Here is a 57,547-nt window from a genome sequence, read left to right as displayed (position 1 = left end):
AGAAGGCCCAGACGGTATCGGGGTCGACATCGTTCTGGTGACGTCCCAGCAGCTCGTTCAGGCGCTTTTTTGCCTGCTCATGCAGAAAGTCGGGGAAGCTGGGGAAGTGCGCTTCGGACAGCGCAAAGACGTTGTAGGCATGCAGTGCACCCTCGGCGTCGTCAGCCAGTTTCAAAAGCTTCTGGCGGTTGGCGTTACTGGTGGAGCGGTACCAGTGCGGTGTGCTGAAGGCATAGTCGTCCACCCGTGTCGCCAGCACATGGGCCGACATGGCCTTGAGGCAATGAGCATGGTTGCCGATGTTGCCAAAGCGGACCTCTTTGTATTCCTCGGCATGAGGCTTGAAACTCAGGCCAGTCAAGACCTGCTTCATCGCTGCACGAAAGCGCAAGGCGACCCGTGTGATCAGGTAATCGGTGAGGGTGCCGGGCGGTTGTTTCGAACCGTTGTCCAGGCTCCAGCCAAGGATGTGCTGCTGGCAGGCAACCTCATCGTCGAATGCCTGGAATTGCTGCCGCCCAGGTGCCTCGGGGGTACACAGCAGCAGGCGTATGACCTTGCCGTTGCCGTCGCTCTGGCGCAGCACCCACATATCCTGCAATTGGGCCTCATGCAGAGACAGGGTTGCGGCGCTCAGGCGGGCGTCGGTGCCTTGGCGCAGGGTCTGCACCAATTGGAAGTCGTCTTCACTGAGATGGCCCTCGAGCACGGCGGTATAGGCCAGCGCGTTGATCCTTTGGTCGAGCATCTGTTCGATCGCGAGGCTGGTTTCGGGTTTTGCATGCATCTGTTGTTGCGCAGCGGCGAAGTCGAGGCGCGGTTGCAGGGTGCTAAGCGTCTGTACCAGCCAGGTCACGGTGAGGTCCTTGTATGCCTCTGGCAGTGGCGCCTCTTGATAGGTGAGCGTGGTTTTTTTCAGGAAGTCCGAGCCCGTCTGTTCGTCACCTTCGTGCAGCCCGCGCAGGGTCAGGTCGATCAGGTTGCGGTCGTGTTCGTACTCGCCGATGGGGGAGACGTAGCGACGGGTATTGATCACCAGGCGTTCTGGTTCCAGGTCGTGGATATCCAGGTCTTCGCTCAGCCGCTCCAGCAGTTGATAGCGAGCCAGTGTTGCAGGCGTGGTGACCGGGCCCAGCAGTTCAAGCAGGTGTTGGCGGGCGGTGTTGTAGTCTGCCAGGTGCCCGGCCAATTCGGCCCGGCGGGTTTCGCTGGCGCTGCGGTACCAGTCCGGGGCGCTCTGGCGCAGGTAGCGCTCCAGCACGCTCTGGGCACGCCACGCCAGGCGTGCGGCCAGGTCGGGCAGGGACGCGACGATGGCGTGGTCCAGTGCGCTGATCAGCGTGTCCACGGCCTGCTCGGGGTTGTTCACCAGGCTCAGGGCATGGTCAATGTCTGCGTTGCGCTTATCGATCAGGGCGTTGTAGGTATGTTCGAACAGCGGCCGGTCATTGATGGGCGTCAGTGCCAGCGGCCAGATCGCGCCGGGGCTGATGTGGTGGTAGCGCACCGGAAGCAGGTGCATGAAGTCGCGGCGTTGCGCGGCGTCGTCCATGCCGCGCAGCAAATGCGCGTTCAGTTGAGGCAGGGAGCCAAAGGTTTCAATCCCGCGCGTGGGGGTGAACAGCATCACTTCGCCCACGGCCGGCATGGAGGAAAGGTCGGTGACGACCGGGCTGGTGCGTTCGGTCAGGACAAAGGCCCCGGCCAGTTCGATGGTTTGTGCTTGATAGTCCAGGGTCAACGCATAGAAACCAGGCCGCAGTGTGCTGCCCAGCGGCACACGTTCCAGCATGGCCTGTTGTTGCGGGTGCAGCAGACGGTCCTGGGCGCTCAGGGCGGTTTCGTTGGCAAGGGCAGTGAAACCGGCTTCAAAGGTCATGAAGGATTTACGCGGTTTTCCGTCGATCTGCTCGTAACGGTCGAGGTGTTCCAGATGGGTGTTGAGTGTGGCCTTGAGCGTGACCAGTTGTTGAGGCAGGTCAGCCTGTTTCAGCGATTGGTAAAGCGTTCGGCTCTTGTGCAGGAACTGCTGCCGGTAGCTCGCCAGGATTGCGTTGGTTTTTTCCAGATAGGCCTGTTCGGCTGAGGGTTTGTGTTCTGGCAATAGCGGTGCTTCGACATTGAGCAGGTGATGACCGATCTGATTGAGGTTGCTTTCGATGCCTTCAAAGACCTGGGATGGTGTGTTCACAGGCGCGCTCTCCATGCTGATGATAGGAACCTCAGCATGGAGCGCTGCACCGTTGGCAAGGCGGTAGATAAGTAGCGATGTCAGGCGCTGGTGTGCACCGGATCACGGTTGGCCAGGGCCTTGAGCGCGCTGCTCAAGCCCTGGGCCGATTCACCCACCAGCAAGTGCCAGATGCCGTCGTCGAGCTGGCGGATTCCCTGGCAACCCAGGGCTGTGAGCTGCTGCTCGGACAGCGCTTGGTCATCAGCCAGCTTCAAGCGAATGCGGCTCATGGCCACGCACTCCAACTGCAACACATTACGCGCACCGCCCAGTGCATTCAGCCATTGTTCGGCGTGTGGCGGGGTGACAGCGCGGGCCTCGGGTTGAGCGGGGGCCGAGGGCGACGATGGCTGGCCGGACGTGGGCATGGCCAAGCGAATCTCGTCGGCAATGCTGTCCGCCAGCGGGCCCACCACCACCTGCAAGCTGCCGCCGTTACCGGGGCGCACCACGGCCATCGCGCCCAGGGCTTTGAGCTCTGCATCCACGGCCTTGTTGCGATCGACCATGTCCAGGCGCAGGCGTGTGGTGCACGCGCCGACACTCAGCAGGTTGTCAGCGCCGCCCAGCGCACGGATGTAGGCGGTGGCCCGTTGATGGTCGGTCATGACTTCGGTCGGGGCGGCCTGGATATCTTCCCGGCCCGGTGTCTTGAGGTTGAAGCGACGGATGCAGTAGCTGAACACGCTGTAGTAGATCACGGCATAGGCCAGGCCCACCGGCACCATCAGCCAGCCATTGGTGGACTTGCCCCAGCCCAGCACCATGTCGATAAACCCACCGGAGAAGGTAAAGCCCAGGTGGATGTTCAGCAAATTGGTGACGGCCATCGACAGGCCTGTGAGCAGCGCGTGCAGCAGGTAAAGGAACGGCGCGAGGAACATGAACGCGAATTCGATGGGTTCGGTCACGCCGGTCAGGAAGGAGGTCAGCGCCATCGACAGGAAGATCCCGCCCATGACTTTGCGCCGCTCCGGCAGGGCGTTGCGGTACATCGCCAGGCAGGCAGCGGGCAGGCCGAACAGCATCACCGGGAACATCCCCGTCATGAACTGGCCGCCCTTGGGGTCGCCGGCGAAGTAGCGGGTCAGGTCGCCAGTGACCACCGCACCGGTCAGCGGGTCGGTGAAACTGCCGAACACAAACCATGCCATGTTGTTGAGGATATGGTGCAGGCCGGTGACGATCAGCAGGCGGTTGAACACGCCAAACACGAACGCGCCGAGGCTGCCGCTTTCCATCAGCAATACGCCGAAGCTGTTGATCCCGTGCTGGATCGGCGGCCAGATCAAGCCAAAGATCACCCCCAGCGCCACCGCTGAAAACCCGGTGACAATCGGCACAAACCGCCGCCCGCCGAAAAACGCCAGGTACTCCGGCAGCTTGATGTCCTTGAAGCGGTTATACAGCGCACCGGCCATCAAGCCGCTGGCGATACCGGCGAGCATGCCCATGTTGATGGTAGTGTCCATCACCTTGAGCGTGGAGATCATCACCAGGTAACCAATTGCCCCGGCCAAGCCTGCGGTGCCGTTATTGTCACGGGCAAAACCCACGGCGATACCGATGGCGAAGATCAGCGCCAGGTTGGCGAAGATCGCCTGCCCGGCATCGTGCATCACCGCGATGTTGAGCAAGTCGGTGTCGCCCAGGCGCAGCAAGAGACCGGCGATCGGCAAGATCGCGATCGGCAGCATCAGCGCACGGCCCAGGCGTTGCAGGCCTTCAATAAAGTGTTGGTACATGGCGTGTCTCCTTTTTTCTTGTTGTTGTCAGCTCAGCGGCCAGTGGTGTTGACAGGCTTGGCGAACCGCCCTGGCGCTGCTCAGGTCGAGCAGGCCGAGGCTCAGTTGCCGACATTGCGCCGCGTCCAGGTGGCGGACGCGGTCCTTGATTTCGCCGATCTGCGGCGGGCTGACCGACAGCTCGCTGACCCCCAGGCCGACCAGTACCGGCGTGGCCAGCGGGTCGCTGGCCAAGGCCCCGCAGACACCGACCCAGCGGCCATGCCTGGCCGCGCCGGCGCAGGTCTGGGCGATCAGCCGCAGCAATGCCGGATGCAGCGCATCGACCCGCGCAGCCAGGCCGGCGTGGTCGCGGTCCATCGCCAGGGTGTACTGGGACAGGTCATTGGTGCCGATGGATAAGAAGTCCGCGTGCTCGGCCAACTGCTCGGCCATCAGCGCGGCGGCGGGCACTTCGATCATCACCCCCAGCTCCGGGCGCTGGGTCAGTTCCAGCTCGGCGCACAATTGATCCAGGCGTTGGCGAATGTGCAGCAGTTCGTCGACTTCGCTGACCATCGGCAGCAGGATGCGGCAGCGCTCCAAGGGGCACACTTGCAGCAGCGCACGCAGTTGCTGATCCAGCAGATGCGGGCGTACCTGCGCCAGGCGAATACCGCGCAGGCCCAAGACCGGGTTGGCCTCGACGGGCAGCGGCAGGTAGTCGAGTTGTTTGTCGCCGCCCACATCGATGGTGCGGATGATCACCGACTTGTCGCCCATAGCATCCATCACAGCTTGATAGGCTTGGCGCTGCTCCTGTTCATCCGGCGCCGTGCGGCGGTCGACGAAGAGGAATTCGGTGCGCAGCAGGCCGACACCATCGGCGCCGTTTTCAAAGGCTGCTTGCGCCTCGCGGCTGGAGGCGACATTGGCGGCCACTTCAATGCTCACGCCGTCAGTGGTGCGCGCCGGCAATTGGGCCTGGGCCTGTTGCTGCTGGCGCCGCAATGTTTGTGCGTCGCGGATCTGGTGCACTTCGGCGTGACGGGCATCGCTGGGCGCCAGCTCCAGGCGGCCGTTGGCGGCGTCCAATACCACCCGTTGCCCCTGCGGCACATTGAGCACTTGTGCACCCAACGCCACGACACACGGCAGCCCCTTGCCCCGGGCGAGAATCGCCACATGGGACGTGGCGCCGCCTTCGGCCATGCAAATGCCCGCGACCTGTTGCGCGCTCAGTTGCAGCAAATCCGAAGGCGTCAGCTCGTGGGCGCTGACAATCGCTCCCGCCGGTAATTCGACGTGCCAGGCCTCGCCCAGCAAGGCGCGCAATACCCTTTGTTGCAGGTCACGCAGGTCGTTGGCGCGCTCGGCGAACAACGGTTTGCCCAGCGCCAGCAGCACCGCGCACTGGGCCTGGATCGCATCACGCCAGGCGTGGGCGGCGGCGCTGCCCTGCTTGATGGTGCTGGCGGCGGCGTCGAGCAGCGCCGGGTCTTCCAGCAGGGCGAGGTGGGCGGCGAAGATGTCTTCTTCCTCGACGTTCTTGCGCTGGCGGGCATGGTCCAGGGTGTTGCGGATGTCGCTGCGCACCTGCTCCAGGGCAGCGTCCAGGCGTTGCAGTTGCTCGTCGACGCGGTGGTTGCCGGTGTCTGCCGGCAGCTCGATGCCGGCCATGCGCAACAGCGGGCCGCACACCAGGCCGGGCGCTGCGCACACGCCTTGCAGCACGTTGGCTTCGGCACTTGCCCGGCGCGGTGCCACGGTGACAGGTGCGTGATGCTCCTCTTCAACTGGCGCTGACAGCGCGGCAAGCAACGCTTGCAACGCGGCTTCGCCATCTTTGCCACGGCAAGTCACGCGCACCTCGTCGCCTTCGCCGATCCCCAGCCCCATCAAGCCCATCAGGCTGTCGCACGGCGCTGATTTATCACCATAGTGCACGCGTGCCTGGCTACTGAAACCCAGCGCCGTCTTGCGAATCAACGCCGCAGGGCGAGCGTGCACACCGCCGCGATGGGTGATGCGTACGCTGGCGCTGACTTCGGCGGCGCCGTTATCCACAGCGGTTTGAGCGGTGGCGGTTGCCTGCGCGATGACCCGCATCAGCGGCTCGCCGACCTTGACCGTGTTCAGCGCCAGGGGCTGCAGCTCGAAATGCTCGCCATTGGTCAGGATGATCAGGCTGACCAGGCTCTTGCACTGGCGCGCAATGCGGTCCAGGTCAAAGCGCACCAGCGCCTGGCCCTGGCTCACCCGTGCGCCTTGCTTGACCAGCGGCGCAAAGCCTTCGCCGTTCAGCTCGACGGTGTCGATGCCCACGTGCATCAACAGTTCGGCGCCGTTGTCGGCGCGGATCGTCAGGGCATGCCCGGTGCGTGCGACGTGGATGATCTCGCCGTCACACGGTGCATGCAGGCAGTCGTTCAGCGGGTCGATGGCAATACCGTCGCCCATGGCGTGGCTGGCGAATACTTCGTCGGGGACGTTGCCCAGGGTCAGCACGGGGCCGCTCAAGGGCGCGCTGAGGGTCACTGCTTTATTGTTGTTGGACATGGGCACGGTACTCATCAGGAAAACGCGGCAATCGACTCAGTGAGTGCGGGTGACTTTGCTCAGGTGGCGCGGCTGGTCCGGGTCCATGCCGCGGGCAACCGCCAGGCCGGCGGCCATTACGTAGAAACTCATGATCGCCAGGATCGGGTCCAGGCTCGGGTGGTCGGCGCGGCTGAGGGTCAGGTCGCGTTCGGCGATATCGTCCGGCGCGGCCAGCAAGACACGGGCGCCGCGTTGGCGCATATCGGCGGCCAGGCTCAACAACCCGGCTTGCTCGGCGCCACGTGGCGCGAATACCAGCAGCGGGTAGTTCTCGTTGATCAAGGCCATCGGCCCGTGGCGCACCTCAGCGCTGCTGAAGGCTTCGGCCTGGATCGCCGAGGTTTCCTTGAGCTTGAGCGCGGCTTCCTGGGCGATGGCAAACCCGGCGCCACGGCCGATCACCATCAGCCGCTGGCTGTCGCGCAGGGCGTCGATGGCGCTGCGCCAATCCTGTTTGGCCGCTTCACGCAGGCCGTCCGGCAAAGCCTGGCAGGCATGCAACAGCTCGGCTTCCTGGTTCCAGTGGCCGACCAGCAATGCGCTGGCGCTGAGGGTAGCGATAAAGCTTTTGGTCGCGGCCACGCTGAGCTCCGGCCCGGCGCACAGCGGCACGTGGAATTCACACGCGGCTTCCAGGGGCGAGTCTTCGGCATTGACCAGCGAGATGCTCAAGGCCCCGCGCTTGCGCAGCAGGCGCAGGCTGTTGACCAGGTCCGGGCTTTGCCCCGACTGCGAGAAACCAAACGCCACCTGGCCGCTGACCTTCAACGGCGCTTGCAGCAAGGTCACCACCGACATCGGCAAGGACGCCACCGGGATGCCCACATGTTGCATCGCCAGGTAAGCGAAATAACTGGCGGCGTGGTCCGAGCTGCCACGGGCGATGGTCATCGCCACTTGCGGCGGCTGGCGGCGTAGGCGGCCGGCGATTTCTTCCAGTGCCGGGTTCAGGCGCTGCAATTGGGCGGCGACGGCGTCAGCGGAGGCCAAGGCCTCTTCAAGCATTTTTGAAGACAATGGTTTCTCCTTCGACCATGACGTCGGTGAGGTGCAGGGAGCGGTCCAGGCGTACGCAGTCGGCGAAGCTGCCCGGTTGCAGGCGGCCGCGTTCTTCCAGGCCCAGGTAATCCGCAGGAAATTGCGACAGGCGTTGTGAGGCTTCGCTGATCGGCAGGCCGATCTTCACCAGGTTGCGCAGCGCCTGGTCCATGGTCAGCGTACTGCCGGCCAGGGTGCCGTCGGCCAGGCGTACACCGCCCAGGCATTTGGTCACGGTGTGGCTGCCCAGCTTGTATTCGCCATCGGGCATGCCGGCGGCGGCGGTGGAATCGGTGACGCAATACAGGCACGGGATCGCCCGCAGGGCTACGCGCATGGCACCGGGGTGCACATGCAGCAGGTCCGGAATCAATTCTGCGTACTTGGCGTGGGCCAGCGCGGCGCCGACGATGCCCGGCTCACGGTGATGCAACGGGCTCATGGCGTTGTACAAATGGGTAAAGCTGGTGGCGCCGGCGGCGAGGGCGGCGACGCCTTCTTCATAGCTGCCCAGGGTGTGGCCGATCTGCATGCGCACGCCGCGTTCGCTGAGGGCGCGGATCAACGTATCGTGGCCGGCGATTTCCGGCGCGATGGTGATCACGCGGATCGGCGCCAGGCGCAGGTAGGTTTCCACTTCCGCCATCAACGCGGTGTGGGCGAAGTTGGGTTGGGCGCCGAGTTTGCCTGGGTTGATGTAAGGGCCTTCCAAGTGCACGCCGAGTACGCGGGCGCTGCCGCTAGGACGTTGCTCGCAAAAGCCGCCGAGTTGGCCGAGCACGCTGGAGATTTCCTCCACCGGTGCAGTCATGGTGGTGGCCAGCAGCGAGGTGGTGCCAAAGCGCACGTGGGTGCGGGTGATGGTCTCGAACGCCTCGATGCCTTCCATGATGTCCTTGCCGCCGCCGCCGTGCACATGCAGGTCGATAAAGCCTGGCAGCAGGTAGGGCAAATCGTTGTCGGCCGGGTCGCAAGGTGTGCCTTCAATGGCGCTCACCTTGCCGTGTGCGTGCACCAGACGGCCGCGAATCCAGCCGTGGGGCGTGAGGATGTTGTCTTCGGACATGGCAGTTCTCTAAGGCCGCAACTCGGCGGCAAAGTCGTAGCGGCGCAGTTCTGCGACGAAGTCGTAGTAGTCGTTGCGGCAGTAGGTGTCGGTGATTTCGATCGGCGTGTTGTCGGCGGTGTAGCCCACGCGAGTCATCAACAGCATGGCGGTGCCGGGGGCGATGCCCACCAGTCTGGCGAACTCGTCCGAGGCATTGATCGCCTGGATGTGTTGCAGGGCGCGCACGATGGGCTTGCCGATGCTTTCGAGGTATTCGTACAACGAATTGCCGATGGCTTGCGGCTGCGGCAGCACCGAGGCGGGCATGGCGGTCATCTCGATGGCCATCACCGTGTCATCGGCCTTGCGCAGGCGTTTGAGGCGCGCCACTTTGTCGGTGGGCGACAGGCACAGGCGGATCAGCTCTTCGTGGGTCGGCGGCGTGATGTCGCGCTCCAGCCATTGGGAGCTGGGCACGAAGCCTTTGAGGCGCAACATTTCGCTGAAGCCCGACAGGCGTGACAGCGGCTGCTCCAGGCGTGGGGTGATAAAGGTGCCGGAGCCCTGGCTGCGGCGGATCAGGCCTTGGGCAAACAACACTTCCAGCGCCTTGCGGGCAGTAACCCGCGAGATGCTCAGTTGCTCGCTGAGGACGCGTTCCGATGGCAATGCCTGCTCGGATTTCCACTCGCCGGCATGGATGGCCGCTTCCAGCTTGCGGGCCAATTGCAGGTACAGCGGCGTGGATTGTTTGTCGTCGGGGCGCAGGGCCAGGATGGGGTTCATCTGTCAGGTTTCCGATGCGTTATTGGAGTGTTGTCGCCCGGTATTGGCCGGAAATTAATACCACTTAAATACCATGTCAATGCCGCCAAAACGGTGCAGCTAGCGGTTTATGGGCCCTATAACGGGGCCTGGTCTTAAGTGGTATTAGAGAGGTCTTTAGGGCGCACAGAACGGCGCAGCCCGCGCGGTGAACTGGTATTCATCGGCGGGCGTGGTGGGAGGCGGGAAATATTTTTGGATTATTTTACGAACGGTCGACGATTACGGCCGAATCTCGATCAGCGTGCCGTCTTTGACCAGGGCCCAGACTTCACGCATATCGACGTTGCGCATGCCGATACAGCCGTCGGTCCAGTCCAGGGTGTGGAACCACTGCTCCGGGTAGTCTTCGGTGTCGGGGGTGCCGTGGATCATGATCATGCTGCCGGGCTTCACCCCTTCGCGGCGTGCGCGGGCGGCGTCGCTGATATTGGGGTAGGAGATATGCATGGCGAGGTTGAAGCGTTCGCTGGTCTTGCGCCAGTCGATCCAATACAAGCCTTCCGGGGTGCGGCGGTCGCCCTCGATCAGCTTGTGGCCCTTGGGGTTTTTACCCAGGGAAATGCGGTAGGTCTTGAAGGGTTTGCCGTCGTTGATCAGTTGCAACTGATGGGCGGACTTGAGCACCAGGACTTTTTCGACGGTTTTGCCGCCCAGGGTCTGCACGGTAGAAGCCGGCGACACTGTAGCGAACGACAGGCAGAGCAGAGCAAGCAACCAACGCATTAACACGATTTCCCTTGGTACCGGATTATTATTGGGCGGGCTTGCCCATCGGCGGCACAGCCTCGCTGCGCACCGGGAACGACTCGAGCCTGCGGTCAGCGAAAAAGCATTCTAAGGTACGCCCCACCGTGCGGAAAGCCAGCTCGGACCAAGGGATGTCGGCTTCGTCGAACAGCTGTACCTCCAGGCTTTCGGGGCCGGCGGCGAAGTCCAGGTCGACCAGTTCGGCGCGGTAGAAGATATGCACCTGGCTGATATGCGGCACGTCGATCAGCGTGTAGATCGCCAGGTTGCGCACGCGGGCGCAGGCTTCCTCCAGGGTTTCGCGGGTGGCGGCCTGTTCGACGGTCTCGCCGTTTTCCATAAAACCGGCGGGCAGGGTCCAGTAACCCAGGCGCGGCTCGATGGCACGACGGCACAGCAGCACTTTATCGCCCCACACCGGCACGGTACCGGCGACGATATTGGGGTTCTGATAGTGGATGGTGGAGCAGTGATCACACACAAAACGCAGGCGCCCGTCGCCTTCGGGAATGCGTTGGGTCACCGGTTTACCGCACTGGCTGCAGAAATTCATGCTGGGGTTCCTGGAAAGTGCGCCTATCTTGGCGTGGCGGGCGGGGGCCTGCAAGTTGTCGTTTAGCGACACCTGCCGGGTTTTGGGGTTGGGCACCCGCACGCTTTGGTGCATGATGCAAGGTAGCCAACAGACCGAGATGACTCATGCTGGACGAGCTACTTCGCCGGGTAAGCAATCACACGCCGCATACGCTGGAAACCGACGGGCGTTTCCCCGAGGCCGCCGTGCTGGTACCGATTACCCGCAGTGACGAACCTGAGCTGATCCTGACCCTGCGCGCCAGTGGCCTGTCGACCCACGGTGGCGAAGTGGCGTTTCCCGGCGGTCGTCGTGACCCCGAAGACCCGGACCTGATCTTCACTGCCCTGCGTGAAGCCGAAGAAGAAATCGGCCTGCCGCCTGGGTTGGTCGAGGTGATCGGCCCGTTGAGTCCGCTGATTTCCCTGCATGGCATTCGGGTCACGCCCTATGTCGGGGTCATCCCCGATTACGTCGAGTACCTGGCCAACGATGCCGAAATCGCTGCCGTCTTCAGCGTTCCCCTGGACTTTTTCCGACAGGATCCACGTGAACATACCCACCGAATCGATTACCAGGGTCGCAGTTGGTACGTGCCCAGTTATCGCTTTGGCGAATACAAGATCTGGGGGCTGACGGCGATCATGATCGTCGAGTTGATCAACTTGCTTTATGACGACGCCAACATCAGCCTGCACCAGCCGCCCAAGAGCTTCATCAATACCTAAGCCATCGTTTGAATGGCGAGCCGTGAGGACACACCATGAAATACCGCCTGGGCGACGCCCGCGTCGAGACGCATCCCAACAGCTGGGTGGCACCCAATGCCACGCTGGTGGGCAAGGTCAAGCTGGAGGAGGGCGCCAACGTCTGGTTCAACGCGGTATTGCGTGGCGACAACGAACTGATCCTGATCGGCAAGAACAGCAATGTGCAGGACGGCAGCGTGATGCACACCGACATGGGCTACCCGCTGACCCTGGGCACTGGCGTGACCATTGGTCATAACGCCATGCTGCATGGCTGCACCGTCGACGATTACAGCCTGATCGGCATCAACGCGGTGATCCTCAATGGCGCGAAAATCGGCAAGCACTGCATCATCGGCGCCAATTCGCTGATCGGCGAAGGCAAGGAAATTCCTGATGGTTCGCTGGTGATGGGCTCGCCGGGCAAGGTGGTGCGTGAGCTCACCGAGGCGCAAAAACGCATGCTCGAAGCCAGCGCTGCGCACTATGTGCATAACGCGCAGCGCTATGCACGCGACCTGCTTGAGCAGCCAGAATGAACCCGATTGAACGCCCCGTCGCCTCGCCTTGCGTGAGCATTTGTGCGCTGGACGATGACGATATCTGCACCGGCTGCCAGCGCACCGTGGATGAGATTACGCGTTGGAGCCGCATGGACAACACCGAGCGCAGGGTGGTGTTGGGGTTGTGCCATGAGCGGGCGGTGGCGAGTGGGTTGGTGTTTATGGTTTCTGGGAAAACCGGTGCCTGATAGACCGCCATCGGGGGAAAGTCCCCGATGAGGCCCTCCCAGACGACATATTTCAAAATGTGAAGTACCCTGTGCCCCTTGTTCACAGGTCCCTCGCCCCATGCTCTTCCTGATCGCCTACATCAGCAGCGTCGTGCTGATCAACTTCGCCTTCTCCACCGCGCCGCACCTGGACGTGATCTGGTCCGCCTGGGGCGGCCTGGTCTTCATCCTGCGCGACATGGTGCAAACCCGCTTCGGCCACGGTGCGATCGTTGCCATGCTGGCGGCGCTGGTGCTGTCCTATGTCACCTCCGACCCGGCCATTGCCCTGGCCAGCGCCACGGCATTCGCGGTGTCCGAGTGCATCGACTGGCTGGTGTTCAGCATCACCAAGCGCCCGCTCCACGATCGCCTGTGGATAAGTTCGGCGCTGAGCATCCCCCTCGACACGTTTATCTTTTTCGGCCTGATCGGCGCGCTGACGCCCGTGGTCGTAGGCACTGCCCTGGCCTCGAAGTTCGCCGGTGTGACCGCGGTGTGGCTGATCATGGCCTGGCGCATTCGCAAGCGTGCCGTCGCCAACTGAGGCCAATTTTTACAGTTCATGTAAAATGCCGGCCTTTCTCCCCATGATCCGCTCCCCTGAGGACCTGAGATGACCCGAATCGGAACTCCATTGTCGCCAACCGCGACCCGCGTTTTGCTGTGTGGCTGCGGCGAGCTCGGCAAGGAAGTGGTAATCGAACTGCAACGCCTGGGCGTTGAAGTGATTGCCGTGGATCGCTACGCCAATGCGCCGGCCATGCAGGTTGCGCACCGTAGCCACGTGATCAACATGCTCGACGGCGCCGCCCTGCGAGCCGTCATCGAAGCCGAAAAGCCGCACTTCATCGTGCCGGAAATCGAAGCCATCGCCACCGCGACGCTGGTTGAGCTGGAAGCCGAAGGCTTCACCGTGATCCCGACTGCGCGCGCCACGTCGCTGACCATGAACCGTGAAGGCATCCGTCGCCTGGCCGCCGAAGAACTGGACCTGCCGACCTCGCCGTACCATTTCGCCGACACCTTCGAGGACTACAGCAAGGCCGTCCAGGACCTGGGTTTCCCCTGCGTGGTCAAGCCGGTGATGAGTTCGTCGGGCAAGGGCCAGAGCCTGCTGCGCAGCGCTGACGACGTGCGCAAAGCCTGGGATTACGCCCAGGAAGGCGGACGTGCAGGCAAGGGCCGAGTGATCATCGAAGGTTTTATCGACTTCGACTACGAAATCACCCTGCTGACCGTGCGCCACATCGGCGGCACCACCTTCTGCGCGCCGGTCGGCCACCGTCAGGAGAAAGGCGACTATCAGGAATCCTGGCAGCCACAGGCCATGAGCCCGGTTGCGTTGGCAGAGTCCGAGCGCGTCGCCAAAGCCGTGACCGAAGCCTTGGGTGGCCGTGGCCTGTTTGGCGTGGAACTGTTCATCAAGGGTGATCAGGTGTGGTTCAGCGAAGTGTCGCCGCGCCCGCACGACACGGGTTTGGTGACGTTGATTTCCCAGGACCTGTCGCAGTTTGCCCTGCATGCGCGTGCCATCCTGGGTTTGCCAATCCCGTTGATCCGTCAGTTCGGGCCTTCGGCGTCGGCGGTGATTCTGGTGGAAGGGCAGTCGACCCAGACCGCGTTTGCCAACCTCGGCGCTGCACTGAGCGAGCCGGACACGGCGTTGCGTCTGTTTGGTAAGCCAGAAGTGAATGGCCAGCGCCGCATGGGCGTGGCGTTGGCGCGGGATGAATCGATTGAAGCGGCTCGGGCCAAGGCGACCCGTGCTTCCCAGGCGGTTGTGGTAGAGCTTTAAAGCATCGGGAGCAAGCCCCCTCCCACATTTTGATCGCATTGTTCCAGTAGAAATGCGGTCAAAATGGGGGAGGGGGCTTGCTCCCCATAGCTGTTTATCAGACGACCTTGTTCAAGTCGTTATCCCGCGTCTCTTTCAGGCACAGCACAGCAATCAAGCTGAGCAACGCTGCCGCCGACACATACCCACCGACATAACTCAGCCCACCCATCGCCACCAGCTTGGTCGCGAAGAACGGTGCAGCCGAAGCGCCCACAATCCCACCCAGGTTATACGCTGCCGAAGCACCGGTATAACGCACGCGGGTCGGGAACAGTTCCGGCAGCATGGCGCCCATCGGCGCGAAGGTTACGCCCATCAGGAACAGCTCCAGCGCCAGGAACAATGCCACGGCCCAGGTCGAACCGTGGGTCAGCAGGGGCTCCATGGTGAAGCCGGACAGGATCGCCAGGATTGCGCCGACGATCAGCACCGGCCTGCGTCCGTAGCGATCACTGGCCAAGGCGGCCAAAGGCGTGGCAAGGCCCATGAACAATACGGCAAAGCACAGCAGCCCAAGGAATGTCTCGCGGCTGTAGCCCAAGGTCGACACGCCGTAGCTCAGGGAAAACGCAGTGGTGATGTAAAACAGCGCGTAGCACACCACCATCGACGCGGCGCCCAGCAGCACCGGCAGCCAATGCTGGCTGAATAACTCCACCAGCGGCACTTTCACCGGCTTTTCCTTGGCCACGGCGTTGGCGAACACCGGAGTTTCGTGCAGTTTCAAGCGTGCATACAGGCCGACCATCACCAGCGCCGCGCTGAGGATGAACGGAATACGCCAGCCCCAACTGCGGAACTGCTCGTCGTTGAGGCTCATGGCCAGGATCAGGAACAGGCCGTTGGCGGCCAGGAACCCGATGGAGGGGCCCAGTTGCGGAAACATGCCGAACCAGGCGCGTTTGCCTTTGGGCGCGTTCTCGGTGGCCAGCAAGGCGGCGCCCCCCCATTCCCCGCCCAACCCAAGGCCCTGGCCGAAACGCAGCACGCACAACAGGATCGGCGCCCAGGCCCCGATGCTGTCATAGCCGGGCAGCAAACCGATCAGCGTGGTGCACACGCCCATCAGCAGCAACGAGGCCACCAGCGTGGATTTTCGGCCGATACGGTCGCCAAAGTGGCCAAACAATGCCGAGCCCAGCGGACGCGCGATAAAGGCGATGCCAAAGGTCAGGAATGACGCCAGCATCTGCGCAGTGCCGGAGGTCTGCGGGAAGAACACCGGGCCGATCACCAGGGCTGCGGCGGTGGCGTAGATATAGAAGTCGTAGAACTCGATGGCGGTGCCGACGATGCTCGCGGTGGCGACTCGTGCAGTCGAGTTGGTCGGGGCGGCGGTCGCAGCCTCGTTATAGGTGGTGCTCATTGAGTTATCCCTGACAGTCGTTGCGCGTTTGGACGCGGATTATTATTGGGTCGAACCCCCTTGGATCAGGGTAGTGCGCGGGGCGGCTCGGGATGGGAGCGAACACCGGTCAGACACGATGCAGCGGAGCCTGGACGCGCGGAGTGCGGGTAGCACGCGGTCGGGCGGGGCTTGGGTAAGCCGCAGGGATTATAGGAAGGGGTGTGTGGATCCAACAAGGGGGCTGACACGCTGTAAATCCAAATGTGGGAGGGGGCTTGCTCCCGATGGCAGTGGGTCAGTCCCCGAATGCAGTGAATGGCACACCGCTATCGGGAGCAAGCCCCCTCCCACATTGGATTTTGGTTTGTCAGGAGAGCTATGCGGCGACAGGCACTCGGCTGGTGTGCCAGATCAGCACTTTCGCTACGCGGTTGTCTTCGGTCTCGAGGATTTCCAGGCGATAGCGCCCGATTTTCAGGCACACCGCGCAATCCGGAATGGTTTCCAGCGCTTCGGTCACCAGGCCGTTGAGGGTCTTTGGGCCGTCGCTGGGCAGGTGCCAGCCCAGGCTCTTGTTCAGTTCGCGGATCGAGGCGGCGCCATCAATGATGTAGCGGCCGTCGGTCTGGGCTTCGATGTGCGGGTTGTCGGTGCTTTGCTCACTTTCGAATTCACCGACGATTTCTTCGAGGATGTCTTCCAGGGTGACGATGCCCAGCACTTCGCCGTATTCATCCACGACCATGCCCAGGCGCCGCTGCTGTTTGTGGAAGTTCAGCAGTTGCAGTTGCAGTGGGGTGCTTTCCGGGACGAAGTAGGGTTCGTGGCAGGCGGCGAGCAATGCGTCCTTGGTCAGGCTGGCATCGGGCAGCAGGTGCTGGACCTGGCGGGTATTGAGCACGGCCTGGACCTGGTTGATATCACTGTGGAACACCGGCAGGCGGGTGCGCGGGGACGTGCGCAGTTGTTCGATAATGTCTTCAATCGAGTCGTCGAGGTTGATGCCGTCCACTTCACTGCGTGGCACCAGGATGTCATTGACCGTGATGTTGTCCAGCGCGTGGATGCCAGGCATGCCGGGGGTGCGGTCGGCGTCGGCATCAGGCTCGGGTTCGTCATCGTGGTCGGGTAGCGGTTCATCGCTCTTTTTAACCACCCCGGATTTGCGCGCAAACGGGCGCAATAACAGCAGGCTGATGCCGTTGAGCAGCCAGGCCAGGGGATAGAGGATTTTCAGCGGTACGCCCAGCAGCGTATTGCCAAAGCCCAGGATCGCTTGCGGATAACGGGTGGCCAGGGCGCGCGGCAGGTAGTCGGCCAGCACCAGCAGGAGTGCACAGGACATCAGCCAGCCGAGCCAAGGGCCGTTCTGTGCCCAAGCATAGATCGCCAGCAGGGTGCAGAGAATCACCACGGCGGCGCGACACAGGCTGTTGCACAGGATCAGGCTGTGACGCGGGAAATTCAGGCGGGCGGCCGCTTTGTCTCCCTGGCGAGTGCCGGGGCGCAGGGCCAGCAGGTGCTGTTGTGCGGCTTCGATGGCGGTAAACAGCCCGGCCCATAACACCAGCAAGGCGATTACCGCGAGCATCGGTCCCAGGGGCAAGTTGTCCATGATTGCTGCCCGTCAGATATGCAGGATGTATTCGCGAACCAGCTTGCTGCCGAAATAGGCCAGCATCAGCAGGCAGAAACCGGCCAGGGTCCAGCGGATCGCTTTATGCCCACGCCAGCCGAGGCGGTTGCGGCCCCACAGCAGCACGCTGAACACGATCCAGGCCAGGCAGGCCAGCAGGGTCTTGTGCACCAGGTGCTGGGCAAACAGGTTTTCGACGAACAGCCAGCCGGAGATCAGCGACAGCGAAAGCAGGGTCCAGCCGGCCCACAGGAAACCGAACAGCAGGCTCTCCATGGTTTGCAGCGGTGGGAAGTTCTTGATCAGGCCGGAAGGGTGCTTGTGCTTGAGTTGGTGGTCCTGCAAGAGCAGGAGCAGGGCCTGGAACACCGCGATGGTGAACATGCCATAGGCCAGGATCGACAACAGGATATGCGCGAGGATGCCGGGCTCTTCGTCAATCACCTGTACGGTGCCGGTGGGGGCAAACTGCGCCAGCAGCACCGTCAGCACGCCCAGGGGAAAGAGCAGGACCAGCAGGTTCTCGACGGGGATCCGGTAGCAGGCCAGCAATGTCAGCGCGATGACTGCTGCAGCGATCAGGCTGGCGGCGCTGAAAAAGTCCAGGCCCAGGCCAACCGGGGTCATCAGGTGGGTGAACAGGCTCGCGGCGTGGGCCAGCAGGGCGAGGACGCCCAGGCCGACCAGCAGGCGTTTGTCCGCCTTGGTGCCTTGGGCAAGACGAGTGCCCTGATAGAGGGTCGCAGCGGCATAAAGGAGTGCGGCGGCGAGGCTGGGTAGCAAACTGGGTGACAAGGGGACCATAAATCCTGATAGACAAGCCCGAAAGGCGCTGAGTTTGGCATACACCTGCGTTCCACGAAAGACTCCCGGACCAGACAGCGGGTGTGCATGGACGCAGTCTTCGCTATAATCCGCGACCTGCCCACGCCGCAGGCTCGCCGAGCGCTGTTTTTAATAGCGATTTACCACAGCCTGGGCTGCCATTACCTCGGTCTACCAATGCATTTCGATGATTAGGGCCTGAAAGGATCGCGCATGTTTGAAAACTTGACTGACCGTCTCTCGCAGACGCTGCGCCATGTAACCGGCAAGGCCAAGCTGACCGAGGACAATATTAAAGACACCCTGCGCGAAGTGCGCATGGCGTTGCTGGAAGCCGACGTGGCCTTGCCAGTGGTGAAGGACTTCGTCAACTCGGTCAAAGAGCGCGCAGTGGGCACTGAAGTGTCCCGCAGCCTGACGCCGGGCCAGGCCTTTGTGAAGATCGTCCAGGCCGAACTCGAAAGCCTGATGGGCGCCGCCAACGAAGACCTGAACCTCAGCGCCGTGCCGCCGGCCGTCGTGCTGATGGCGGGTCTGCAAGGTGCGGGTAAAACCACCACCGCCGGCAAGCTGGCGCGCTTCCTTAAAGAGCGCAAGAAAAAATCCGTGATGGTGGTCTCGGCGGACGTCTACCGTCCGGCCGCTATCAAGCAGTTGGAAATGCTCGCGGGCGAAGTGGGCGTGACCTTCTTCCCGTCCGACCTGAGCCAGAAGCCGGTCGACATCGCCAACGCGGCGATTAAAGAGGCAAAACTCAAGTTCATCGACGTGGTCATCGTCGATACCGCCGGTCGCCTGCACATCGACGAAGAGATGATGGGCGAGATCAAGGCGCTGCATGCCGCGATCAACCCGGTCGAGACGCTGTTCGTGGTCGACGCCATGACCGGCCAGGATGCGGCCAACACCGCCAAGGCCTTCGGCGATGCGTTGCCGCTGACCGGCGTTATTCTCACCAAGGTCGACGGCGATGCCCGTGGCGGTGCCGCGCTGTCGGTACGTGCCATCACTGGCAAGCCGATCAAGTTCATCGGTATGGGCGAGAAGAGCGAAGCGCTCGAACCGTTCCACCCTGAGCGTATCGCCTCGCGCATTCTCGGCATGGGCGACGTGCTCAGCCTGATCGAACAGGCTGAAGCCACCCTCGACAAGGACAAGGCCGATAAACTGGCCAAGAAGCTGAAGAAGGGCAAGGGCTTCGACCTCGAAGACTTCCGCGACCAACTGCAACAAATGAAGAACATGGGCGGCCTTGGCGGCCTGATGGACAAGCTGCCGAACATCGGCGGTGTGAACCTGGCGCAAATGGGCAATGCCCAGGGCGCGGCAGAGAAGCAGTTCAAGCAGATGGAAGCCATCATCAACTCCATGACCCCGGCCGAGCGCCGCGACCCTGAGCTGATCAGCGGTTCGCGCAAACGTCGGATCGCCATGGGTTCCGGCACCCAGGTGCAGGACATCGGTCGCTTGATCAAGCAGCACAAGCAGATGCAGAAGATGATGAAGAAATTCTCCGCCAAAGGCGGAATGGCCAAGATGATGCGCGGCATGGGCGGTATGTTGCCAGGCGGCGGCATGCCGAAAATGTAAAGAATTCGAGCGCAAGTACGCTTGCGCTCCGACCCACAGGGACGTGGGATCTCCAGCAAACCCGCCGTTGGCGGGGGCTGACTCGCCGTTTTAACCGACGGCTCTCTAGCAGATCTGAATGGCACGCGTATAGGCGCCAGAAAAAGACATTTGCAAAAGTCCGGATATTCCTTAGAATATGCGGCCTTTCGGGCACCTATGCCCGCTGTGCATTTAGATTTGCAGCACCGACTACAGGAACGATGTTCACATGCTAACAATCCGTCTTGCCCTTGGCGGCTCCAAAAAGCGCCCGTTTTACCACTTGACCGTAACTGACAGCCGTAACCCACGTGACGGCTCTCACAAGGAACAAGTTGGCTTCTTCAACCCGATCGCTCGTGGTCAAGAAGTCCGCCTGTCCGTGAACCAAGAGCGCGTAGCCTACTGGCTGAGCGTTGGTGCACAGCCTTCTGAGCGTGTTGCCAAGTTGTTGAAGGACTCGGCTAAGGCCGCAGCCTGAGCAATATGAACGCGACGCCAGCTGTTGCTGATGATTTGATCGTTATCGGCAAGATTTATTCTGTTCATGGCGTTCGCGGCGAAGTGAAGGTGTATTCCTTTACTGATCCGACAGAAAACCTGTTGCAGTACAAAACCTGGACGCTCAAGCGCGAAGGTAGTGTGAAACAGGTCGAGCTGGTCAGTGGACGCGGGAGCGATAAGTTCCTGGTCGCAAAGCTCAAGGGTCTTGATGATCGTGAAGAAGCTCGTCTTCTGGCCGGTTATGAGATCTGCGTGCCGCGCAACCTGTTCCCTGAATTGACCGACGGCGAGTACTACTGGTACCAGCTGGAAGGTCTGAAGGTCATCGATCAACTCGGGCAATTGTTCGGGAAAATCGATCATCTTCTGGAAACCGGCGCCAATGATGTAATGGTGGTCAAGCCTTGCGCTGGCAGCCTGGATGATCGCGAACGCCTGTTGCCCTATACGGAGCAATGCGTGTTGGCCGTCGACCTGGCCGCAGGCGAGATGAAGGTGGAATGGGACGCGGACTTCTAAGCGTGGCTAATTTGCGCATTGAAGTGATCAGTTTGTTTCCCGAGATGTTCTCCGCCATCAGCGAGTACGGCATCACCAGTCGGGCGGTGAAACAGGGGCTGTTGCAGCTCACCTGTTGGAACCCGCGAGACTACACGACGGATCGACATCACACTGTGGACGATCGCCCATTTGGCGGTGGCCCGGGCATGGTGATGAAGATCAAGCCCCTGGAAGACGCGTTGGCTCAGGCCAAGGCTGCTGCCGGGGAGAAGGCGAAGGTGATTTACCTGTCCCCTCAAGGCCGTCAGCTGAAACAGGCTGCGGTACGCGACATGGCGAATGAGGAAGCATTAATCCTGATTGCCGGTCGCTATGAAGGCATTGACGAGCGCTTTATTGAGGCTCATGTCGATGAAGAGTGGTCGATTGGGGACTATGTCCTGTCTGGCGGTGAGCTGCCGGCGATGGTCCTGATAGATGCGGTTACACGACTGCTGCCTGGAGCTTTAGGGCATGCGGACTCCGCGGAGGAAGATTCCTTCACGGATGGTTTGCTGGATTGCCCGCACTACACCCGACCGGAGGTGTATGCGGATCAGCGTGTTCCCGACGTATTGCTAAGTGGCAATCACGCACACATCCGGCGTTGGCGTTTACAGCAGTCCCTTGGTCGGACCTATGAACGACGCGCCGATCTTCTGGAAAGCCGCTCGCTTTCTGGAGAAGAGAAGAAGCTGCTCGAGGAATACATCCTCGCGCGGGACGATAGTTAACAACGTATCGATGGTAGGTCCATTGACTTACCTTAGGAGCACAGCATGACTAACAAAATCATCCTTGCACTCGAAGCAGAGCAGATGACCAAAGAGATCCCTACCTTTGCCCCGGGCGACACTATTGTCGTTCAGGTGAAAGTGAAGGAAGGCGACCGTTCGCGTCTGCAAGCGTTCGAAGGCGTGGTAATCGCCAAGCGTAACCGTGGTGTGAACAGTGCTTTCACTGTTCGTAAAATCTCCAACGGTGTTGGCGTAGAGCGTACTTTCCAGACCTACAGCCCGCAAATCGACAGCATGGCCGTCAAGCGTCGCGGTGACGTACGTAAAGCCAAGCTGTACTACCTGCGTGACCTGTCCGGTAAAGCAGCTCGCATCAAGGAAAAACTGGCTTAAGTCCAGCTTCCCGATGCAGAAAAAAGCAGCCTACGGGCTGCTTTTTTGTGCCTGGAATTTGTCTATTTCCCGGTATTTGTCCATGTTCAGCTTTGTCGCGATTGATGCCGATAAGCGTCCGGTGCCAGTGTTGCCTGGGTTTTCGGACTGATCCTGAACCGAGTCGCGGCCATTGCAGGCAAGCCAGTTGCCTCATTGGAATGCATTCCCCTGTAGGAGTGGGCTTGCCCGCGATAGGATGTCAGTGACAACACCTCTGCCAAGCCTTGAGTGACCATGCCCGCCATTGACCATCCTTTGATCGACCGCTTCCTCGACGCCCTCTGGCTGGAAAAAGGCCTGTCAGACAACACCCGCCAGGCGTACCGCAGTGACCTGGCGTTGTTTAACGGCTGGTTGCAGGAAAAGAACCTTGAGCTGCTCAACGCTGGCCGCGAGTTGATCCTCGATCACCTGGCCTGGCGCCTGGAGCAGAGCTACAAACCCCGTTCCACTGCACGATTTCTCTCCGGGGTGCGTGGCTTTTATCGCTATCTGCTGCGGGAAAAACTAATCGCCCTCGACCCGACCCTACAGATCGATATGCCGCAACTGGGTAGGCCCTTGCCCAAATCCCTGTCAGAAGCCGATGTCGATGCCTTGCTCGCCGCGCCTGACCTGAGTGAGGCCATCGGCCAGCGTGACCGCGCCATGCTGGAAGTGTTGTACGCCTGCGGCCTGCGGGTGACCGAGCTGATCAGCCTGACCTTGGAGCAGGTCAACCTGCGTCAGGGCGTGCTGCGGGTGATGGGCAAGGGCAGTAAGGAACGGTTGGTGCCGATGGGGGAGGAGGCGATTGTGTGGGTTGAGCGCTATATGCGCGATGCTCGCGGTGAATTGCTCGGTGGGCGCCCCAGCGATGTGTTGTTTCCCAGCCAGCGCGGTGAGCAAATGACCCGCCAGACGTTCTGGCATCGCATCAAGCACCAGGCCAAGGTCGCGGGGATTGGCAAGAGCCTGTCGCCCCATACGTTACGCCATGCATTTGCCACCCATTTGCTCAACCACGGTGCAGATTTGCGCGTTGTGCAAATGCTGCTCGGGCACAGCGACTTGTCCACCACCCAGATCTACACCCACGTGGCGCGCGCGCGATTGCAGGATATGCACGCCAAGCACCATCCGCGAGGTTGAAAACCGCCAATTTATCCCGCCACGGGCTGCCCTGCGGCCCAACTGTGGTAGGCTTTGCCGGTTAGCAAAGGTGACGGTCCCGACCCGTGTCTATCGAGATAGCGGTGTTCCTTCCCGTCCCTGCATCTGCCTTCAGGAGTTCCCATGCGCTTGACCCAGATTATTGCCGCCGCAGCCATTGCGTTGGTTTCCACCTTTGCCGTCGCCGATGACGCTGCCGAGCAGACCATCCGCAAGAGCCTGGCCAACCTGCAGCTCGATACCCCGATCGAAAGCATCAGCGCCAGCCCGATGGCCGGCCTGTATGAAGTCAAGCTCAAGGGCAGCCGCGTGCTGTACGCCAGTGCCGATGGCCAGTACATCGTCCAGGGGTACTTGTTCCAGCTCAAGGACGGCAAGCCGGTCAACCTGACCGAGAAAGCCGAGCGCCTGGGCGTGTCCAAGCTGATCAACGGCATCCCGGTGGCTGAAACCGTGGTGTACCCGGCCATCGGCGAAACCAAGACCCACATCACCGTCTTCACCGACACTACCTGCCCGTACTGCCACAAGCTGCACGCCGAAGTGCCTGCGCTGAACAAGCTCGGTGTGGAAGTGCGCTATGTTGCGTTCCCGCGCCAGGGCCTGGGTTCGCCGGGCGATGAGCAATTGCAGGCGGTCTGGTGCTCGGCCGACAAGAAAGCAGCCATGGACAAGATGGTCGACGGCAAGGAAATCAAGGCCGCCAAGTGCGCCAACCCGGTGTCCAAGCAATTCGCCCTGGGCCAGTCCATCGGCGTGAACGGTACGCCGGCCATCGTTTTGGCTGACGGCCAGGTGATTCCGGGCTACCAGCCGGCACCACAAGTTGCCAAACTGGCGCTGGGTGCGAAATAAATCTGCATCGTCGACACGTCGACGATCAAGGCCCTTGGTCAAATCCAAGGGTCGTTAATTACAAGCCGCAGTCGTGCGGCTGTTTTCCACGGCCGACCTAGCGTCGGCCGTTTCATGGGGAGTTCTTCAGTGAAACCGGTCAAAGTAGGCATCTGTGGGTTAGGGACCGTCGGTGGCGGCACCTTCAACGTACTTCAGCGTAATGCTGAAGAAATTTCCCGCCGCGCAGGCCGTGGGATTGAAGTGGCGCAAATTGCCACGCGTTCGCCAAAGCCTCAGTTCGAAACGACCGGTATTGCGATTACCAACGATGTCTTCGCCGTGGCCACCAACCCTGAAATCGATATCGTCATCGAATTGGTCGGCGGCTACACCGTGGCCCGTGAGCTGGTGCTCAAGGCCATCGAGAATGGCAAGCACGTGGTCACGGCCAACAAGGCGCTGATCGCCGTGCACGGTAACGAGATCTTCGCCAAGGCCCGCGAAAAGGGCGTGATCGTGGCGTTCGAAGCCGCCGTGGCCGGTGGTATCCCGGTGATCAAGGCGATCCGCGAAGGCCTGTCCGCCAACCGTATCAACTGGGTGGCCGGCATCATCAACGGCACCGGTAACTTCATCCTCACCGAAATGCGCGAGAAGGGCCGTACCTTCGAAGACGTGCTCGCCGAAGCCCAGGCCCTGGGTTACGCCGAAGCCGACCCGACCTTCGACGTAGAAGGCATCGACGCGGCGCACAAGCTGACCATCCTGGCGTCCATCGCCTTTGGTATCCCGCTGCAGTTCGACAAGGCCTACACCGAAGGCATCACCAAGTTGACCACTGCCGACGTGAACTACGCCGAAGCCTTGGGCTACCGCATCAAGCACCTCGGTGTGGCGCGCAGCACCCCGGCCGGTATCGAGTTGCGTGTGCACCCGACGCTGATCCCGGCCGATCGCCTGATCGCCAACGTCAATGGCGTGATGAATGCCGTGATGGTCAATGGCGACGCTGCCGGTTCGACCCTGTTCTACGGCGCCGGCGCCGGCATGGAGCCGACCGCTTCCTCGGTGATCGCCGACCTGGTGGACGTGGTTCGCGCCATGACCAGCGACCCGGAAAACCGCGTGCCGCACCTGGCCTTCCAGCCGGATTCGCTGTCGGCCCACCCGATCCTGCCGATCGAAGCGTGCGAAAGCGCCTACTACCTGCGCATCCAGGCCAAGGATCATCCGGGCGTATTGGCCCAGGTTGCCAGCATCTTGTCCGAGCGCGGCATCAACATCGAGTCGATCATGCAGAAGGAAGTCGAGGAGCAAAACGGCCAGGTGCCGATGATCCTGTTGACCCACCGCGTGCTCGAGCAGCACATCAACGATGCCATCACCGCGCTGGAAGCCTTGCAAGGCGTCGTCGGCCCGGTCGTGCGTATTCGTGTCGAACACCTGAACTAACCGATTGTTCCAGGGGGCCCCGCGCGTTCGGCGGCCTCTGTTCGAGAATGTTTTAGAGGAGCCAGTCATGCGTTACATCAGCACCCGCGGCCAGGCACCGGCCCTGAATTTCGAAGACGTCCTGCTGGCGGGCCTCGCCACTGACGGCGGCCTGTACGTGCCGGAAAACCTGCCACGCTTCACCCAGGAAGAAATCGCCTCCTGGGCCGGCCTGCCGTATCACGAGCTGGCGTTCCGGGTAATGCGCCCATTCGTCACCGGCAGCATTCCGGATGCGGATTTCAAGAAGATCCTGGAAGAAACCTACGGCGTGTTTTCCCACAACGCCATCGCACCGTTGCGCCAACTGAACGGCAATGAGTGGGTGCTGGAGCTGTTCCACGGCCCGACCCTGGCGTTCAAGGACTTCGCCCTGCAACTGCTCGGTCGTCTGTTGGATTACGTGCTGGAAAAGCGTGGCGAGCGCGTGGTGATCATCGGTGCCACCTCCGGCGATACCGGCTCGGCGGCGATCGAAGGCTGCAAGCACTGCGAAAACGTCGATATCTTCATCCTGCACCCGCACAAGCGTGTGTCGGAAGTTCAGCGTCGCCAGATGACCACCATCTTCGGTGAGAACATCCACAACATCGCCATCGAAGGCAACTTCGACGACTGCCAGGAAATGGTCAAGAACAGCTTCGCTGACCAGAGCTTCCTGAAAGGCACACGCTTGGTGGCAGTGAACTCGATCAACTGGGCGCGGATCATGGCCCAGATCGTCTACTACTTCCACGCCTCCCTGCAGTTGGGCGGCCCGGCGCGTTCGGTGTCGTTCTCGGTGCCGACCGGCAACTTCGGCGATATCTTCGCCGGTTACCTGGCGCGCAACATGGGCCTGCCGATCAACCAGTTGATCGTCGCCACCAACCGCAACGACATCCTGCACCGCTTCATGAGCGGCAACCAGTACGTCAAGGAAACCCTGCACGCCACCCTGTCGCCGTCGATGGACATCATGGTCTCGTCGAACTTCGAACGCCTGTTGTTCGACATGCACGGTCGCAACGGTGCGGCAATTGCCGGCTTGATGGACACCTTCAAGAGCGGTGGCGGTTTCAGCGTGGATGAAGAGCGCTGGACCGAAACCCGCAAGCTGTTCGACTCCCTGGCCGTGGACGATGCGCAGACCTGCGAAACCATCGCCGAAGTCTATGCCCAGACCGGTGAGTTGCTCGACCCGCACACCGCTATCGGTGTGAAGGCCGCCCGCGAGTGCCGTCGCAGCCTGGACATCCCGATGGTGATCCTTGGCACTGCGCACCCGGTCAAATTCCCCGAAGCGGTGGAGAAGGCCGGTGTTGGAAAGGCCCTGGAACTGCCGGCGCACCTGACCGACCTGTTCGAGCGTGAAGAGCGTTGCACGGTATTGGCCAATGACTTGAAAGCAGTACAGGCGTTTGTCAGCCAGCACGGCAACCGGGGTAAGCCGTTGTAAGGCACACCGCGTACACAAAAACGCCGCTGTCCCTTCCTTGGGGCAGCGGCGTTTTTGTGTTTCTGGCAGGCCCGCCGAGTGTTACGAGAATAGCTTCTGCGCGACCACTATCACGGTGCCGACGGCGGCATAGAAGCCTGTCGCGATACCTACCGGATACCAGAACGTCTCACAGGTGATCTTCAGGGATTCGGCTTGGCGTTTGAATTGCTCGGCATTCGTCCGTGATATTTCGGCATTCATGCGCGACACCTCGGCAAAAATACGTGACACCTCAGCGTGCATTCTGTCTGTCGAGGTCTGCTGTTTATCTTGTCCCACCATCTTCTTTATCCTTCGCAATAAGGGCCTTGTGACATGCGCTTTTGCCCGCATAGCAGCGTGATCAGCGCTCACCGAGTATAGGATTCAGCCTTAGCCTCAGCGCCCGGCAAACCCCAAAATAGCGGCCCACTACGTAAGCATTTATGTGCCGCCGTTTTTTGCTTGTCATGTTGCAAGCGCATGCTGGATACGTCATCCCCGGCAACGTCACAAGTACGAAAAAGCGAACTTTCCTACGTGACAACCAGTCACTTAGGATAGACGCAGCTCCCGTTGAAACGATTGTTCCCGAACTATTGAGTGGTGATCGAGATGGAAAGTATCAGCCTATTGCTCGAAGAAGCACTGAGCCCTTATCAGGTCACGCTGACCACTGCGGGTGTGCAGGACGAGTGCCTGGTAACCGTGAAGAACCCTACTGGCGCGATTGTGGTCGAGCGTGAAGTGGACCGGGCGCAATTGCTGGATAAACGCGTGCTGGTGGACGTCGTGGACTGCTTGCTGCGCGACATCAAAATTGCCGAAGGGCGCCTGGAGCCCTCGGTCATCGCGGCCTTGCGCAACGCTGCCCAGACTCGCGGCGCTGCCCGCGCATGAAGAATTGTTTATCGATGGAAACTTCCGACGGCATGGCCGGTCAGATTTTGTAACAGCAAGAGCAAACATTGTGCTCCGGTGTTTGTGGCTTGCTGTACTGGTCTTTGTTGGCCACGTTTAACCCCGAAGTGTCTCCCCACGCTTCGGGGTTTCTTTTTGCCCGCGATTTGTCAGGGTGTGGGTACGTCCTGGTAGAACCGGGGGTGGTCGATCAGGTATTGCGCACGCAGCGTCGGGTCGAGCCAGGCGGCGTAGGAGTGCAGGAGTCGAGCCTGGGGCAGCTCGCTCAACACCTGATTGATGTGTTCAATCGCTTGGTGGCCCTGGGGCGTATTGGAGCAACCGACATGAACGCGCTGGTAGGGCAGGGAGCCGGCAATCGGATAGAACGCCAACGTCAGCGGATCAATACCCTGGCGCAGGGCGTGATAGCGAATTTCAGTCCAGTAGCCCAGCACGGCTTCCAGGCGCCCCAATCGCTGCATTTGCAGCAGGCTGCCCAGGGCGTCGTTGCCGTAGTGCAGCACGCGATTATGTGCGTCTGTGTGCTCCAGCGCTTCATCGATGAACGTCCCATAGCTGCGCTCGGCCACCACGCCCAGGCGTGCGCGGTTATCCAGCAGGAGCGCCGTGAGGTCGACCCGCTGCTGTGCGACAAGCGGCGCGAGCACGTCACGGCGGTCCTGGCGTACCACCACGCCGTTGCTGACGATGGAAAACGCCGGGCGTGAATACACCACCCACTTGGCCCGCTCCGGCGTCCACAGCATGGTGGGGTCGCAGGTCAGGGCGGTTGTCTGCAGCATTTGCAGGCCCCGCGCACGGTTGACGTGCAGAATCTTGTGCTGGTACTCGGGCAGGCGCTCCATCAGCATCGGCAGCAATTCGTCGATCGCGCCCTGGCCCTTCTGCGGGCCGTCGAAAATGGTCAGCGGCGGCAGGTCGCGGATCAGCCAGGTCAGGATGTCCGCCGCCTGGGCAGGCAGCGGTAGAAGTCCGAGCAACGGTGCACAGAGGCCCAGCAGCCAGCGACGCGCCATTATCTTGAGTTAGCCATCAGATCGCCCCTTGTTCACGTAAACGGGTAATGGCTGCGGCGTCGTAGCCCAGCTCGTTGAGCAACACACTGTTGTGTTCGCCCAACTGCGGCCCGACCCACTCGCAACTGCCGGGTGTATCTGACAGCTTGGGCACGATACCCGGCATCTTGAAGTCCTTGCCGTCGGGTAACTGAGCCTTGAGGAACATCTCCCGTGCCAGGAATTGCGGGTCACCGAGCATGTCTTCGGCACTGTAGATCCGACTGGCGGGCACCTCGGCCTTGTTCAGTTGTTCCACCACCTGCTCCAGTGACAGCGAGTTGACCCAGCGATCAATCACGCCATACAGCTCATCACGACGGCCATCGCGCCCGTCATTGCTGGCCAGTTGTGGGTCGTTCGCCAGGTCTTCACGGCCGATGGCACTCATGAAGCGCTTGAAGATGGCATCGCCGTTGGCGCCGATCTGCACGTGCTTGCCGTCCGCGCTGGTGTGGATCGAGGACGGTGTAATGCCGGGCATGATGTTGCCGGTGCGCTCGCGAATGAACCCGAACACGTCGAACTCGGGGATCATGCTTTCCATCATCGCGAAGATGGCTTCATACAGCGCCACATCCACCACCTGGCCGACGCCGCCGTTCACTTCACGATGACGCAGCGCCATCAACGCCCCGATCACCGCCCACAAGGCGGCGATGGAGTCGCCAATGGAGATCCCGGTGCGCACCGGCGGGCGGTCCTCGAAACCGGTGATGTAACGCAGCCCGCCCATGGATTCACCGACGGCACCAAACCCCGGCTGGTCTTTCATCGGCCCGGTCTGGCCGAAGCCCGAGAGCCGCACCATCACCAGTTTCGGGTTCAGCGCGTGCAGGGTTTCCCAGCTCAGGCCAAGCTTTTCCAGCACACCGGGGCGAAAGTTCTCGATGAGGATGTCGGCGTCGGCCAGCAGTTGCTTGAGAATTGCCAGGCCGTCCGGGTGCTTGAGGTTCAGCGTCAGCGACTTTTTGTTGCGCGCCTGCACGAACCACCACAGCGAGGTGCCTTCATACAATTTGCGCCATTTGCGCAACGGGTCACCGCCGTCCGGGGATTCGACCTTGATGACTTCGGCGCCGAATTCAGCGCAAATACGCGAAGCGAACGGGCCGGCGATCAGGGTGCCGAGTTCGATGACTTTCAGGCCGGCAAGCGGTTTGGCATTAAACGACATGAGGATCCTTGGCTACGCAGAGCGGGTGTGTGAAGCCTTTTAACATAGGCGAGCGGCCAGGGATAAGGATGATGCAGCGCAGGATTCGGTGAATGGCCCCGCCATCGGTTAGACTGGCCGCCTTTCCCTGTCTCTAGAAGCCCGTTCATGGCCCAGCCGTCCACGACCTACAAATTCGAACTCAACCTCACCGACCTTGATCGTTCGGTGTACGAGAGCGTCAAACAGACCATCGCCCGTCACCCTTCGGAAACCGAAGAGCGCATGACCGTGCGCTTGCTGGCCTATGCCCTGTTTTACAACGAGCAATTGGCGTTTGGTCGTGGCTTGTCAGATGTAGACGAACCAGCCCTGTGGGAAAAAAGCCTGGATGATCGGGTTCTGCACTGGATCGAAGTCGGCCAGCCCGATGCCGACCGCCTGACCTGGTGCTCACGTCGCACCGAGCGCACCAGTCTGCTGGCATACGGCAGCTTGCGCGTATGGGAAGGCAAAGTGGTGCCGGTGGCCAACAACCTGAAGAACGTGCACATCGCCGCGGTGCCCCAGGAAATCCTGGAGGTGCTGGCCAAGGACATGCCCCGTGTCATCAAGTGGGATGTGATGATCAGCGAAGGCACGATCTTCGTCACCGATGACCGTGGCCAGCATGAAGTGCAACTGCAATGGCTGGTCGGCGAACGCGGTTGAACAATGTGGGGAGGGCCTGCCCCTCCCATATTTGATCTGTGTTGCCTTCAGGATTGTCGTTTAACCGTTTTATTGAAGAGAAGCTCCCGTCACCCCATGCGTATCGATCCCCGCCCGTTGCCTGCCGTCCTGCCATTTCTCGGCGACCTGCCGCCGCTGTTGACCCGTCTCTACGCCGCACGGGGGGTGCAGTCCGAGGCCGAGCTGGATAAAAGCCTGGCGCGGTTGATTCCCTATCAGCAGCTCAAGGGTATCGACGCGGCGGTTGATCTGCTGGTGACGGCCCTGGAGCAGCGCCAGCGCATCCTGATCGTTGGCGACTTCGACGCCGATGGCGCCACCGCCAGTACCGTGGGCACCTTGGGCCTGCGTTTGCTTGGCGCGGCCCATGTCGATTACCTGGTGCCCAACCGTTTCGAATACGGCTACGGCCTGACCCCGGAAATCGTCGCAGTGGCCTTGCAGCGCGAGCCCCAGTTGCTGATTACCGTGGACAACGGCATCTCCAGCGTCGAAGGCGTGGCCGCGGCGAAAGCGGCGGGGTTGCAGGTGTTGGTCACCGACCACCACTTGCCAGGTGACGAGTTGCCGGCGGCGGATGCCATCGTCAACCCGAACCAGCCAGGTTGTGAATTTCCCAGCAAGGCCTTGGCTGGCGTGGGTGTGATTTTTTATGTGCTGATGGCTTTGCGCGCACGCCTGCGCGATATGGGCTGGTATGCAAATAAACCGCAACCGAACATCGGCGATCTTCTTGATCTGGTCGCCCTGGGCAGTGTTGCCGACGTGGTACCGCTGGACGCCAACAACCGCATCCTGGTGCATCAGGGCCTGGAGCGCATTCGTGCCGGTCGCGCCCGGCCGGGGATCAAGGCCATCCTTGAAGTGGCCAAGCGTGACGCCGCGCGCATCACCTCTACCGACCTGGGCTTTATCGTTGGGCCACGGCTCAACGCCGCCGGGCGCCTGGACGACATGAGCCTGGGCATCGAATGCCTGCTCACCACGGACTTCGCGGCGGCGCGGGAAATGGCTGCGCAGTTGGATGGCATGAACCAGGACCGTAAATCCATCGAGCAAGGCATGCAGCGCGAAGCCCTGGCCCAGCTCAAGGACCTGCCGGTGGAATCGATGCCTTACGGTCTGTGCCTGTTCGACCCGGAATGGCATCAGGGCGTGATCGGTATCCTGGCGTCGCGTATGAAAGAGCGTTATTTTCGCCCGACCATTGCCTTCGCCGACGCCGGTGATGGCCTGCTCAAGGGCTCAGGGCGCTCCGTGCCGGGTTTTCACATCCGTGATGCCCTGGCGGTGGTCGCCAGCCAGCATCCCTCTCTGATCGCCAAGTACGGCGGCCACGCGATGGCGGCGGGTCTGACGTTGCCCGAGGCGAATTTCCCACTGTTTGCCGAAGCCTTTGATGCCGAAGTGCGTCGGCAACTGCGTGAAGAAGACCTCACCGGTCGCTTGCTCTCTGACGGCACCCTGGCGGTGGAAGAATTTCACCTGGAACTGGCCCGCGCCTTGCGGCATGCCGGGCCGTGGGGGCAGCACTTTCCCGAGCCGTTGTTCCACGGCGTGTTTCAGTTGGTGGAGCAGCGTGTGGTGGGGGAGCGGCACTTGAAGGTGGTGCTCAAAAGTGAATGCGGGTCGGTCAAGCTTGATGGTATTGCGTTTGGCGTGGATCGTGAGGTCTGGCCGAACCCGACCGTGCGCTGGGTGGAGCTCGCTTACAAGCTGGACGTGAACGAGTTTCGTGGCAATGAAACCGTGCAACTGATGATTGCCCACATCGAACCGCGTTAAACCTCACTGACACCACAAAACAACTGTGGGAGGGGGCAAGCCCCCTCCCACAGTTTGTTTGGCGTACAGCCCGGAATTACTCGGCCTTGGCCTGGTGCTTGACGATGATATCCACCAACCGCTGGGCCAGCGCCGGGTAGTTCTCATCGAAGTGATGCCCACCGGGCAGCTTCAGCGCTTCACCCACGGCCGTCTTGTCGGTGCAGCCACTCTCGTCGACTTCTTCGGCGCCATAGATGCACACCACTTTCTCAGGCGGCAGCTTGGCCATTTCCGGACCGGTCGCGGCTTCTTTGCCGGCGTTGCCCAGCCAGCCTTCCACTTCGATTTCAAAGCTGCCCGTGCGGGCGAACGCCAGCAGGATGATCGCGTCGACACGCTGTTGCTCGTTCTCCGGCATGCGGTTGTAGATCGCCGGCAACACGTCGGCGCCGAAGGAGTAACCGGTCAGCACGAAGCGCTTGGTGCCCCATTTCTGCCGGTAATGCTGCATCAGCTCAGTCAGGTCTTTGGCGCTTTGTTCGGGCGTCTTGTGCTGCCAGTAGTAGCGCAGGGTATCGATGCCGACCACCGGGTAGCCGATCTTGGCCATTTCGCCAGCGACATCGCGGTCCAGGTCACGCCAGCCGCCGTCACCGGAGAGGAACAGGGTCACGGTGTCCTTGGCCTGGCCCGCCGGCACTTCAACCACGGGAATCGCCAGGCCGCCATTGTCCGAGCCTACCAGTTGCTTGCGCAGCTCGTTGTTCAGCACTTGCGGGTAGTGAATGTCGTAGTCGCTGATGCTGGTGGTGGCGCGCGGTGTATCGCGTACGAAACTGGCGCTTTCGTCGTCAGGGTTGTCATTCCAGGCCACCAGCCAGTTGCCGTGGGCGGCGGTCTTCGGCAGCGGGTCCTTGCAGCCTTCCTGCACCAGGGCGAAGCCGACGGAGATGGCGTTGGCTTTGTCGTCGTTCTGTGCGGCCAACCAGCGCCAGGCGAGAGCGGCGCCAGGGCCGATGCCGCTGACCAGCGTCGCCGGGCCCTTGAGTTGGCCCAGGGCGCTTTGCAGCGCTTGTTCCTGCAGCTTGCAGTCATCTTTTGGCAGGATCACCTGGACGATCTGCGCCTTGCCACCCTGGCTCAGGGTCAGCAGTTGGCTGTCGGTCAGGGTTTCTTCGGCCATCACCGCCACGGCGACGCGGGCTTTGGGCGTGCCGGCTGGGGTGACGCGGGTCATCACTGAGCCATCGGCCTGGGGCAGTTGCTCCAGGGTCGGCTGCGGGGCAGGGCGGTTCCAAAACCAGAAGCCGCCGCCCAGGACCAGGGCGAGCAGCACTACAAAGGCCAATACATACCGCCAGGAGCGTCGAATCATCAGCGTTTCACCAATCCAGTCAAGCCGCCCGCGATCAGGGCGGCGGTATCGGCCAGTGCCACCAGCGGATCAAGTCCTGCGGGCACGGCCATGTAACGGGGTTCCCAGTCGGGCTGGAACTTGTCTTTGAAGCGGCGCAAACCTTGGAAGTTATACAACTGCTCGCCACGACGGAACACCATTGAACCCAGGCGTTGGGTCAGCGGCGCACCACGTCGCGGTTGCAGGCCCGACAGCGGCACCATGCCAAGGCTGAAACGGGCGTAGCCGTGACTCTTATAGTGTTGAATCAGGCCGACCATCATGAACTCCATGGTCAACTTGGGCGCATCCGGGTGGGCGCGCATCAGGTCGAGGCTGGCCAGGTCGTGATTGTAGGTCTCAAGCAGGTTGGCGAAGGCCACCGGGCGTCCTTCGAAGCGAATGATCGCGATACGAAAGTGCTTGAGGTAGTCGTCGCTGAACCGGCCCAGGGAAAAGCCTTTTTCGCGCACATTCTTACCGGTAAGCCAGGCGTCCGAGATGACTTTTAATTCATCCATCGGCGCCGTGCCCGGGTCACAGATCTCCAGGGACAGGCCGTCCCGGGTGCCACGGTTCCAGGTGTAGCGCAAGTCCTTCATCTCTTTGCCCTTGGCTTCCAGGTCAAAGCGTTTCAGGTCGACGCGGGCTTCTTCGCCCAGCTTGATCGCGGTGAGGCCGATGTCCATGTAGTACGGCAGGTTTTCGGCCCGCACTTGGTAGAACACCGGGCGTGCGTGGTGGATGTCGCACAGGTCGCGGAACTGCCAGATCATCTCGGCCCGTGGCTGGGTCGGGCCGATCGGGTCGTACAAGGCCACCAAGCTGCGCCCGCGACGGGCATACATCAGGAACGCCTCGTCGTTGGGGTGAAACAGCAGCGCCTTGTCGCCGGTCAGCGCCAGGCCGCCGTCGGGCTGGGACGAGGCCATCAGGATCTTGCTGGCGCGCTCCAGTTCGTCCGGGGTCGGCAGGTGAATCACCGGGCGGGCAGTGCGCAGCAGCCAGGTCAGCGAGACGATCACCAGCAATACCGCAGCGCCCAGCAACGAGCGCAGGCCACGTGGGGCGTTGGCGTCGAGGGTGAACTGCCACCACAGTTGATGGCTGTAGGGCACATCTTGATAGGCAAACAGCAGCAACCAGATCGAGGCGCCCAATACGCACACGCTGGCCACCAGGTACAGCGGCGAAAACGGCAGCTCGGTCAGGCGGCTGGCACGGTAGAACGAGCGGCGGAAGATCGCCAGTAGCACCGCCGTCATGGTCATCAGGCTGGCTTCTTCCCAGTCGAAACCTTTGAGCAGTGAGAGCAGGGCGCCCACCAACAGCAGCACCATGGTCAGCATCCAGGCCGCCGACAACCGTCGACGCAGGCCCTGGGCCAGCAACAGGCACAACACACCGATCAGGCTGGCCCCAAAGTGCGAGGCATCAATCAGGCGGTGTGGAATCAGGAAGCCGATGTTTTCCAGGCGTGAGTCGATCTCCGGCGTGGCGCCGGAAAACAGCAGGACCACGCCGGACAAAAAAACCAATACGGCCAACACCGGCGCCGCCAGGCCCGAGGCGACGCGCAGGCTTTGCTGGGTCTGGAACAGCCGTTGCGCCTCGTTGATCAGCAGGAACACACACGCGATCAGCAGCGGCAACACCACATAAATCATGCGATACAGCAGCAGGGCCGCGGCCAATGGCGCGGCGCCGAGCTTGTCTGCAAATGCGGCGAGCAAGATCGCTTCGAACACCCCGACACCGCCCGGAACATGGCTGAGCACGCCAGCGGCGAGAGCCAGCAGGTATACCAGCAGGAACGGGCCGAAGGGGGGCGCTTCCGGCAGCAATAGATAGAGGACGGTGGCGGCAGCGGCGACATCCAGGGCGGTGATGACCAGTTGCAGGAAGGTCAGGCGTCGGCCGGGCAGGCGCAGGGTGCGACGGCCGACTTTGACCAGCAGGTTGTCCGGGAGTGGCTGCTCCGGCAAGCGGCGGCGATAGATGCCGATGCACAGTGCAGCCGACAGCAGTAGCACCGCGCCGGCGATGCCGCCGAGCAAACCTTGGGGCAAGTGCAGGTAAGTCGAAGCCGCCGGCAGGTTGCTCAGCGTCGCCAATGCCGCCAGCGGCGGTAGTGCACAGCCCAAGGCCAGGCTGGCGAACACGGTCATGTGCGCGACTTCCGAAGCCCCGATGCCGTGGCGTGCATATAGACGGTAACGCACGGAACCGCCCGAGAGCATCGACAGGCCAATGGCGTTGCCAATGGCAAAGGCGGTGAAACCACCATGAGCCAGGGTCTTGGCCGGCAACTTCACCCCGGCGTAACGCGCGCCGGAAAACTCATAGCCCAGCAGAATGATGAATCCCGCGACTGCGGCGGCAAAGGCCCCCAGCAGGGCAGGCTTGGGCACTTCCAGGATCGAGTCGTGGAGCGCGTAGAGGTCCAGCTCCAGCAGCAAGTGGCGGCAGGCGATCAAGGCGATGGCGAACAGCAACAGCGTGACCGCCAGCCCGATGGGTTGCCGGTACTTGCTCAACAGATCCAGCCAACGCAAACGCTTGGGGTTGATCGGTTGTTCTGCTGTGACGGTTTCTTGTGGTTCAGACGAGTTGGCGCGCATCAATCACCTCGTGGATTGTGCGCGACAGGATGGGGGTATCCAGCCAAGTTACCAATCCCTATGGACAAAATAATTACAAATATTAACGCGGATCACCGGGGGCGGCGACAGCGGCCATTGGTCGTAGAGGAGTAAGCATAGCGTGCGATGAGATGGACTCCATAAACCGTGTACGGTTTCATGAAAGATGCCATGCCATTGTTTCAGAAGAACTTTTTCTGCAGATACAAAAAAGGCCACTCTTTCGAGTAGCCTTTTTTGATGTTTGGTTGCGGGAGCCGGATTTGAACCGACGACCTTCGGGTTATGAGCCCGACGAGCTACCAGACTGCTCCATCCCGCGTCTGTGGGCGGCATTCTACAGCCAAGCGGCGAGGTGTCAACCGTTAATCAACCGATGGGTCAAAAAAGTGTGAATTAACGGCCCAGGCGACCTAAGTTCTCGATTGAGAACACTTTTTGTGGCTGGCGGACTCGTTGTGGCGAGTGGGGTTGTTGTGGTGAGCGGGCTTGCCCCGCGCCGGTCTGCGAAGCAGGCCGCAGCTAAGTTCACGCGATCTCAGTTTGAAAAACAGACACGCACAAAAAAGGCCACTCTTTCGAGTAGCCTTTTTTGATGTTTGGTTGCGGGAGCCGGATTTGAACCGACGACCTTCGGGTTATGAGCCCGACGAGCTACCAGACTGCTCCATCCCGCGTCTGTGTGTCGGCATTCTACAGAGGATCGCGAGTGTGTCAACCTGTGAATCAAAGAAAAGCGCTTGTGGTTCAATCGGTTAGCTCTCGGCATAGGCTTGTATGAGCAGCGCGGGCCAGTCTGGCCAGGGGTTTCGGCTCTATTGGGAGGCTGGTTTCGATTGAAAAAATAAATTCATCTGGGAAATTTCCTACCGCTCAGACGGAAGATTCAAACTACTGGTGCTATATACAGGGGTGAGTGCGATACTGCCCACCCGTAGGATTTCACCCCTCTATATATGACGCAGCGCAAAATTATTCACGTCGACTGTGATTGCTTCTACGCCGCTATCGAGATGCGCGATAACCCGAGCCTGGCGCAAAAACCGCTGGCCGTGGGCGGCTCGGCAGATCGAAGAGGCGTGATCGCGACGTGCAACTACGAAGCGCGGGCGTACGGCGTGCGTTCGGCGATGTCGTCACGCCATGCCTTGAAGCTGTGTCCGGACCTGACCATCGTCAAGCCGCGCATGGATGCTTATAAGGACGCGTCGAAGGAAATCCAGACGATCTTTCGCGACTACACCGACCTCATCGAGCCGCTGTCCTTGGACGAAGCCTACCTGGACGTCTCCGACAGCCCGCACTTTGGCGGCAGTGCAACGCGCATTGCCCAGGACATTCGCAGGCGGGTCTCCAACCAGTTACACATCACCGTCTCTGCCGGCGTGGCCCCGAATAAATTCCTGGCCAAGATCGCCAGCGACTGGAAAAAGCCCAACGGCCTGTTTGTGATCACCCCGGACCAGGTCGAAGACTTCGTCTCGCAGTTGCGTGTGAGCAAGTTGCACGGCGTGGGCAAGGTCACTGCCGATAAACTGGCGCGCCTGGGCATTGAAGACTGCCTGCAACTGCGCGAGTGGAACAAGCTGGCGCTGGTGCGCGACTTCGGCAGTTTTGGCGAACGACTCTGGAGTCTGGCGCGTGGGATCGACGACCGTTTGGTGCAAAACGACAACCGTCGGCAATCGATCAGCGTGGAAAATACCTACGACGCGGATCTGCCTGATCTCTCAAGCTGCCTGGCAAAGCTCCCTGAGCTGATGGAAACCCTGGCGGGGCGCATGGCGCGCATCGACAGCAGTTACCGTGCAGGCAAGCCGTTCGTTAAGGTGAAGTTTCATGACTTTACCCAGACGACCTTGGAGCAGGCTGGGGCGGGGCGGGATCTGGAGAGTTATCAACAACTGATGACCCAGGCGTTTAATCGCGGTGGGAAACCGGTGCGGTTGCTGGGGATTGGGGTGCGATTGCTGGATTTGAGCAATGGCAACGAACAACTGGAGTTCTCCTGGTAGAAACCGGGAGCAAAATGTAGGAGGGGACAAGCCCCTCCCACATTTGGATCTTCACATGGCCTGAGGCTCAGCGTGCTCCAGGGTCTGCCACCAGCCGCCCTGCATCCTTGGTCAGCGCTTGCAGGAACTCCTGCTGCAATTCCGGATCATTGCGGGTCAGTTCGATGAGGCTCTGTTCCAGTTCGCTGGCTTCTTCCTCCAGGCCCAGCTCCGACAGACGCTTGACCCGGTGCACCCACTGGCTCACTTCGTCGTCTTCCAGGTCGTCGTAGATCAGCCCGTGGGCTTCCAGCAGCTTGCCGCGCAAGGTGCTGCTGATTGCCAGGGTCGAGTCCGAATGCACGTCGTCCTGGCCATCTTCCACGCTGATCTTCAAGGTTGTGACGCGGTTCAGGTCCTGTTCGGCGAACGGGCTATCCAACAGGTTCAGGCGCAGGACGCCGTTACGGTCGGTGGTCAGCTCGTGGGTCTTTCTGCCGGCAGTCACCTGCACCGGGCGTTCGCTCCACGGCAGGCTTGAATACTCCACGCGCTTGTCACGCTGGACTTCATCGATGCCCGCGAGGTTCTGTTGCGCACGGCCATGGGATTGCACGTTCATGAACGGGTTGAGGCCGTCCACGCCGTAGCTCAGCCAGTCGTGGGTCATGCTGGTAGGCAGGTTGCCGAGGGCGAAGATATTCGCCACGTTGGCGCCTGCGCCGGCCACCAACGCCACCGCACCCAGCGGCAGCTCATAGAGTTTGCGCCAGGGTTGATAGGGCGTGTAGCGGTCGTAACGACGGGTGACTTCGAATTCGGTGACCTCGAAGGTCTTCTGCTCGTGAATGCGAACCCGGCGTTGCGGCAGTTCCAGCACTTTGGGGTCGCCTACATCGATCTGCAGGCTGTGGTCGAGCAACTTACGCTCGACCCGCTCCTCGTGCTCACTGCGTTGCGACATTTGGTTGGCGCAGCCGCTGACCAGCAGGGCGCCGCACAAGGCGGCGCCCCCCAGGGCTCTGGTGTTTCGCTTGAACATGACTTCTCTTGATCTGGTTTTCAGCGACGAATACGCGCCTGAAGGAAAGACAGCACGTCGGCCACCGGCAACGGTTGGGCTTCGGCTTCGGTCCGGCTCTTGTATTCCAGATTGCCATCGGCCAGGCCGCGGTCACTGACCACGATCCGGTGCGGGATGCCAATCAGTTCCATGTCGGCGAACTTGATGCCCGGGCTGGTTTTCTTGTCCCGGTCATCGAGCAGCACTTCAAAACCAGCAGCCGTCAGTTCGGCATACAGTTTGTCGGTGGCTTCGCGTACTTGCTCGGTTTCGTAGCGCAGTGGGACCAGGGCGATCTGGAACGGCGCCAGGGTGTCGCTCCAGATGATGCCTTTCTCGTCGTTGTTCTGCTCGATGGCAGCCGCGACGACGCGGGAAACGCCAATGCCGTAGCAACCCATTTCCAGGGTGATCGGCTTGCCGTTCTCGCCCAGCACTTCGCACTTCATCGCCTTGCTGTACTTGTTACCCAGCTGGAAGATGTGCCCAACTTCAATGCCGCGCTTGATTTCCAGGGTGCCCTTGCCATCCGGGCTTGGGTCGCCGGCGACGACGTTGCGCAGGTCGGCCACGGTCGGAACCGGCAGGTCGCGTTCCCAGTTCACGCCGAAGTAGTGCTTGTCGTCGATGTTCGCGCCAATACCGAAGTCGCTCATCAGTTCGACCGAGCGGTCGATGATGATCGGCAGCGGCAGGTTCAGCGGGCCGAGGGAACCGGCACCGGCGCCAATGGCGTTGCGCAGTTCATCGTCGGTGGCCATGACCAGCGGGCTGGCCACGCCAGGTTGCTGGGCCGCCTTGATTTCGTTGAGTTCGTGGTCGCCACGGATCACCAGGGCGATCAGCTTGCCTTCTTCCTCGGCGCGCACGATCAGGGTCTTGATGGTCTTTTCAATCGGCAGATTGAATTTTTCCACCAGGGCCGCGATGGTCTTGGTCTCTGGCGTATCCACCAGGCGCAGCTCTTCAGCTGGCGCTGGGCGCGAGGTTTCACGCGGCACGGCTTCGGCTTTCTCGATGTTCGCGGCGTAATCGGAAACGTTGCTGAACACGATATCGTCTTCGCCGGATTCGGCCAGTACGTGGAACTCGTGGGAGCCGGCGCCACCGATGGAGCCGTTGTCCGCTTCAACCGGGCGAAACTTCAGGCCCAGGCGCGTGAACACGTTGCAGTAGGCCTGGTGCATGCGGTCGTAGGTGACCTGCAGCGATGCCTGGTCAGCGTGGAACGAATAGGAGTCCTTCATGATGAACTCGCGGCCGCGCATCAAACCGAAGCGTGGGCGGATTTCATCACGGAATTTGGTCTGGATCTGATACAGGTTCAGCGGCAGCTGCTTGTAGCTGCTCAGCTCGTTGCGCATCAGGTCGGTGATGACTTCTTCGTGGGTCGGGCCGGCGCAGAAATCGCGGCCATGACGGTCCTTGAAGCGCAGCAACTCAGGGCCGTACTCTTCCCAGCGCCCGGATTCCTGCCACAGTTCAGCCGGTTGGGTGCTCGGCATCAACACTTCGAGAGAGCCGGCGGCGTTCATTTCTTCACGAACGATGGCTTCGACCTTGCGCATCACCTTCAAGCCCATGGGCAGCCAGGTGTACAGGCCGGAGGCCAGTTTGCGGATCATGCCGGCGCGCAGCATCAGCTGATGGCTGATCACGACCGCGTCGGAAGGCGTTTCTTTCTGTGTGGCGAGCAAATATTGACTGGTACGCATGGTAGGCCGTTGTCGGTTGCTTGGACTTGAAATGACTTGGGATTGTACGGGCGCAAACTGCTGGAGTACAGGCATCAGAATGCAGAGGGACATGTGGGCTAATGTGGGAGGAGCTTGCCCCGATAGCTGTGTGTCAGCCATAGATAAGTTGACTGACACTCTGCAATCGGGGGCAAGCTCCTCCCAGATTGACCTGGTGGTGTCAGTCCTCTGCCGGTGGATTCAACCGAATCCGCCGATTCTCCTGATACCAATGCAGCGCAATCAACACCAGCGTCGGCACCCCCAGCATGCAGGTGATCAGGAAGAAGTTGTGGTAGCCGAACTTCTCCACCATCACCCCCGAATACCCGCCGATCAAGCGTGGCAGCAACAGCATGATCGAGCTGAGCAGCGCATATTGGGTGGCGGAGAACTTGAGGTTGGTGAGACTCGACAGGTAGGCTACAAATGCTGAGGTGGCCAGGCCGGAGCTGAAGTTGTCCAGGGAGATGGTGAAGATCAGCATCTGCAGGTCCGGGCCCTTGTCGGCGAGCATCACGAACAGCAGGTTGGTGCCAGCCGACATCACGCCGCCGATGAACAGGATCGGCAGAATGCCGAAGCGCACGATCAGCAGGCCGCCCATGCCGGCGCCGAGCAGGGTCATGATCAGGCCGAAGATCTTGCTGACCCCGGCAATCTGGTCCTTGGTAAAGCCCTGGTCGATGTAGAACACGTTGGCCATCACGCCCATCACCGTGTCGGACATGCGATAGGTGGCGATCAGCCCCAGCAGCAGCAGGGCCTGCCAGCGGTAGCGCAGGATAAAGTCGTTGACCGGTGTCAGCACCGGCGCCAGGCCGCGACGGCCCATGGTCGAGAGGCACAGCGCGGTGAGGGTGATATAGAGGATGGCGCGCAGGAACGCGCGGTCTTCCATCAGCAGGTCCCACACGCTGGTGTCGTGGAACACCACGCTGCCGAAGTCGGTGTTGTACAGCTGAGTGAACATGGCGGGCACGGACACCAGCAGCACGATCAGCACAAACACCGACATCAGTTGATGCATGAAGCTGTAGCGTCCGGCCTGCAACTGGGTGCGCAATGGCACATTCGGTTCGCGCATGAACAGGGTGGTCAGCAGCGCCGGGACCATCAGCACGCCGAACAGCACATAGGTGCCGGTCCAGGCCGAGTGCTTATAGTTGAAACCGGTGGAGCCGAAGCCTTCGGCAAAGAACAGGGCACCCGCCGTGGCCAGCAGCGCGGCGATGCGGTAGCCGGACATATAGCTGGCGGCGAGTGCGGCCTGGCGGCTGTCGTCGGCGATTTCCAGGCGATAGGCGTCGACCGCGATGTCCTGTGTGGCGGAAGCGAAGGCCACGACGACGGCAATGGCTATCAGCCAGGACAGATGTTTCTGCGGGTCGCAAAAGCCCATGCCGATCAATCCAAGGATCACCAGCGACTGAGCCAGTACCAGCCAGGAACGACGCCGCCCGAGTTTGCCGAGCAGCGGCAGGCGCCATTGGTCGAGCAGCGGCGACCAGACCCATTTGAAGGCGTACGCCAGGCCGATCAGGCTCGCATAGCCGATGGTCTCGCGGGCCACACCGGCCTCGCGCAGCCACACCGAAAGCGTCGAGAACACCAACATGTAAGGCAGGCCGGCGGCAAAGCCAAGCAACAACAGTACTAACGTCGAGGGGCTGGCATAGGCAGCGAGCGCGGCGCGCCAGGTTTTACGGGGCATGGGCTGGAGTCTGCCTCAGGTTTGCGGAAACAAAGCGCGCACTCTAACCGCTGTGCTCTACCGGGCGCCAGCCATGGCGCTGAATATCCACGCGATTGTTGCGCACACTAACGCCCTCTTCGCGCAACCGCGCGCGCTGCTCGTCCCCCGAAGCGCTGCCCTCCGGCAGACTTATCCGACCGCCGGCGCCCAACACGCGGTGCCAGGGCAACGTGGTGCCCTCGGGCAGTTGGCTCAGGGTGCGTCCCACCCAGCGGGCGGCGCGTCCCAGCCCGGCCAGTTGCGCCAGTTCGCCGTAGCTCACCACGCAGCCGGCGGGGACTTGTGCCAATGTCAGGTACAACGCGGTACGGCGCATCTGGGCAGGGCTTTGCGGGGAGTCGGCAGATGGGGTCACTGGAGGGCTATCCGTTGAAATCGTCGGCATATCTGTAAGAAACATCTGTAAACATGGCGATGAGAATTGAACTCAACATAAATCCTTGAGTCAGTCCTAGCTATCTAACACGATAATCGCCCCTTTTCGCCAACCTTGAGCTCCCTATCCGCTTATGTTGTCCAGAACCCTGCTGTGCCTCGCTGTCCTCAGTGCCTCCACGCCCTTGCTCGCCGACACAGTCTGGTTGAAAAACGGTGACCGCCTGACCGGCAAGATCAAGGTCTTCGACGGGGGCAAATTGCTGATCCAGACGGACTATGCAGGCGCCATCCCGGTGGACTGGAAACAGGTCAAGACCTTGGAAAGTGACCAGGAGCTGCTGGTCAAGCAGGACGCCTACACCGGCGAGAAGGCCAAGTCCCTGCAGGCCGCGGACGATGGCAAGGTGGTGTTGGCCAATGGCGAGGCGCCCAAGACGGTCGAGCTGGCCAGCATCCAGCAGATCATCAAGCCCAAGCCTGTGATCGAAGACCTGGTGTGGAAGGGCAACGTCGACCTGGCGCTGGACTACAAGCGTGCCGAGAACGATACCAACGACTACGACATCGACTTCAAGACCACCGCGCGCCATGGCCAGTGGCGCCATACCGGCCAAGGCGAGTACAACCGCGAGTTCCAGGACGACGTGACCACCACCGACAACTGGGCCTTGGAGTACGACCTGGACCGTTTCCTCACCGAACACTGGTTCTGGCAGGGCCGTTTAACCTACAAGCGCGACAAGGTTGAAGACCTGGCCCGACAACGCACGGTCGGTACTGGCCCGGGCTATCAGTTCTGGGACGACGAACTGGGGGCATTCTCCCTCGGCTCGCTGGTCAATCGCACCGACTATGAATATGCCGAGGGCGGCAAAGACAACTTCTACTCGGTGGCCATGAAGTGGAATTACAACCGCTACCTAGTCGGTAAGACGGTCGAGTTCTTCACCAATGGCGAACTGGGCCGGCCCATCGACGGGCCAGTCGATTACTCCCTCGATGCAGAAATGGGCCTGCGTTACAAAGTCACCGAGTGGGCGTCCCTCAACCTCAAGGCCGAGCGCGACATTATCAGCGGCGACTCCGAGAGCAGTTTGAGCAAGACCCGCTACACCGCCGGGTTCGGCGTGGCCTGGTAACACAGAGCCCCTGGCAACCAGCGCGTATATTGATTACCTTGTGTTGAGATCCATTCCCATATGCTATGGGCAGTCGAACACCCGAGGAGTCATACGTTGAGCACACAGGTTGCCAAGAACGCCAGAGCGCTGCTGCTCAAGGAATACCGTGGGGCGCTCTCCACATTGTCCAAGGCCATGCCTGGCTTTCCGTTCGGCTCGGTCGTGCCGTACTGCCTGGACGAGCAGGGTCGCCCACTGATCCTGATCAGCCGCATTGCCCAGCACACCCACAACCTGCAAAAAGACCCCAAATGCTCGCTGCTGGTCGGCGAGCGTGAGGCAGACGATGTGCAAGCCGTGGGCCGCCTGACCTATCTGGCCGAAGCCGAGAAGCTGGAGGAGGGCGCTGCCATTGAAGCGGCGGCCGAGCGCTATTACCGCTACTTCCCGGATTCGGCCAACTACCACAAGGCCCACGATTTCGACTTCTGGGTGCTCAAGCCAGTCCGCCACCGCTATATCGGCGGCTTTGGCGCGATTCATTGGGTCGACCAACTGACGCTGGCCAACCCGTTCGCGGGCAAGGCCGAGCGCAGCATGATCGAACACATGAACAGCGATCACACCAAGGCCATCGCCCATTACGTCGACCTGGCCGGCTTGCCGACCTTTGAACCGGCGCAACTGGCCGGCATCGACAGTGAAGGCATGCACCTGCGTATCGGCCAATCCCTGTATTGGTTGCCGTTTGCCGATTCTTGCAACACGCCGACACAAGTGCGCGAGGCCCTGGTTTCATTGGCCCACGCCGAGGCCTGGCCGAAAAAAGCCGTGGCTGACGCTTGAATTCACGAAACGGCGACGTCATCTAAGGTGGACTGGCAAGGCATTCTTGCGTTGAGGAACCATTTGATGCGCCCTTTTTTATTGCTCTTTCTGCTGTTCCCGGTGTTGGAGCTGTTCGTATTCGTTCAAGTCAGCAGTGCGATCGGGTTTTTCCCGGCCCTGTTGCTGATTATTCTCGGCTCGATGCTCGGCGTCCTGGTGCTGCGTGTCGCCGGCCTGGCCACGGCGCTGCGTGCCCGTGAAAGCCTGAATCGCGGCGAATTGCCGGCCCAGACCATGCTTGAAGGGCTGATGATGGCCCTGGCGGGTGGCTTGTTGATCCTGCCGGGTTTCGTCAGCGATGTGATCGGGCTGTTCCTGCTGCTGCCGTTCACCCGCAAGCTGTTGGCGGGCAAGATGCGCCAGCGCGCCGAAGAGGCGGCGGTTCGCCAGCGAGCGTTCGCCGACGACCTGCAACCCCGTGGTGGGCCGGCTCCGCGCCAGCCGTTGGGGCGTGAAGGTGACGTGATCGAAGGTGAATTCGAGCACCGCGACAGCAAATAATCGCTTTATTGGCACGGCACCTTCGGGCGCCGTGTTGCTTTTACCGCTTGGCAACTGCAAAAAAATTCCGCCAAGCGCCCTTGTAATAAGCTTATGCGCCCTTATGTAACGGTCACCGCAAGGTTTCTGGTGGCGACACCAGACAGACTTCCGCGTCTTGCTTGGCGAGGCGCGACCGGCACCGCCGGATAACAACCTGCCGGTACTGACACCGGCCGATGAAAAACACAATTAGGAGAGATCGACAATGAGCAAGCTTCGTCCTCTGCACGACCGCGTCGTAATCCGTCGCAGCGAAGAAGAAAAGAAAACCGCTGGCGGTATCGTTCTGCCAGGTTCGGCTGCTGAAAAAGCCAACCATGGTGTGATCGTCGCTGCAGGCCCAGGCAAGACTCTGGAAAACGGTGATGTACGTGCGCTGGCCGTTAAAGTCGGTGACAAGGTTGTATTCGGCCCTTACTCCGGCAGCAACACTGTGAAAGTCGACGGCGAAGACCTGCTGGTTATGGCTGAGAACGAGATTCTCGCCGTACTGGAAGACTGATTTCCCCGCTCATTTTCCCGTTACTACAAAGTATTTAAGGAATATCGATCATGGCTGCTAAAGAAGTTAAATTCGGCGATTCCGCCCGTAAAAAAATGCTCACCGGTGTCAACATCCTGGCTGACGCAGTAAAAGCGACCCTGGGCCCAAAAGGCCGTAACGTGATCATCGAGAAGAGCTTCGGCGCTCCGACCATCACCAAGGACGGCGTTTCCGTAGCAAAAGAAATCGAACTGGAAGACCGTTTCGAAAACATGGGCGCGCAGCTGGTCAAAGACGTTGCCTCCCGTGCCAACGATGACGCAGGCGACGGCACCACCACCGCTACCGTTCTGGCTCAGTCGATCGTCAACGAAGGCCTGAAAGCCGTCGCTGCCGGCATGAACCCGATGGACCTCAAGCGCGGCATCGACAAGGCGACCATCGCCGTTGTTGCCGAGCTGAAAAACCTGTCCAAGCCATGCGCTGACACCAAGGCTATCGCTCAGGTAGGCACCATCTCCGCCAACTCCGACAGCTCCATCGGCGACATCATTGCCGAAGCCATGGAAAAAGTCGGTAAAGAAGGCGTGATCACCGTTGAAGAAGGCACTGGCCTGGAAAACGAACTGTCGGTTGTAGAAGGCATGCAGTTCGACCGTGGCTACCTGTCCCCGTACTTCGTCAACAAACCAGAAACCATGGTTGCCGAGCTGGAAAGCCCGCTGATCCTGCTGGTCGACAAAAAAATCTCGAACATCCGCGAAATGCTGCCAGTGCTGGAAGCCGTTGCCAAAGCCGGCCGCCCACTGCTGATCGTTTCCGAAGACGTTGAAGGCGAAGCCCTGGCGACGCTGGTTGTGAACAACATGCGTGGCATCGTCAAGGTTGCAGCCGTCAAGGCTCCAGGCTTTGGCGATCGTCGCAAGGCCATGCTGCAGGACATCGCAGTCCTGACCGGCGGTACCGTTATCTCCGAAGAGATCGGCCTGAGCCTGGAAAGCGCCACCCTGGAAAACCTGGGTAGCGCCAAGCGCGTGACCATCTCCAAGGAAAACACCATCATCGTTGACGGTGCTGGCGTTGACGGCGACATCCAGTCCCGCATCACTCAGATCCGCGCCCAGGTTGCCGAGACTTCCTCGGACTACGACCGTGAAAAACTGCAAGAGCGTCTGGCCAAGCTGTCCGGCGGCGTAGCAGTGATCAAGGTTGGCGCTGGTTCCGAAGTTGAAATGAAAGAGAAAAAGGCCCGCGTTGAAGACGCCCTGCACGCAACCCGTGCAGCCGTTGAAGAAGGCGTGGTACCTGGCGGTGGCGTTGCACTGATCCGTGCTCTGGAAGCCCTGGTCGACCTCAAAGGCGACAACGCTGACCAGAACGTCGGTATCGCTGTTCTGCGTCGCGCCGTTGAATCCCCACTGCGCCAGATCGCTTCCAACAGCGGCGACGAGCCAAGTGTTGTGGTCAACGAAGTGAAGAACGGCAAAGGTAACTACGGTTACAACGCTGCAACCAGCGAATACGGCGACATGGTCGAAATGGGCATCCTGGATCCAACCAAGGTGACTCGTTCGGCCCTGCAGGCAGCCGCTTCGATTGCTGGTCTGTTGCTGACCACCGAAGTTGCGATTGCTGACAAGCCGAAGGCTGAAGGCGCTGGCGGCGGTATGCCAGACATGGGCGGCATGGGTGGCATGGGCGGCATGATGTAAGCCAGCCTTACCCGGCTAACCAAAAAGCCCCGCCTGCAGTGATGCAGGCGGGGCTTTTTAATGCACGGTTTTTGAGGCGTGACGATGCATCAGCCTGACAGGCTTTGTGTGGGCGGCGGGTGAAGTGATAGTGAAAAACGTGTGAAGCCCATCAATCGGTTGAAAATACTTATAGAGTCGTTCTCGCGCCCTAGTCGTGAGCCACACTTGGCCTTAAGCTGCGCGAGCCAACACGGCCGTTACCGCGTACGGAGACACTGCCCATGCGAATTTTATTGGTTGAAGACAACCGCGATATTCTGGCCAACCTGGCGGATTACCTGGGGCTCAAGGGCTACACCGTGGATTGTGCGCAGGACGGTCTGTCGGGCCTGCACCTGGCGGCCACCGAGCACTACGACTTGATCGTGCTCGACATCATGCTGCCCGGGATCGACGGTTACACCCTGTGCAAGCGCCTGCGCGAAGACGCACGCCGCGACACGCCGGTGATCATGCTCACCGCTCGTGACCAATTGGATGACCGGCTGCAGGGTTTCAAGTCCGGCGCGGATGATTACCTGCTCAAGCCGTTTGCCCTGTCGGAACTGGCCGCACGCATCGAAGCGGTGCTGCGCCGTGCCCAAGGCGGCGGACGCCGTGCCCTGCAAGTGGCCGACCTGAACTACGACCTCGATACCCTGGAAGTCACCCGCGAAGGGCGTCTGCTCAAGCTCAACCCGGTCGGTCTCAAACTGCTGGCGGTGCTGATGCAGAAGAGCCCTCACGTGCTGCGCCGCGAAGTGCTTGAAGAAGCGCTGTGGGGCGACGACTGCCCGGACAGCGACAGCTTGCGCAGCCACGTCCACCAATTGCGCCAAGTGATCGATAAACCTTTCGCCAAGCCGTTGCTGCAAACGGTGCACGGCGTCGGTTATCGCCTGGCCGAGGGTCGTGATGGAGTTTAAGCAAAGCCTTGCCCAACGGATCATCATCGCCTTTGCCCTGATGAGCGCGTTGGTGGCGGGGGCCTTCGCCATGGGCATTGTCGCCACTGTGCACCTGGTGGAAGAAAAGCTGATCTCGGCAGGCCTGGGCGGCGATTTACAGCGCCTGCTGCTGATGGACAGCGTCGAGGACTGGAACCACCGGCCCGAACCGGACCAACTGTTCTATTTCAGCGGCGGTCCCGGCGATTTCGAGTTGCCCAAGGACCTGCGACATTTGGAACCGGGCTTTCACGAAGTATTTCGTGAGTCGCTGTCCTACCACGCGATGGTCGAAGTGATCGACGGTCGGCGTTATGTACTGTTGCAAGACCAAAGTGATTTCGAAGAACGTGAGCGCGTGCTGTTTGCCGTGGTGTTGGTGGGCTTCGTGCTCAGCCTCGCGCTGGCAGTGTTCCTCGGTTGGGTACTGGCGCGCAAAGTGATGGCGCCGGTGGTACGCCTGGCGCGCCAAGTGCGACATCGCGACCAGCTGCTGGGCCTGGCACCGCCCCTGGCGCCGGACTACGCGGCCGATGAAGTGGGTGAGTTGGCCGTGGCCTTCGACGCCACCTTGGGGCGGCTGCGGCAGGCGCTGTCCCGTGAGCAAATGTTCACCAGCGACGTGAGTCACGAATTGCGCACGCCCTTGATGGTCTTGGCCAGCTCCTGCGAGCTGCTGCTGGAAAACCCGGCCATCGACCAGCGCGGGCGTAATCAGGTGCTGCGTATTGCTCGGGCCTGTGAAGAGATGCGTGAGCTGGTGCAGACCTTCCTGATGCTGGCCCGCGCCCAGCATAACGATGCGGCCGTGTCGCCTCAGGTCACCCTGGCGCAAGTGGCGGACGACCTGCTCGGCATCTGGCGTGAGCAAATCGAGCGCAAGGGCCTGGAACTGATCTATCAGCCGGGCAACCCGCTGGACACGCACTACAACACTACCTTCCTGCATGCGGTAATGGGCAACCTGTTGCGCAATGCCTTGCACTACACCGAGCACGGCTTTATCCGGCTCACGCTCGAACCCAGTGGTTTTGTGGTGGAGGACTCGGGGGTCGGCATTCCCGAAGACAAGCGCGAAGCGATGTTCGAGCCGTTTGTACGCGGCAGCGAAAAGCGCGGTGAAGGTCTTGGGCTGGGTTTGTCACTGGTCCAGCGCATCTGCGAGAACCAGGGCTGGACCGTCAGCCTCAGCACGATGGAGCCTAATGGCTGTCGCTTTCATGTCGAGTTGAGTCAGGTCAAGGCCTGACCGCTCACCCTGCCGCTATCCTGCCAGACATCCCCGTCATTCGGCGAAGATGGCCCCATGCGACTGAATGTGTCTGTAAAGTCTTGAAATGTATGCTATTGGACAGGACAAGTTTTTCACACACGGTTGACCTGTTGATCACAGTTCGATGCTTAAGGTTGTAGGCATCAGTAACTGGAGATCAGTGATGTCTAACCCCATCAAGCTCGAATTTTCCGAAAAGTACGACGACGAACACGCTCACGAATATTTGCTCAAGCACCAGGACAGCCTGGCGCGCCGCTTGTCCCACAAACGCGACGAGCAATTGGCCCGTGGTGCCCTGGCAATGGCCGGCGAGCCTGGCCTAGTGCTGGACCTGCCGTGCGGTGCCGGGCGTTTCTGGCCGCTGCTGGCGGAGAAACCCAACCGCGTGATCATCGGCGCCGACAATTCGGCGTCGATGTTGAAAGTTGCCACCGTCGCCCAACCGGCGGATGTGGTGAAACGGGTACGGCCTTTGCAGACATCTGCCTTTGCTATCGATTTGCCGGATAACTCGGTCGACAGCATTTTCTGTATGCGCCTGCTGCACCACATTGGTGATCCGGCGCACCGGTTGGCGATATTGCGGGAATTTCAGCGGGTTACCCGGGACAGCGTGATCATTTCGCTGTGGGTTGATGGCAACTTCAAGGCTTGGAAGCGCAAGCGCCTTGAAGGTCAGCGCCGCAAGAACGCTGGGCAAGAAGGTTACCAAAACAGATTTGTGTTACCGGCTGCTACTGTTGAATCAGAGTTTGAGGAGGCCGGTTTTCGCGTTCAGGAATCTCTGGACTTCATACCGCTGTACGCCATGTGGCGAGTGTATGTATTGCGCAAGAGGTAACAGAATGGCAGTTGAGTGCGTAGCAGGCAGTCACGTAGCTCCCGAAGAAAGGTTTGATTATTTCTGGCGCCAGCAGGGCGAATGGGTCGAGGAACCTAATCGTCGGCGCGGCGGTGAAAGCGGTGTGCAACGCGTGATAAGTGCCAACGGCCGCTTGCTCTACAGCAAGCGCCAGACCGGCCACATCTACCGCAGTTGGCTACACCCGTTCGGCCGCCCGACTGTGCTGCGTGAGCGCGATGCCCTCAAAGGCCTGCGCCTGCTGGATGTGCGGGTACCAGAGCTGGTGTTCTGTGGGGCACGCCGCGATGCCGAGCACCATTGGACGGCGTTGCTGGTGACCGCCGCGCTCGATGGTTTCGAGGAAATCGAAAATTGGTACGCCGGTGGTGGTCGTGCACGCCATGGCGAGCTGATGCATGAACACATGCTCAAGGAATTGGCTAACACCCTTGCGCGTATGCACAAGGGGCGCTGGCAGCACGGGTGCCTCTACATCAAGCATATTTTTGTGCGGGTGACCGGTGAAGGCGACTCGGCCAGTGTAGAAGTGGCACTGCTGGATTTCGAGAAGTGTCGCCAGCGTCTGACCGCTCATCAGGCGGCCTCCCATGACATGCGGCAACTGCGCCGCCATTCGTCGTGGAATGATAGCGATTGGGGAAAACTCAGCTACTTTTACGAGACGGCGTTTGGCAGCGCTATCAAGGGTTTAACCAAATGAAGTTAGAAATAGCACGAGGTGTGTTCCTGCTGGGGGCGTTGGGCGTTGCGGCCCTGGCCCTGGCTGCCTGGGAACAGCCTCGCACACAGATACTCAATGCAACGCAGGAGGGTGCACAGTGCTTATTGCCGCGCGTCGCCAAGGCGAGCATGGCGGCCAAGCCTGATCACGAACTGCTGCTGTTTATGTTTGGCATGTCTCAAGGGATGAGGCCGCAGAGTTGAAACGAGTGAAAGCACCTGAAAAGGGCCTTGCGATGCGAGGCCCTTTTTTTTGCATCAGCGCTTATCCGGCTTGGCCAGCAGCGTATAAACGCAGGGCAGCACAAACAGCGTAAACAACGTGCCGATCGACATCCCCGTCGCAATCACCATCCCGATATCAAACCGACTGACCGCACCGGCCCCGGTTGCGAAAATCAGTGGCACCATCCCAAACACCATCGCTGCCGTGGTCATCAGCACGGGGCGCAGGCGAATCGACGCCGCTTCCTCCACGGCTTGGCGTGGCGTGAGGCCCTTGTCCTTGCGCAGTTGGTTGGCAAATTCGACGATCAGAATGCCGTGCTTGCTGATCAAGCCGATCAGCGTCACCAGGCCCACCTGGGTATAGATGTTCATGCTCGACCAGCCCAGGAACAGTGGAATTAAAGCCCCGCAGATCGACAGCGGCACCGTCACCAGGATCACCAGCGGGTCACGGAAGCTTTCGAACTGCGCCGCCAGCACCAGGAAGATAATCGCCAGGGCCAGGCCAAAGGTCACCCACAGCGCCGAGCCTTCCTGGATAAATTGGCGGGACGCGCCGCTGTAGTCGAAGGCGTAACCCGGTGGGGTTTCCTCAAGGGCGATCTGGCGCACGGTGTCGATGGCTTCGCCCATGCTCACAATCGGAAAGCCCGAGATCAGTGCCGAGTTGAGCTGCTGGAACTGGTTCAACTGGCGAGGGCGGGCGCGGTCGGTGAGGGTGATCAGGGTCGACAGCGGCAACAGTTCACCCTGGGCGTTTTTCACGTAGTAGTTGTTCAGCCAGTCGGGGTTGTCACGGTAGGCGCGTTCGACCTGGGCGATCACCTTGTAACTGCGCCCATCGAGGGTAAAACGGTTGATTTGCGCCTCTGCCAGCAGGGTTGCCAGGGTGCCGCCCAGGTCTTGCATCGACACGCCCATCTGCGCCGCCTTGGCCCGGTCGATATCCACCACCACTTCCGGTTTGTCGAACGCCAGGTCGATGTCGACAAAGGCGAACTTGCCCGACTCCATCGCGCGTTTTTTCACGCGGTTGGCCACTTCCAGCAACGAGGCATAGTCATTCGCCGTGTTGATCACAAAGCCGAACGGCAAGCCTTCACCCGTGCCCGGCAGGGACGGCAGGTTGAAGCCGAACACTTGCAGGCCGGGAATCTGTTCCAGGCGCTGTTGCACCTCGGGCAGGATTTGCATCTGGGTGCGCTCGCGCTCGTTCCACGGCTTGAGCAGGAAACCGCCAATGCCCGACTGCACACCGTTGAAACCGTTGATCTGGAACGAGGAGTAATACTCTGGGAACGTCTTGAAAATCTCGATGAACTCATCGGTGTAGGTATTCAGGTAGTCCAGGTTGGTCGGCTGCGGCGCGCTGGCCATCATGAAGATGATGCCCTGGTCTTCGTCCGGGGCCAGTTGCGACTGGGTGAACTTGAGGAACACCGGGATCAGGCACAGCACGATCAACGCAAACACGATCACCACCGGCCGCGTGTTCAGGGTGCCGTGCAGCATGCGTTGATAGCGACGCTTGAGGCTGTCGAAAATCCGGTCCAGGCGATGGGCCAGGCCACTGGGGTTTTCATCGTGGCGCAGCAGCAACGCGCACATCATCGGTGACAGGGTCAGCGCGACGATGCCGGAGATGATCACCGCGCCGGCCAGGGTCAGGGCAAACTCCTTGAACAACGCCCCGGTCAGCCCTTCGAGAAAACCAATCGGCGCATACACCGCGGCCAGGGTGATGGTCATGGACACCACCGGCAGGGCAATTTCCCGCGCACCTTCTAGCGCCGCATCCAGTGGCGTCTTGCCTTCCTCGATATGCCGGTGGATGTTTTCCACCACCACGATGGCATCGTCCACCACCAGGCCGATGGCCAACACCATCGCCAGCAGCGTCAACAGGTTGATCGAATAGCCCATCAACTGCATGAAAAACAACACACCGATCATCGACAGCGGGATGGTAATCACCGGAATCACCACCGAGCGCAGCGCGCCGAGAAACAGGAACACCACCACGATCACGATCAGCACCGCTTCAAACAGGGTCTTGACCACCTCGTTGATGGAGGCCTGGATAAACAGCGTGGCGTCGTAGGCAATTTCCGCCTTGAGGGTCGGCGGTAACTGGGCTTCCAGCGCCGGCATGATCTTGCGTACTTCCTTGATCACCTCCAGCGGGTTGGCGCTGGGGGTGGCCTTGATGCCGATGTACACCGAGGGCGTGCCGCCAAACGAGCTGATGGCGTTGTAATTTTCCGCGCCCATTTCCACGCGGGCCACATCGCGCAGCAGCACGCGGCTGTCGCCGTCGGTTTTTACTGCGATGGCGCCAAAGGTTTCAGCGGACTTGAGGTCGGTGTTGGCGTTGATGCTGGTGACCACGAACTCGCCCTTCACCTCGCCGGCGGCAGACAGGAAGTTGTAGCGGCGCACGGCGTCGGTGATATCGCTGGCGCTGAGACCAAAACCGGCGAGCTTCACCGGGTCGAGCCAGATGCGCATGGCGAACACCTGGTTGCCGAGGATCTCCGCTTCGGCCATGCCGGGCAGAGTTGCGAGTTTAGGTTGGATGACCCGCGACAAGTAGTCGGTGATCTGCGGGTTGCTCAATTGCTGGCTGGAAAAACTGATGTACATCAGCGCCGAGGCGTCGGCGGCCTCTTTGCTCAATACCGGGTCTTCGGCGTCTTGCGGCAGCTTGTTCTTGACCTCGTTGGCCTTGGCCAGCAACTCGGTAAACAGGCGGTCGCTGTTGGCGCCGATGCGCGCATAGATTGAAATCACCGAGAAGTTCTGGCGACTCACCGAGGTCATGTAGTCGATACCCTCGGCGCTGGCCAGGCTTTGTTGCAGTGGCTGGGTGATATAGCCCTGGATGGTCTCGGCGTTCGCGCCGGGGTAGGCGGTAGTTACCGTGATCAGAGCGTTTTCCATGCTCGGGTATTGGCGCAGCGGCAACTTGCTGTAGGCCTGCAAGCCCAGCAGTACGATCAGCAGGCTGACCACCATGGCCAGCACCGGACGGCGGATAAAGGCGTCTGTGAACTTCATGTTCAATGCTCTGCCGGCAGGTTTTTGTCCGGGCTGATGGCAATGGGCGTGCCGTTGTCCAGTTTCAACTGGCCGGCGCTGACCACTTGCTCACCGGCTTTCAAGCCCTTGCCCACCAGCACCAGGCCGCCACGCCGCTCGCCGGTCTCGACAAAGCGGCGCTCGGCGATCAGCAGCGGCTGGCCATTGGTGTCCTTTTCCACGGTACCGCTGTCGTTCTTCTTCTCGGCCACGGCGTACACCGAGTTGCCGTAGAGGGTGTAGGTAATTGCGCTTTCCGGCACGACGATCTGTGCGGTGGGGTTGGGCAGCAAGATATCCAGGCTGGTGAACATGCCGGGCAGCAGTTTGTTGTCCGGGTTGGCCAGCGTGGCGCGCACCAGCACATTGCGGGTGCTGTCCTCGACCTTGGGGTTGATCGCGCTGATGCGGCCGGGAAATGCCTGGCCGGGGTAGGCTGAGACTTGCACTTGCACGCTTTGGCCGATGGCGACCTTGGGCACCGCGTGTTCGGGGATATAGAAGTCGACGTAGAGGCTGCTGATGTCCTGCAAGGTAGCGATCACCGTGCCGCTGGCCAGGTAGTCGCCCACGTCCACCTGGCGAATGCCGATGGTGCCGCTGAACGGCGCGACGATGTGCTTCTTGGCCAGGGACGCCTTGAGTTGATTGACCGTCGCTTTGTTCTTTTGCAGTTGCGCCGAAAGACGGTCGAACTCGCCTTTGGAAATCGCCTGGCTGCCCACCAATTGGCTGCCGCGTCCGTAATCGAGCTGGGCCAGGCCCAGGTCGGCCTGGGCGGTTTCCAGCAGCGCGCTTTCCACCGCACTGTCCAGTTGCACCAAGGCTTGCCCGGCCTTGACCTTCTGCCCGGACTCGAACTGCACGTCCTTGACCGTCCCGGCAATCTCCAGGCTCAGGTTCACACCTTGCAAGGCCTTGAGCGTGCCCACCGATGGCAGGCGTTGCTGCCACGGCTGCTCGACGGCGGTCGCGACGGCCACGCTCACGGGTGGTTTGGGTTTGGAAAAGACCTGGATCTGCTGATAGATGGAAAAGGCTTTATAGCCCGCCAGCAGCAGCACGATTAACAGAGCGACACCCAACATGATCAGCATGCGACGGCGCAGCATATTCCGCTTCCTTGGAAGAACTGAGACAGACGAAAACACACAAGCTCGAAACATTACTCCGAGTGTTGAAGGGATTCTAGCTGGTAGTCCTGACAGGTCAGAGCGAGGGAGACCGTTCCTACACACTATGTGGGAACGGCCTTCAGTCAGATCAGATGAAGATGGTTATCCCAGAGCCCCGCCGGCAATTCCAACGGTTTTGCTACCAGCTGTTTCTGGCGGCAATCGTAGAAACGGCAACGGCCCTGGCCTGATGTGACGACAAACCCATCCGCCACCGCACCGACGCCGGCGCAATCCGGCAACGGCCCATCCAGGCGCAGTTCGCCGCTGTCCATGTCCCAGATGAAGAAGCGATTGCCACGCGGCGCTGTCAAGGCAACCAGGCGTAACTCGCTGTGCACCGCGACGCTGGCGGTGTAGTGCCCCATCGCCTGTAACTGTTCATCGCCCACCGCAAACGCCACGAACGGCTGCCCCGGCCGCTTGATCGCCAGCAACTCGGAACGCTCCTGGGACGGCCCCATGAACTGCTGGCCGGTGAGGATGGTGCCATCGCTGGCGATGCCCATGTGGCGCACGCTGTTCATCTGCTGGGCGAGGGTTTCCTTGCTGATCAAGGTGCCGTCACGCTGCATCAGTACCAGGCTCGGCTCCATAGCGTTGAGGTTCATCTCCACACGGCTTTCGGCTTCGGTGCGAATGCCGCCGTTGGCCACGATCAACGTCTCGCCGTCGGGCATCCACGACACCTGGTGTGGGCCGATGCCGTGGGTGGATATTTCGCCGCTGTGCACCAGCCGCTCGCCTTCGAACTTGTACACACCGAGCAAGCCACGGCCGGGGTCGGACGTGTCGTTCTCGGTGGCGTACAGCCAGTCGCCGCTCTTGTGAATCACCGCATGCCCATAAAAGTGGCGGTAGGGCAGGGAGGTGATGGTTTGCAGCAACGCGCCATCACGCAGGTCGATCAGGTAACTCTCGGTGCCCGGGCGACGGGCGACGAACAGCGCAATCGGCAGGGTCGGGTGGTTGATGATGTCGTGGCAGCGTTGGCCGACCTGGGTCGCAAAGACCTGCTTGCCATCCAGGTGATAACCCACGGCGTAGTGCTTGCCGTCTGCATCATCGCGCGCCGACAGCAGCAGCGGGCCCTTGTCTTTTTGCTTGAACAGCGTCCAGCCACCCAGCGTGAGTGCGCTGAGCAGCACGCTGCCAACCGCC

General features: G+C 60.9%; 51 protein-coding genes, 2 tRNA genes and 1 pseudogene (2 of these 54 cut by a window edge). 29 read left to right on the top strand and 25 right to left on the bottom strand.

From position 1 onward, the window contains the following. The 8 genes from PspS35_RS23935 to PspS35_RS23900 all read right to left on the bottom strand — a co-directional run. On the bottom strand, positions 1-2,191 hold the 5' end (the start) of the coding sequence (locus tag PspS35_RS23935; RefSeq protein ID WP_238785929.1) for a membrane-targeted effector domain-containing toxin. The gene continues 3,536 nt to the left of window position 1, outside the view; 2,191 of the gene's 5,727 nt are visible here — the first part of the coding sequence; its start codon is at positions 2,189-2,191; its stop codon lies off the left edge, out of view. 80 nt (positions 2,192-2,271) lie between these two features. Then, positions 2,272-3,978, bottom strand: a complete 1,707-nt coding sequence (nagE, locus tag PspS35_RS23930) for an N-acetylglucosamine-specific PTS transporter subunit IIBC (RefSeq protein WP_159937056.1) — start codon at positions 3,976-3,978, stop codon at positions 2,272-2,274. A gap of 27 nt (positions 3,979-4,005) precedes the next feature. Beyond that, complete coding sequence (ptsP, locus tag PspS35_RS23925) at positions 4,006-6,516, bottom strand: phosphoenolpyruvate--protein phosphotransferase (protein ID WP_159937055.1); 2,511 nt, start codon at positions 6,514-6,516, stop codon at positions 4,006-4,008. 36 nt (positions 6,517-6,552) lie between these two features. Beyond that, entirely contained in the window at positions 6,553-7,575 is a 1,023-nt protein-coding gene (locus PspS35_RS23920) for an SIS domain-containing protein (RefSeq protein WP_159937054.1), read from the bottom strand. Continuing rightward, positions 7,556-8,662, bottom strand: coding sequence for an N-acetylglucosamine-6-phosphate deacetylase (nagA, locus tag PspS35_RS23915; RefSeq protein ID WP_159937053.1), 1,107 nt, complete (start codon positions 8,660-8,662; stop codon positions 7,556-7,558). The genes PspS35_RS23920 and nagA overlap by 20 nt, the downstream gene beginning before the upstream one ends. Positions 8,663-8,671: 9 nt before the next feature. Then, on the bottom strand, positions 8,672-9,430 hold the full coding sequence (locus tag PspS35_RS23910) for a GntR family transcriptional regulator (protein WP_159937052.1): 759 nt from the start codon (positions 9,428-9,430) through the stop codon (positions 8,672-8,674). A gap of 261 nt (positions 9,431-9,691) precedes the next feature. Continuing rightward, complete coding sequence (locus tag PspS35_RS23905; RefSeq protein WP_159937051.1) at positions 9,692-10,195, bottom strand: L,D-transpeptidase family protein; 504 nt, start codon at positions 10,193-10,195, stop codon at positions 9,692-9,694. Between the two features lie 28 nt (positions 10,196-10,223). Beyond that, complete coding sequence (locus tag PspS35_RS23900) at positions 10,224-10,772, bottom strand: NUDIX hydrolase (RefSeq protein WP_159937050.1); 549 nt, start codon at positions 10,770-10,772, stop codon at positions 10,224-10,226. A 146-nt stretch (positions 10,773-10,918) separates the two neighbouring features. Here PspS35_RS23900 and PspS35_RS23895 point away from each other — a divergent pair, with 146 nt between their 5' ends. From PspS35_RS23895 to purT, 5 genes are all read left to right on the top strand, one after another. Continuing rightward, the gene (locus tag PspS35_RS23895) at positions 10,919-11,521 is read left to right on the top strand and encodes a CoA pyrophosphatase (protein WP_159937049.1); all 603 of its coding nucleotides are present in this window, start codon (positions 10,919-10,921) and stop codon (positions 11,519-11,521) included. A gap of 35 nt (positions 11,522-11,556) precedes the next feature. Further along, positions 11,557-12,081, top strand: a complete 525-nt coding sequence (locus tag PspS35_RS23890) for a gamma carbonic anhydrase family protein (RefSeq protein ID WP_159937048.1) — start codon at positions 11,557-11,559, stop codon at positions 12,079-12,081. Beyond that, positions 12,078-12,293 (top strand): DUF1289 domain-containing protein, encoded by a 216-nt coding sequence (locus PspS35_RS23885; RefSeq protein WP_159937047.1) that lies wholly within the window; start codon positions 12,078-12,080, stop codon positions 12,291-12,293. The genes PspS35_RS23890 and PspS35_RS23885 overlap by 4 nt, the downstream gene beginning before the upstream one ends. Positions 12,294-12,393: 100 nt before the next feature. Beyond that, positions 12,394-12,861: a VUT family protein gene (locus PspS35_RS23880; RefSeq protein WP_159937046.1), complete on the top strand. Its 468-nt coding sequence runs from the start codon at positions 12,394-12,396 to the stop codon at positions 12,859-12,861. Positions 12,862-12,930: 69 nt separating this feature from the next. Then, a complete protein-coding gene (gene purT, locus PspS35_RS23875; RefSeq protein WP_065924835.1) occupies positions 12,931-14,112 on the top strand; it encodes a formate-dependent phosphoribosylglycinamide formyltransferase in 1,182 nt (393 codons plus the stop codon). Between the two features lie 97 nt (positions 14,113-14,209). Here purT and PspS35_RS23870 read toward each other — a convergent pair whose 3' ends face one another. The 3 genes from PspS35_RS23870 to ccsA all read right to left on the bottom strand — a co-directional run bounded on the left by PspS35_RS23870 (position 14,210) and on the right by ccsA (position 17,933). After that, positions 14,210-15,520, bottom strand: coding sequence for an MFS transporter (locus tag PspS35_RS23870; protein WP_065924834.1), 1,311 nt, complete (start codon positions 15,518-15,520; stop codon positions 14,210-14,212). Positions 15,521-15,878: 358 nt separating this feature from the next. Further along, complete coding sequence (locus PspS35_RS23865) at positions 15,879-17,117, bottom strand: transporter associated domain-containing protein (RefSeq protein ID WP_065924833.1); 1,239 nt, start codon at positions 17,115-17,117, stop codon at positions 15,879-15,881. A 12-nt stretch (positions 17,118-17,129) separates the two neighbouring features. Beyond that, on the bottom strand, positions 17,130-17,933 hold the full coding sequence (gene ccsA / locus PspS35_RS23860; RefSeq protein WP_174244837.1) for a cytochrome c biogenesis protein CcsA: 804 nt from the start codon (positions 17,931-17,933) through the stop codon (positions 17,130-17,132). Between the two features lie 243 nt (positions 17,934-18,176). Here ccsA and ffh point away from each other — a divergent pair, with 243 nt between their 5' ends. The 10 genes and pseudogenes from ffh to thrC all read left to right on the top strand — a co-directional run bounded on the left by ffh (position 18,177) and on the right by thrC (position 26,708). Beyond that, positions 18,177-19,553 (top strand): signal recognition particle protein, encoded by a 1,377-nt coding sequence (ffh, locus tag PspS35_RS23855; protein ID WP_003193965.1) that lies wholly within the window; start codon positions 18,177-18,179, stop codon positions 19,551-19,553. Between the two features lie 250 nt (positions 19,554-19,803). After that, positions 19,804-20,055 (top strand): 30S ribosomal protein S16, encoded by a 252-nt coding sequence (gene rpsP, locus PspS35_RS23850; protein ID WP_003238923.1) that lies wholly within the window; start codon positions 19,804-19,806, stop codon positions 20,053-20,055. 5 nt (positions 20,056-20,060) lie between these two features. Then, positions 20,061-20,597, top strand: a complete 537-nt coding sequence (rimM, locus tag PspS35_RS23845; RefSeq protein ID WP_053135622.1) for a ribosome maturation factor RimM — start codon at positions 20,061-20,063, stop codon at positions 20,595-20,597. After that, positions 20,579-21,352: a tRNA (guanosine(37)-N1)-methyltransferase TrmD gene (trmD, locus tag PspS35_RS23840; RefSeq protein WP_174244836.1), complete on the top strand. Its 774-nt coding sequence runs from the start codon at positions 20,579-20,581 to the stop codon at positions 21,350-21,352. Before rimM ends, trmD begins: the two co-directional genes overlap by 19 nt. 45 nt (positions 21,353-21,397) lie before the next feature. Next, positions 21,398-21,748 (top strand): 50S ribosomal protein L19, encoded by a 351-nt coding sequence (gene rplS, locus PspS35_RS23835; protein WP_003175895.1) that lies wholly within the window; start codon positions 21,398-21,400, stop codon positions 21,746-21,748. 82 nt (positions 21,749-21,830) lie between these two features. Further along, positions 21,831-21,899 (top strand): annotated as a pseudogene (locus PspS35_RS30455) (acyl-CoA thioesterase); the annotation flags it as partial. 125 nt (positions 21,900-22,024) lie between these two features. Then, a complete protein-coding gene (gene xerD / locus PspS35_RS23825; RefSeq protein ID WP_159937045.1) occupies positions 22,025-22,921 on the top strand; it encodes a site-specific tyrosine recombinase XerD in 897 nt (298 codons plus the stop codon). 144 nt (positions 22,922-23,065) lie between these two features. Next, positions 23,066-23,797, top strand: a complete 732-nt coding sequence (locus PspS35_RS23820) for a thioredoxin fold domain-containing protein (RefSeq protein WP_027605460.1) — start codon at positions 23,066-23,068, stop codon at positions 23,795-23,797. Between the two features lie 129 nt (positions 23,798-23,926). Next, positions 23,927-25,231 carry a homoserine dehydrogenase gene (locus tag PspS35_RS23815; protein ID WP_032890791.1) on the top strand — a complete coding sequence of 435 codons (1,305 nt, stop codon included), beginning with the start codon at positions 23,927-23,929 and terminating at the stop codon, positions 25,229-25,231. A 67-nt stretch (positions 25,232-25,298) separates the two neighbouring features. Continuing rightward, the gene (gene thrC / locus PspS35_RS23810) at positions 25,299-26,708 is read left to right on the top strand and encodes a threonine synthase (RefSeq protein WP_159937044.1); all 1,410 of its coding nucleotides are present in this window, start codon (positions 25,299-25,301) and stop codon (positions 26,706-26,708) included. An 81-nt stretch (positions 26,709-26,789) separates the two neighbouring features. Here the strand turns inward: thrC and PspS35_RS23805 are convergent, their stop codons facing one another. After that, entirely contained in the window at positions 26,790-27,032 is a 243-nt protein-coding gene (locus PspS35_RS23805) for a hypothetical protein (RefSeq protein ID WP_159937043.1), read from the bottom strand. 312 nt (positions 27,033-27,344) lie between these two features. Between PspS35_RS23805 and PspS35_RS23800 the strand changes: the two genes are divergently transcribed. Beyond that, positions 27,345-27,629 (top strand): DUF3509 domain-containing protein, encoded by a 285-nt coding sequence (locus tag PspS35_RS23800; protein WP_159937042.1) that lies wholly within the window; start codon positions 27,345-27,347, stop codon positions 27,627-27,629. 170 nt (positions 27,630-27,799) lie between these two features. Here the strand turns inward: PspS35_RS23800 and PspS35_RS23795 are convergent, their stop codons facing one another. Beyond that, the gene (locus PspS35_RS23795) at positions 27,800-28,669 is read right to left on the bottom strand and encodes a TIGR02285 family protein (protein WP_159937041.1); all 870 of its coding nucleotides are present in this window, start codon (positions 28,667-28,669) and stop codon (positions 27,800-27,802) included. Positions 28,670-28,685: 16 nt separating this feature from the next. Next, the gene (locus tag PspS35_RS23790; RefSeq protein WP_159937040.1) at positions 28,686-29,885 is read right to left on the bottom strand and encodes a CaiB/BaiF CoA-transferase family protein; all 1,200 of its coding nucleotides are present in this window, start codon (positions 29,883-29,885) and stop codon (positions 28,686-28,688) included. A gap of 147 nt (positions 29,886-30,032) precedes the next feature. Here PspS35_RS23790 and PspS35_RS23785 point away from each other — a divergent pair, with 147 nt between their 5' ends. Further along, positions 30,033-30,575 (top strand): YaeQ family protein, encoded by a 543-nt coding sequence (locus PspS35_RS23785; protein WP_032890801.1) that lies wholly within the window; start codon positions 30,033-30,035, stop codon positions 30,573-30,575. Between the two features lie 96 nt (positions 30,576-30,671). After that, complete coding sequence (recJ, locus tag PspS35_RS23780) at positions 30,672-32,381, top strand: single-stranded-DNA-specific exonuclease RecJ (RefSeq protein ID WP_159937039.1); 1,710 nt, start codon at positions 30,672-30,674, stop codon at positions 32,379-32,381. 76 nt (positions 32,382-32,457) lie between these two features. Here the strand turns inward: recJ and PspS35_RS23775 are convergent, their stop codons facing one another. From PspS35_RS23775 to PspS35_RS23760, 4 genes are all read right to left on the bottom strand, one after another. Then, complete coding sequence (locus tag PspS35_RS23775; RefSeq protein WP_159937038.1) at positions 32,458-33,738, bottom strand: AcvB/VirJ family lysyl-phosphatidylglycerol hydrolase; 1,281 nt, start codon at positions 33,736-33,738, stop codon at positions 32,458-32,460. Beyond that, positions 33,738-36,380 carry a bifunctional lysylphosphatidylglycerol flippase/synthetase MprF gene (gene mprF, locus PspS35_RS23770; RefSeq protein WP_159937037.1) on the bottom strand — a complete coding sequence of 881 codons (2,643 nt, stop codon included), beginning with the start codon at positions 36,378-36,380 and terminating at the stop codon, positions 33,738-33,740. The genes PspS35_RS23775 and mprF overlap by 1 nt, the downstream gene beginning before the upstream one ends. A 266-nt stretch (positions 36,381-36,646) precedes the next feature. Then, positions 36,647-36,723 (bottom strand) — tRNA-Met (locus PspS35_RS23765). 278 nt (positions 36,724-37,001) lie between these two features. After that, positions 37,002-37,078: transfer RNA gene (locus PspS35_RS23760), tRNA-Met, on the bottom strand. 279 nt (positions 37,079-37,357) lie between these two features. On the opposite strand from PspS35_RS23760, the gene dinB reads away from it, so the two are divergent. Continuing rightward, positions 37,358-38,416, top strand: coding sequence for a DNA polymerase IV (gene dinB / locus PspS35_RS23755; RefSeq protein WP_159937036.1), 1,059 nt, complete (start codon positions 37,358-37,360; stop codon positions 38,414-38,416). 67 nt (positions 38,417-38,483) lie between these two features. Here the strand turns inward: dinB and PspS35_RS23750 are convergent, their stop codons facing one another. The 4 genes from PspS35_RS23750 to PspS35_RS23735 form a co-directional block, all read right to left on the bottom strand. Next, the gene (locus PspS35_RS23750; protein WP_159937035.1) at positions 38,484-39,437 is read right to left on the bottom strand and encodes a hypothetical protein; all 954 of its coding nucleotides are present in this window, start codon (positions 39,435-39,437) and stop codon (positions 38,484-38,486) included. 20 nt (positions 39,438-39,457) lie between these two features. Beyond that, positions 39,458-41,173, bottom strand: coding sequence for a proline--tRNA ligase (locus tag PspS35_RS23745; RefSeq protein WP_159937034.1), 1,716 nt, complete (start codon positions 41,171-41,173; stop codon positions 39,458-39,460). A gap of 202 nt (positions 41,174-41,375) precedes the next feature. Further along, the gene (locus tag PspS35_RS23740; RefSeq protein ID WP_159937033.1) at positions 41,376-42,908 is read right to left on the bottom strand and encodes an AmpG family muropeptide MFS transporter; all 1,533 of its coding nucleotides are present in this window, start codon (positions 42,906-42,908) and stop codon (positions 41,376-41,378) included. A gap of 43 nt (positions 42,909-42,951) precedes the next feature. Continuing rightward, entirely contained in the window at positions 42,952-43,335 is a 384-nt protein-coding gene (locus tag PspS35_RS23735) for an MGMT family protein (RefSeq protein ID WP_159938111.1), read from the bottom strand. Between the two features lie 124 nt (positions 43,336-43,459). Here PspS35_RS23735 and PspS35_RS23730 point away from each other — a divergent pair, with 124 nt between their 5' ends. The 10 genes from PspS35_RS23730 to PspS35_RS23685 all read left to right on the top strand — a co-directional run bounded on the left by PspS35_RS23730 (position 43,460) and on the right by PspS35_RS23685 (position 52,109). Then, complete coding sequence (locus PspS35_RS23730; protein ID WP_159937032.1) at positions 43,460-44,467, top strand: DUF481 domain-containing protein; 1,008 nt, start codon at positions 43,460-43,462, stop codon at positions 44,465-44,467. Between the two features lie 96 nt (positions 44,468-44,563). Further along, positions 44,564-45,295 carry a DUF2470 domain-containing protein gene (locus PspS35_RS23725; RefSeq protein WP_159937031.1) on the top strand — a complete coding sequence of 244 codons (732 nt, stop codon included), beginning with the start codon at positions 44,564-44,566 and terminating at the stop codon, positions 45,293-45,295. A 66-nt stretch (positions 45,296-45,361) separates the two neighbouring features. Continuing rightward, positions 45,362-45,838, top strand: a complete 477-nt coding sequence (locus PspS35_RS23720) for an FxsA family protein (RefSeq protein ID WP_159937030.1) — start codon at positions 45,362-45,364, stop codon at positions 45,836-45,838. A 247-nt stretch (positions 45,839-46,085) separates the two neighbouring features. Then, a complete protein-coding gene (locus PspS35_RS23715) occupies positions 46,086-46,382 on the top strand; it encodes a co-chaperone GroES (RefSeq protein WP_003175874.1) in 297 nt (98 codons plus the stop codon). A 50-nt stretch (positions 46,383-46,432) separates the two neighbouring features. Continuing rightward, entirely contained in the window at positions 46,433-48,076 is a 1,644-nt protein-coding gene (groL, locus tag PspS35_RS23710; RefSeq protein ID WP_099585553.1) for a chaperonin GroEL, read from the top strand. A gap of 263 nt (positions 48,077-48,339) precedes the next feature. Then, positions 48,340-49,023, top strand: coding sequence for a two-component system response regulator ColR (gene colR, locus PspS35_RS23705; RefSeq protein ID WP_027605482.1), 684 nt, complete (start codon positions 48,340-48,342; stop codon positions 49,021-49,023). Next, positions 49,013-50,293, top strand: coding sequence for a HAMP domain-containing sensor histidine kinase (locus PspS35_RS23700; protein WP_159937029.1), 1,281 nt, complete (start codon positions 49,013-49,015; stop codon positions 50,291-50,293). The genes colR and PspS35_RS23700 overlap by 11 nt, the downstream gene beginning before the upstream one ends. Positions 50,294-50,480: 187 nt before the next feature. After that, complete coding sequence (locus PspS35_RS23695; RefSeq protein ID WP_159937028.1) at positions 50,481-51,161, top strand: class I SAM-dependent methyltransferase; 681 nt, start codon at positions 50,481-50,483, stop codon at positions 51,159-51,161. 4 nt (positions 51,162-51,165) lie between these two features. After that, positions 51,166-51,885 (top strand): lipopolysaccharide kinase InaA family protein, encoded by a 720-nt coding sequence (locus tag PspS35_RS23690; RefSeq protein WP_159937027.1) that lies wholly within the window; start codon positions 51,166-51,168, stop codon positions 51,883-51,885. Then, positions 51,882-52,109: a hypothetical protein gene (locus PspS35_RS23685; RefSeq protein WP_159937026.1), complete on the top strand. Its 228-nt coding sequence runs from the start codon at positions 51,882-51,884 to the stop codon at positions 52,107-52,109. Before PspS35_RS23690 ends, PspS35_RS23685 begins: the two co-directional genes overlap by 4 nt. A gap of 54 nt (positions 52,110-52,163) precedes the next feature. Here PspS35_RS23685 and PspS35_RS23680 read toward each other — a convergent pair whose 3' ends face one another. The 3 genes from PspS35_RS23680 to PspS35_RS23670 all read right to left on the bottom strand — a co-directional run. Then, a complete protein-coding gene (locus tag PspS35_RS23680; RefSeq protein WP_159937025.1) occupies positions 52,164-55,190 on the bottom strand; it encodes a multidrug efflux RND transporter permease subunit in 3,027 nt (1,008 codons plus the stop codon). Positions 55,191-55,192: 2 nt separating this feature from the next. Next, a complete protein-coding gene (locus PspS35_RS23675) occupies positions 55,193-56,323 on the bottom strand; it encodes an efflux RND transporter periplasmic adaptor subunit (protein ID WP_159937024.1) in 1,131 nt (376 codons plus the stop codon). A gap of 146 nt (positions 56,324-56,469) precedes the next feature. Beyond that, positions 56,470-57,547, bottom strand: partial view of a DUF1513 domain-containing protein gene (locus tag PspS35_RS23670; RefSeq protein ID WP_159938110.1) — the 3' portion only. The gene runs 20 nt beyond the window's last position; 1,078 of the gene's 1,098 nt are visible here — the last part of the coding sequence; the start codon falls outside the window, past its right edge — the gene reads right to left on this strand; it ends in the stop codon at positions 56,470-56,472.

It is taken from the genome of Pseudomonas sp. S35 (genome assembly GCF_009866765.1).
In the GTDB taxonomy this organism is placed as follows: Bacteria; Pseudomonadota; Gammaproteobacteria; order Pseudomonadales; family Pseudomonadaceae; genus Aquipseudomonas.
This window is presented reverse-complemented; position numbering and strand designations above follow the sequence as displayed.

Coding starts and splice junctions, on each gene's coding strand:
- nagE (WP_159937056.1), bottom strand. CDS start 3,978: ATGTACCAACACTTTATTGAAGGCCTGCAACGCCTGGGCCGTGCGCTG.
- ptsP (WP_159937055.1), bottom strand. CDS start 6,516: ATGTCCAACAACAATAAAGCAGTGACCCTCAGCGCGCCCTTGAGCGGC.
- nagA (WP_159937053.1), bottom strand. CDS start 8,662: ATGTCCGAAGACAACATCCTCACGCCCCACGGCTGGATTCGCGGCCGT.
- PspS35_RS23910 (WP_159937052.1), bottom strand. CDS start 9,430: ATGAACCCCATCCTGGCCCTGCGCCCCGACGACAAACAATCCACGCCG.
- PspS35_RS23905 (WP_159937051.1), bottom strand. CDS start 10,195: ATGCGTTGGTTGCTTGCTCTGCTCTGCCTGTCGTTCGCTACAGTGTCG.
- PspS35_RS23900 (WP_159937050.1), bottom strand. CDS start 10,772: ATGAATTTCTGCAGCCAGTGCGGTAAACCGGTGACCCAACGCATTCCC.
- PspS35_RS23895 (WP_159937049.1), top strand. CDS start 10,919: ATGCTGGACGAGCTACTTCGCCGGGTAAGCAATCACACGCCGCATACG.
- PspS35_RS23890 (WP_159937048.1), top strand. CDS start 11,557: ATGAAATACCGCCTGGGCGACGCCCGCGTCGAGACGCATCCCAACAGC.
- PspS35_RS23885 (WP_159937047.1), top strand. CDS start 12,078: ATGAACCCGATTGAACGCCCCGTCGCCTCGCCTTGCGTGAGCATTTGT.
- PspS35_RS23880 (WP_159937046.1), top strand. CDS start 12,394: ATGCTCTTCCTGATCGCCTACATCAGCAGCGTCGTGCTGATCAACTTC.
- purT (WP_065924835.1), top strand. CDS start 12,931: ATGACCCGAATCGGAACTCCATTGTCGCCAACCGCGACCCGCGTTTTG.
- PspS35_RS23870 (WP_065924834.1), bottom strand. CDS start 15,520: ATGAGCACCACCTATAACGAGGCTGCGACCGCCGCCCCGACCAACTCG.
- PspS35_RS23865 (WP_065924833.1), bottom strand. CDS start 17,117: ATGGACAACTTGCCCCTGGGACCGATGCTCGCGGTAATCGCCTTGCTG.
- ffh (WP_003193965.1), top strand. CDS start 18,177: ATGTTTGAAAACTTGACTGACCGTCTCTCGCAGACGCTGCGCCATGTA.
- rpsP (WP_003238923.1), top strand. CDS start 19,804: ATGCTAACAATCCGTCTTGCCCTTGGCGGCTCCAAAAAGCGCCCGTTT.
- rimM (WP_053135622.1), top strand. CDS start 20,061: ATGAACGCGACGCCAGCTGTTGCTGATGATTTGATCGTTATCGGCAAG.
- trmD (WP_174244836.1), top strand. CDS start 20,579: ATGGGACGCGGACTTCTAAGCGTGGCTAATTTGCGCATTGAAGTGATC.
- rplS (WP_003175895.1), top strand. CDS start 21,398: ATGACTAACAAAATCATCCTTGCACTCGAAGCAGAGCAGATGACCAAA.
- xerD (WP_159937045.1), top strand. CDS start 22,025: ATGCCCGCCATTGACCATCCTTTGATCGACCGCTTCCTCGACGCCCTC.
- PspS35_RS23820 (WP_027605460.1), top strand. CDS start 23,066: ATGCGCTTGACCCAGATTATTGCCGCCGCAGCCATTGCGTTGGTTTCC.
- thrC (WP_159937044.1), top strand. CDS start 25,299: ATGCGTTACATCAGCACCCGCGGCCAGGCACCGGCCCTGAATTTCGAA.
- PspS35_RS23805 (WP_159937043.1), bottom strand. CDS start 27,032: ATGGTGGGACAAGATAAACAGCAGACCTCGACAGACAGAATGCACGCT.
- PspS35_RS23800 (WP_159937042.1), top strand. CDS start 27,345: ATGGAAAGTATCAGCCTATTGCTCGAAGAAGCACTGAGCCCTTATCAG.
- PspS35_RS23795 (WP_159937041.1), bottom strand. CDS start 28,669: ATGGCGCGTCGCTGGCTGCTGGGCCTCTGTGCACCGTTGCTCGGACTT.
- PspS35_RS23790 (WP_159937040.1), bottom strand. CDS start 29,885: ATGTCGTTTAATGCCAAACCGCTTGCCGGCCTGAAAGTCATCGAACTC.
- PspS35_RS23785 (WP_032890801.1), top strand. CDS start 30,033: ATGGCCCAGCCGTCCACGACCTACAAATTCGAACTCAACCTCACCGAC.
- recJ (WP_159937039.1), top strand. CDS start 30,672: ATGCGTATCGATCCCCGCCCGTTGCCTGCCGTCCTGCCATTTCTCGGC.
- PspS35_RS23775 (WP_159937038.1), bottom strand. CDS start 33,738: ATGATTCGACGCTCCTGGCGGTATGTATTGGCCTTTGTAGTGCTGCTC.
- mprF (WP_159937037.1), bottom strand. CDS start 36,380: ATGCGCGCCAACTCGTCTGAACCACAAGAAACCGTCACAGCAGAACAA.
- dinB (WP_159937036.1), top strand. CDS start 37,358: ATGACGCAGCGCAAAATTATTCACGTCGACTGTGATTGCTTCTACGCC.
- PspS35_RS23750 (WP_159937035.1), bottom strand. CDS start 39,437: ATGTTCAAGCGAAACACCAGAGCCCTGGGGGGCGCCGCCTTGTGCGGC.
- PspS35_RS23745 (WP_159937034.1), bottom strand. CDS start 41,173: ATGCGTACCAGTCAATATTTGCTCGCCACACAGAAAGAAACGCCTTCC.
- PspS35_RS23740 (WP_159937033.1), bottom strand. CDS start 42,908: ATGCCCCGTAAAACCTGGCGCGCCGCGCTCGCTGCCTATGCCAGCCCC.
- PspS35_RS23735 (WP_159938111.1), bottom strand. CDS start 43,335: ATGCCGACGATTTCAACGGATAGCCCTCCAGTGACCCCATCTGCCGAC.
- PspS35_RS23730 (WP_159937032.1), top strand. CDS start 43,460: ATGTTGTCCAGAACCCTGCTGTGCCTCGCTGTCCTCAGTGCCTCCACG.
- PspS35_RS23720 (WP_159937030.1), top strand. CDS start 45,362: ATGCGCCCTTTTTTATTGCTCTTTCTGCTGTTCCCGGTGTTGGAGCTG.
- PspS35_RS23715 (WP_003175874.1), top strand. CDS start 46,086: ATGAGCAAGCTTCGTCCTCTGCACGACCGCGTCGTAATCCGTCGCAGC.
- groL (WP_099585553.1), top strand. CDS start 46,433: ATGGCTGCTAAAGAAGTTAAATTCGGCGATTCCGCCCGTAAAAAAATG.
- colR (WP_027605482.1), top strand. CDS start 48,340: ATGCGAATTTTATTGGTTGAAGACAACCGCGATATTCTGGCCAACCTG.
- PspS35_RS23700 (WP_159937029.1), top strand. CDS start 49,013: ATGGAGTTTAAGCAAAGCCTTGCCCAACGGATCATCATCGCCTTTGCC.
- PspS35_RS23695 (WP_159937028.1), top strand. CDS start 50,481: ATGTCTAACCCCATCAAGCTCGAATTTTCCGAAAAGTACGACGACGAA.
- PspS35_RS23690 (WP_159937027.1), top strand. CDS start 51,166: ATGGCAGTTGAGTGCGTAGCAGGCAGTCACGTAGCTCCCGAAGAAAGG.
- PspS35_RS23685 (WP_159937026.1), top strand. CDS start 51,882: ATGAAGTTAGAAATAGCACGAGGTGTGTTCCTGCTGGGGGCGTTGGGC.
- PspS35_RS23680 (WP_159937025.1), bottom strand. CDS start 55,190: ATGAAGTTCACAGACGCCTTTATCCGCCGTCCGGTGCTGGCCATGGTG.
- PspS35_RS23675 (WP_159937024.1), bottom strand. CDS start 56,323: ATGCTGCGCCGTCGCATGCTGATCATGTTGGGTGTCGCTCTGTTAATC.